Below are 54,969 nucleotides of genomic sequence, written 5' to 3' on the forward strand. Positions count from 1 at the left end.
GAGCCCGGGGTGGGCCGACACCATCGCGGCGATCTCCTGGGCGTCGGCGTCGATGCCCATCTCCTGGTCGAGGGCCACCTCTCGCATCTCGGCGATGAGCCGGGTGTCGTCCTGGGACGAGAAGAACGTGGTGTCGACCCCGAAGACCTCACTGATGCGCAGCAGGACCGGAACCGTGAGCGGCCGCACGTCGTGCTCGATCTGGTTGAGGTAGCTGGCCGAGATCTCCAGGGTCTTGGCCAGCGCTGCCTGGCTCAGTCCCCGCTCGGTCCGCAGCTGGCGCAGGCGGGCGCCGACGAACGTCTTTGGCATCACCCCAGCGTACGAGCGTCTACACAGCTTTGCAACGAGGGATTCGCAACGTTAGCTCTCCGCCAGACCCAGCCAGGAACCGGGCGCGAAGGCCTCGTAGTGGACGGCGTCGGGCGACACCCCCGCAGCGAGCAGCGTCTGCCGGATCGAGCGCATGAACGGGACCGGACCGCACACGTAGACCTGCGGGTCGGTCGGCAACTCGACACCGTCGAGCGGGGAGTGGCCGTCCTCGCGGAGTTCTTCGAACTCGGAGTACCGGGTCTGCATGCGGGCCCGCGGCAGGCGATCGACCAGGGCCTGTGTCTCCGCGCGGCGGGGATGGTCGTAGGTCGAGCGGTCGACGTGCACGACGAGAACCTCGCGCTCGGATCGGTGCGCCGCCAGGTGCTGCAGCGCCGCGAGTGTCGGGGTGATGCCGATGCCGGCCGAGATCAGCACCAGAGGATCGTCGCCGTCCTCGACGACGAGGCTGCCGAACGGATGGGAGACGACGAGTTCGGTGCCGATGCCGACGCCCCCGGCGAGGAACGGGGAGACGATCCCGCCCCGGACCCGCTTGACGGTGACGGCCCACTCGCCCGGGACGTGGCTGCGCACGAGGGTGTACTGGCGGATCTGGCGGGTGCCGTCACCGAGGGTGGTCGCGATGGAGATGTACTGTCCGGGAAGGAAATCCGGGAGCGGAGTGTCGTCGAGCGAGCGCAGCGTCAGAGTTGCGACCTCGGCGCCGTCGAACTGGACGTCGGTGACCACGACGACGCGCCACACCTGACCGTGCCGGACCCCGGCCTTGTCGTAGAGGGCCGCCTCCTGCTCGATGAGCGAGTTGGCCATCAGGGTGTAGACCTCGCGCCAGGCCGCGGCGACCTCGGGGGTGACCGCATCCCCGAGCACCTCGGCGATCGCGGCGAACAACTGGTGCCGCACCACCTCGTAGTGGGGAGCCTGGACGCCGAGCGAGGCGTGCTTGGCGGCGATCCGGGCCATGATCGCGTCGATGTCCGCGGCGTCCTCGGTGACCAGGAGCGTCGCGAACGCGGCGACCGAACTCGCGAGGGCCTTCTGCTGCTCCCGGTTCTCCTGGTTGGTGCGGTTGAACAGGTCGGTCCGCAGCGAGGGTGCGGCCGCGAAGAGCTTGTCGTAGAACAGCTCGGAGATCCGGCCGATATGGGCACCGACGACCGGCAGGGTGGCCTCGATCACCGGCTTCGACGTGGCGGAAAGGATGGCGCCCTCCTCGACTCGTGTGCGAGTGGGGAGTGGGCACGCCCGCTCGGCGTGACCGGCCCCGACTGATCAACGCGCACATGGTAGACGAACGATCTTGGTCCCCGGCCGATTCGACCGGGACGACTTCCCGATTCGCCGCAGTCGATTCTGTGAGACTGGTCACAATGAAGGCGGCATCCCGCGTTTCCGGGTCTGGTGGGCCCGCACTCGGAGGTCTTCGCGATCCGCGCCCGCCGGGGGCGGCGTGGCGGACAATGCCGAGGTAATTGCTACCGGCGAGTAGCCCAGGGCTCGATAGGCGAGTTCGTTGGACGCCCCAAACGTTTGCAACCTTTGCAAGGCCGTTGGAAAACCTAGCGAAGATTGGCATTAGCAACAGGTAGACCGCACTTTCGGGGTGTGTCATTGTCGAGTGGTACATCCGAAAGGTTCGCGAAGGATGTGAAGTAGTACGCACGTACTGCAGAACGTCCGGCGCGGATCCGATCTAGAGAGTGGAGCTTTAGATGTCGACCACCGGCACCCCGAGGACCGCTGAGGAAATCCAGAAGGATTGGGACACCAACCCGCGCTGGAAGGGGATCACCCGCAACTACACGGCCGAGCAGGTCGCGAAGCTGCAGGGCACCGTCGTCGAGGAAGCCACCCTCGCCCGCCGCGGTTCGGAGATCCTCTGGGACCTCGTGAACAATGAGGACTACATCAACTCGCTGGGCGCCCTCACCGGCAACCAGGCCGTGCAGCAGGTCCGCGCCGGCCTCAAGGCCATCTACCTGTCCGGCTGGCAGGTCGCCGGTGACGCGAACCTGTCCGGCCACACCTACCCGGACCAGTCGCTGTACCCGGCGAACTCGGTTCCGCAGGTCGTCCGCCGCATCAACAACGCGCTGCTGCGCGCCGACGAGATCGCCAAGATCGAGGGCGACACCTCCGTCGACAACTGGCTCGCCCCGATCGTGGCCGACGGTGAAGCCGGCTTCGGTGGCGCGCTCAACGTCTACGAGTTGCAGAAGGCGATGATCGCGGCCGGTGTCGCCGGTTCGCACTGGGAGGACCAGCTCGCGTCGGAGAAGAAGTGCGGCCACCTCGGTGGCAAGGTGCTCATCCCGACCCAGCAGCACATCCGCACGCTGACCTCGGCTCGCCTCGCGGCCGACGTCGCCGACGTCCCCACGGTCGTCATCGCCCGCACCGACGCCGAGGCCGCGACGCTGCTGACCTCCGACGTCGACGAGCGTGACCGCGAGTTCCTCGACGGCACCCGCACCGCCGAAGGCTTCTACGGCGTCAAGAACGGCATCGAGCCCTGCATCGCGCGCGCCAAGGCGTACGCGCCGTACTCCGATCTGATCTGGATGGAGACCGGCGTGCCGGACCTCGAGGTCGCCAAGAAGTTCGCCGAGGCCGTCCGCGGCGAGTTCCCGGACCAGCTCCTCGCTTACAACTGCTCGCCGTCCTTCAACTGGAAGGCGCACCTGGACGACGCGACCATTGCGAAGTTCCAGAAGGAGCTCGGCGCGATGGGCTTCAAGTTCCAGTTCATCACCCTCGCCGGCTTCCACTCGCTGAACTACGGCATGTTCGACCTGGCCCACGGCTACGCCCGCCAGGGCATGACCGCCTTCGTCGACCTGCAGGAGCGCGAGTTCAAGGCCGCCGAGGAGCGTGGCTTCACCGCCATCAAGCACCAGCGTGAGGTCGGCGCCGGCTACTTCGACGCCATCGCCACCACCGTCGACCCGAACACCTCCACGGCGGCCCTGAAGGGCTCCACCGAGGAGGGCCAGTTCCACTAGGAACCGGCAACCGGATGTGGGCGCGGCGGGATCTCGAACGACCAGGTCCCGCCGCGGCCGTATCCACCCCCTGTCGAAAACTCCCTTCACGACCCCCACATGACGAGTAGGAGCTGACGTGACCAGCGAAAAGATTCAGCGCGTCGGCGTGATCGGCGCCGGGATGATGGGCGCAGGTATCGCCGAGGTGTGCGCGCGCGCTCATGTCGACGTACTTGTGTACGAGCAGACCCGCGAACTCGCGGCTGCCGGGCGTGCCCGCATCCTCCGGTCCCTCGACCGCGGTGTCAGCAGCGGCAAGATCACCGAACGGGAGCGTGAGCAGGCCGCCTGGCGGCTGCGCTTCACCTCCGACCTCGGCGACTTCGCCGATCGCCAGCTCGTCGTGGAGGCGGTCGTCGAGGACGAGAAGGTCAAGGCTGAGATCTTCGCGGAGCTCGACAAGATCGTCACGGATCCGAACGCGGTGCTGGCATCCAACACCTCGTCGATCCCGATCATGAAGCTGGGCATCGCCACCACCCGGCCCGAGCGGGTCATCGGCATGCACTTCTTCAACCCGGTTCCGGTGCTGCCGCTGGTCGAGCTGGTCACCACGCTCAAGACCAGCCCCGCGGTCTCCCAGCGCGCGGAGGCCTTCGCCTCCGAGGTGCTCGGCAAGCAGGTCGTCCGGTCCTCCGACCGGGCCGGCTTCATCGCCAACGCGCTGCTCGTGCCCTACCTGCTGTCGGCGATCCGGATGGTCGAATCCGGCTTCGCCACCAAGGAGGACATCGACAAGGCGATGGTTCTCGGATGTGCGCACCCGATGGGTCCGCTCGCGCTGACCGACCTGGTGGGCCTGGACACGGTCAAGTCGATCGCCGACTCGATGTACGGGGAGTTCAAGGAGCCGCTCTACTCGGCTCCGCCGCTCCTGCTGCGCATGGTCGAGGCGGGCCTCGTCGGCAAGAAGTCGGGCGCCGGCTTCTACGAGTACGCCGACAACGGTCGTGCCGCCAAGAAAGTCAGCTAGGTAGGTAGCACCACACCGCATCTCGGCGCCCGTGTGCCGACAGCACAGCCGTTGCGCTGGCTGTCGGGACACGGGCGCGAGGTGCATCGAGGGAAAGGTCGACCCCTGATGGCCAGCAATGCAGACGGATACGGCTCCAGCATTCTCGGGTATCCGCGCATCGGACCCCGCCGTGAACTCAAGCGTGCGCTCGAGGCCTACTGGCACGGTACCGGCACGCGCGACGAACTCGTCGCGGTGGCCCGCGAGATCCAGGAGTCCACCTGGAGCGAACTCGCCGCCACCGGACTCACCCAGGTGCCGGGCAACACGTTCTCCTACTACGATCACGTGCTCGACAACGCACTGCTGTTCGGTGCGATCCCCGAGCGGTTCCGCCCGCTCGTCGGCGAGCTCGATCCACTCGACCTCTACTTCACGCTGTGCCGGGGCCGTGAGGACTTCCCGCCGCTCGAGCTGGTCCGCTGGTTCGGCAGCAACTACCACTACCGGCAGCCCGAGCTCGACGAGACCACCACCTTCGCCCTGAACTCGGCGGCGGTACTCGACGAGTTCGAGCGCGCCAAGGCCCGTGGCATCGAGCTGCGCCCGGTCGTGCTCGGCCCGATGTCCCTGCTGCTGCTGTCCAAGGTCTCGGAGACGTCCGAGCAGGACGGGTTCTCCACGCTCGACCTGCTCGACCGGCTGCTGCCGGAGTACGAGAAGCTGTTCGCGGAACTCGCGCGCGCCGGCGCCTGGTGCGTGCAGCTCGACGAGCCGTCCTTCACCGAGGATCGCACCCCGCAGGAGCTCGAGGCGTTCGCGCGGGCCTACGACACTCTCTCCCACGCGCCGCTGCGCCCGCGCCTGCTCGTCACCGGCCCCTACGGCCACCTCGGCGAGGCGCTGCCCCTCCTCGCTGCCACCAAGGTCGAGGCCATCGGTCTCGACCTGGTCAACGGCCGGATGAGCGCCGAGGAGCTGGCCGCGGTGCCGGGACTCAAGCGCAAACGGATCTATGCGGGGGTCGTCGACGGCCGCAACGTGTGGAAGGCCGATCGGCACCGCACTCTCGAATACCTGAGCAGCCTCGCGGCCGTTGCGCCCGACCTGGTGGTCTCCACGTCGTGCTCGCTGCTGCACGTGCCCTACGACGTGCTCGCCGAGTACGACATCCCGGGCGACGTGGCGGACCGGCTGGCGTTCGCCAAGCAGAAGGTGGGCGAGGTGGTCTCGCTCGCCAAGGCACTGACCACCGGGGCGGAGGAGCGGTGGCGCAAGCCGCCGACCTCGGTGCACTTCAAGCAGAAGCACACGATCCGCGCCCGCGTCAACGCCCTGCGCCCCGAACACCGCCGCCGGGTCCCGTACGAGGAGCGCCGCGCCGCGCAGCAGGAGCGCCTGAAGCTGCCCCCGGTGCCGGCGACCACCCTGGGCTCGTTCCCTCAGACGGCCGAGATCCGCAAGGCCCGCTACGAGCTGGGTGAGGGGCGCATGTCGTGGGACGACTACGTCAAGCGCATCCAGGAGGAGATCGAGTCCACCATCCGGTTGCAGGAGGACATCGGTCTCGACGTGTTCGTCCACGGCGAGCACGAGCGCAACGACATGATCCAGTACTTCGCCGAACTGCTCGAGGGCTTCGCCACGACGCACTTCGGCTGGGTGCAGGCCTACGGGTCGCGGTGCACGCGGCCGCCGATCCTCTACGGCGACATCGTGCGGCCGAAGCCGATGACGGTGGAGTGGATCGCGTTCGCGCAGTCGCTGACCGACAAGCCGGTCAAGGGCATGCTCACCGGTCCGGTCACGATGCTGGCCCGGTCGTATGTGCGCCAAGACCAGCCGTTGCACGAGACGGCCGACCAGCTGGCGCTGGCGATCCGCGACGAGATCGCCGATCTCGAGCGGGCCGGCATCGCGATCATCCAGGTGGACGAGCCCGCGATCCGGGAACTGCTGCCGTTGCGGCAGGACGGCCGGGCCGAGTACCTGGACTGGGCGGTCGACGCATTCCGGCTCGCGACGGGCGGCGCCAAGCCCGAGACGCAGATCCACACGCACCTGACCTACTCCGGTCAGGCGTCGGTGGTCGACGCGATCGAACGGCTCGACGCGGACGTCACGGCGATCGTCGCGACCCGTTCGATCCGCTGGGTGCTCGAGGCCATCAAGGACAAGGCGCTCACGCACGGTGTCGGGCCCGGTGTCTACGAGAGCCGATCGGCGCGCATTCCCGACATCGACGAGCTCGACGAACTGCTCAGCACCGCTGCGGAATCCGTCGAACTCGACCGGCTGTGGGCCAATCCGGACGGCGGGCTCAAGACCCGGCACTACTGGCAGCTCGAGCCGTCGCTGCGCAACCTCGTCGCCGCCGCACGCCGGCTGCGGCGCCGCGCGGCCGGACAGTAGCGGCCGGACAGGAGCGACCGGACGGCAACCGACGACGCGCACCCGCGAGCGGCCCCGCGGGTGCGCGTCGGCGCGCCGGCAGGTAGGCATGAACGCATGACTACCGTTGCTGCGTACGCCGCCACCGCGGCGGACAGACCTCTCGTCAAGACCACCATCGAGCGGCGCGAGCTCGGTCCCCTCGACGTGCTCATCGAGATCCGGTACGCCGGAATCTGCCATTCCGACATCCACACCGCCCGCAACGAGTGGGGCGGCACCCGCTACCCGGTCGTCCCCGGCCACGAGATCGTCGGGGTGGTGAGCGCTGTCGGCTCCGACGTCACCAGGCATGCGGTCGGCGACCGGGTCGGCGTGGGCTGCTTCGTCGACTCGTGCCTCGAGTGCGAGGCCTGCACCAGCGGCGACGAGCAGTATTGCGCCGAGCGGGTCACCGGCACCTACAACGCGGTCGGCCGCGACGGCGAGGTGACTCAGGGCGGATACTCCACCCATATCGTCGTCACCGAGCACTTCGTCCTGAAGATCCCCGACGGCCTGGCGCTCGATGCGGCGGCGCCGCTGCTCTGCGCGGGCATCACCCTGTACTCCCCGCTCCGGCACTGGGGCGCCGGACCGGGCAGGAAGGTCGCCGTCATCGGCATGGGCGGTCTCGGCCACGTCGGCGTGAAGATCGCCGCGGCAATGGGTGCGGAGGTGACCGTGCTGGGGCATTCGCTGGCCAAGCGGGAGGACGGGCTGCGATTCGGCGCCGTCGACTACCGCGCCACGACCGATCCGCAGACCTTCGTGGATCTGCGGGACACATTCGACCTGATCGTCAACACCGTGTCGGTGAATCTCGACATGGATGCCTACCTGTCGCTGCTCGCCCGCAACGGCACCCTCGTCGAGCTGGGCCTGCCCGAACACCCCCTCACGCTCCGGGCGTTCTCGCTCGCCCGGAACCGCCGCAGTCTCGCCGGCTCCATGGTCGGCGGCATCCCGCAGACTCAGGAGATGCTCGACTTCTGCGCCGAACACGGGATCGGCGCCGAGATCGAGGTCGTCCCGGCCGACCGGATCGACGAGGCGTACGACCGGGTCGTGGCGAGCGACGTGCGCTACCGCTTCGTCATCGATGCCACCACCATCTGAGCAGTCCGGCAGGTGTGAGACCGCGACGGCCGGGTACTCCCGCCTCGTACCTCGAGACGTGGAGGAAATGTGAAGAAGGCGTTGTACCGGCCCGTGAGCCTCGTAGTCAGTTCTCTGGCGGGTGTGGCCGCCGGCATGGTGTTCCGGAAGGTGTGGGCGCTCGGTGCCGGCCAGGACGATCCGCCGGAGGCCATGGACAGCCGCTTCGGGTGGCGTGAGGTGCTGGTCTCCGCCGCCGTGCAGGGAGCGATCTTCGGCGCGGTGAGCGCGGCGGCGAACCGCGCGAGCGCAGTCGGCTTCCGCCGCGTCACCGGCACCTGGCCCGGGAAGCAGTGACCCGGGGACGAAGAGAGACCCTCGGTCCTAGAAGCCCTCGCCCAGTTGTTCACGCAGCTGGGCGAGGGTTTTCGTCAGCAGTCGTGACACGTGCATCTGGGACACACCGACCCGTTCGGCGATCTGGGTCTGGGTCATGTTCCCGAAGAAGCGCAGCAGCACGACCGTGCGCTCGCGTTCCGGCAGCGCGGCCAGCAGCGGACGCAGCGCTTCGTGGTTCTCCACGTGCGCGAGCGCGGCGTCGTAGTCGCCGAGAGTGTCCGCAAGAGTGACGCCGTCGTCCCCGGCCGGGGCAGGCCGGTCGACCGAGACCGCCTGGTATGCGTTGCCGGCGACGAGGCCTTCCGCGACCTCTTCGGGATCGAGTCCCAGTTCCGCTGCGAGTTCGGCCGCCGTGGGGGCACGGCCGAGGCGCTGCGAGAGTTCCCCGGTCGCCTTGCTCAGCGCCAGGTGCATCTCCTTCATCCGGCGCGGCACGCGCACCGCCCAACCGGCGTCGCGGAAGTGGCGGCGCACCTCGCCCATGATGGTCGGAACCGCGAAGGACACGAAGTCCGAGCCGCGCTCGGGATCGAACCGGTCCACGGCGTTGACCAGGCCGAGGCGGGCAACCTGCAGAAGATCGTCGAACGCCTCGCCGCGGCCGTCGAATCGGCGGGCGATGTGTTCCGCGAGTGGCAGGCACCGTTCGACCAGGCTGTCGCGCATGGTTCCGCGTGCGGGATCGTCCTCGCCGAGCGCCACCATCTTCTCGAAGAGAGGGATGACGTCGGCGTATTCGTCGGCGGCTCGGCCGCTGCGCCGTTGGGCGCCGGTCCCCGTCACAGAACAGCGCTGCTGTCGGTCAGGGAGACGTCGATGGTGGTGACGGATCCCTCGTCGGTCTCGTCCACCTTCACGTCGACGGAGTCGGCGAGCGCATTGAGTACATGCCACCCGAAGGTCCGCGAGTCCGCGGTCAGTCCGCCGTCGACCGTGAGAGCAGACGCGCTGATCCGCAGTGCAGGCGGCATCGCCTGGAACCGGCACGACAACGTCGCACCTTCCGGAGCCCGGGTGATGAGCCGGGTGCCCGCCTCGTCGATCGCGAGCTTGACGTCGGCCACCGCGTCGAGGTCGAAGCCCTGCTGGATGGCGATGGCGGCAGCGACCGCGCGCAGTACGGGAAGCTGGCCTGGTTCCGCGCGCACCCGCAATTCCACTACGGGATGGGTGCGTTCGAGGGCCGAATCGATCGATGCCGTGTTCGCCATGTGTGTTGTTTCTCCGTTGCGGCAGGTTGAGGGCCCGGGCGAGCGGGTGTTCCTCGCGAGACTACCCGCGACGCGGGGTTCTCAATCATGCGGAAACGGTTTCCGTACCAGTGGCATTGCAGCTGGTAGGCAGGTTCTTTGCAGTGCCGCTGCGACTGCCGTAGGGTGTGAGTGAGGTTGAGCACACAGCCTGGCTCGGAAGTGCCGCGTATTCGCGGTAGCCGGTGTCAGTGCGGTCCCGTCCCGTCGGCGCTTCCACTCTCCCGACGATGGGAAGCTCATGACTACCGTTACCCAGCGCAAAGTCACGTCGCTGTGGGTCACCCGATCGGATCAGCCGCCTCTCTGCCGCACCTCGTCCGGGGCGGATTTCTCCACCGAGAGAATCAGTTCCGCGCTCGTCCGGGTCGCTGTGGCGGGCGAACTCGACATGCGCAACGCTCCCGCATTGTGCAGTTACGCGGGCGCCCGGCTGCACACGTCGTCGCGTGTGGTGCTCGACCTGTCGGACGTGGACTTCTTCGGTTCGGCAGGACTGACCGTGTTCGAGGAACTCGACACTCTGGCCCGGCGCCGGAACTCCCGGTGGGCGCTCGTCGGTGGACGGGCGGTGAATCGGCTGCTGCGGGTGCTCGGCGAACCGGTCTACGTGCATGCCACGCTCGACAGCGCGATCCACGCCCTGCGAGCGCCGATCTGAGCCGCACTCGTCCTGATCCGCAATTGCGACTGTCCGCCGGCCGGCTCGGCTGCCGGTCAGGCAGGCTTCGGGAGCTTAGGGGGACGGTTGCCGCGCGGATCGACCGCCAGGACGAGCAACAGCACGCCCGACGCCAGGTGCAGCCAGTTGTCGGCCGCGTTGACCGGCACCACATTGACGGCGCTGTCGTGTCCGACCATCATGCCGAACGCCGACAGCGCCAGGTACCCGGCGCCACCCGCGATCAGGTAGATCCGCGACGCGCGCACCTTGCGGGCGGCCAGGACTCCCACCCCGCCGTAGGCGAGGTGCAGCAGGTTGTGGGCGATCGAGACGCGGAACAGGCCCAGAAGATGCGCGTGCGACTCGTGTCCCGCGAACGTCATCGAGTCGTATCCGCTGGTCAGACCGGGCACGAATCCGAGCGCCCCGATCAAGAGAAACACGATGCCGACCGCGAGGGCGTAACCCTGGATCCGGGTGCGCTGCACCCTGGGATACGGGCTGGATCGGATCATCGTTCCTCCATCGGGGTGCGCGGGGCCCTCTATCGGGATGCGCGGGGCGCAGCGCCCCGGGACGGAGGAATAGCCCGGGCGGTTCCTGTCGAAACCCGCCCGCCTGGTGGCTCGTCGGCTCACCCCGCGACGAGAACGCCGGAGGAGATCGTCCCGTACACCAGGGTCAGGATCATCAGTCCCCAGCCCGTGCCGTGCCAGATCGGCCATGTCCCGCCCGAGCGCCACACCCGATAGGTCTGCACGAACGCGCCGACCGCGCCGAAGAGCAGGATCGCCGTGGGGCCGAGGGCCAGGACGAGCCGTGCCGGGTCGGTGCAGACGAGGAACTCCTCGTCGGCGCACCGGTCACCGTTCGTGGCGGCCCAGATCACGACCGCCGCCATCAGGAGCAGGGCCGCGACGACGACGACGGCCGCATAGCGCACCGCCGAGCGCGCGGTGCGGGGATCCCGCCACCGCTTCTCCACATCTTGTGTCACAGTGTCTCCTCACGGTCTCCTCACGCTCGGTCGGTGAGCGCGACCTGTCCCGATTTCCGGGCGCAGTGGGCGCAGCAGAACATGGTGCCGTCGGCTTCCACTCCGTGGCCGAGAATGCGGCAACCGCAGTGTGCGCACTGCGGCGCCATCGCCTGTGCCGCACATTCGAAACTGTCGAATGTGCCCGAGACGTCGCCCCGGGTCACGGTGAAGGTCTTGTCGTAGTCGTTGCCGCACGTATCGCAGGTAGCCATCACGCTCCTCCTCTCGGATGTCCGGTCCTGTGGAACGGGTGCCCGGCGGCCGGTCCCGTCAAACTGCTCGCCGGCCGCCGGCTCGGTCATGGCCTGCGGATACCCCGCACGGCCCGCCGTAACCCGAGCCGGTGCGGCGGTTTGACCGGAGGCGGGCCGGGAACCCACCTGAGGCGGACGGCACCCTCCGGCCACGTCACCTCCGGTCGAGGTGTCGGCCGCCGAGAGAAAGGAGTGGGTGATGAACGCCCCCGATCCGCGGAACATCCCCGATCCGCAGGCGCATTCCGACACCGATCCCGACCCTGCCCGGACGCCCGATCTCGAGCCCGGCGGCGGGGTGGCACCTGGTTCGACACCCCCGGACTCGGGTACCACCTCCGGACTGTCGGCACCTGAGCCGCGCACTCGGAACCACTTCCCGCCCACCGGCATTCTCGCAGTCGGCGCGGTCGCGCTGATCGTGGTGCTCTTCCTGGTGGTGATCGTGGGGATCCTGATGTAGACGGCGCAGTTACAGGCGCTGCAGTCCCGTATGGTTTGCCCGAGTTCGACAAGGGTATCCCTGGCTCGCAAGCGAGGAACGCCGACGAGGGAGAGTCGCATGGCAGAGAACACGAGCGGACCGAGCGAAGGCGTGAAGGGCGTCGTCGAAGACGTCAAGGGCAAAGCCAAGGAGGCGACCGGCGCCGTCGTCGGCAACGACGAGCTCACCCGGGAGGGGCGGGCCCAGCAGGACAAGGCGGACAGCCAGCGGGAGGCCGCGAAGAAGGAAGCCGAAGCGGAGAAGGCCCGCGCCGACGCCGAGGTCGACGAGGCCCGCCAGCGCTCGCATCAGCAGTGACGGAGTGAGCGGCCGCTGGGTCGCGCCCGTCGTTCGTCCACGACCCGGGGGCCGTTCGGCTCCCGGGTCTTCGTCTCCCGAGGAGAAGCGATGCGCATTGTGACGTTCGTGGTGCTGGTGTGGCTGGTGATCGGGGCGATCGCGGCCGGGCAGCGAGGGTACTTCACGGAAGCCGAGCAGAACTGCGCCGACTTCGCCACCATCGCGGTGACGGTCGTCGCGGGACCGCTGAACTATGCCGGGGTCAATCCGAAGGTGGAGTGCGAACTTCCGCAGCCGAGTCCGTGACGGCGCCCGGGGGAGTCGACTTCGACGGGACGCGCTCGTGCACGGTCATGAGCAGATGGTCGAATTCGTTCCGGAACTTCGCCGGCACGTCGAGTCCGGTGGTGACGTCGTGGACCAGTTGCTCGGCGAGCGCACGGAGCTTGACATTCGTCTCCTGGGACCGCCAGGCGAGGATCTCGAAGGCGTGATCCTCCTGGATCCGGTAGACCGCCATGATCATGCCCTTTGCCTGTTCGATGACGGCACGGTCCTGCGTGAGCGCCGAGACCGCCTCGTCGACGCCCTCGCGGACCTCGTCGTCGTAGGCGTCGGACAGGTCCACGTAGAACCCGGCCGTGCCGACGACCCGTCCTCGCTCGTCGAGGAGGCGGTCGCCGATCACCACCACCGGTCGCACCCTGCCGTGTGCGTCGACGATCCGGTGCCGGCCGCTGAACGGCTCACCGTTGCGCTGCATGGCGCTCACCATGGCGGCGACCTGGGCGCGGTCGTCGGGGTGCTTGTGCTGCAGCAGCAGGTCGGTGGTCGGCTGCACGGTTCCGGGGGCATAGCCGTGCATCCGTGCCACGCCGTCCGACCACTCCCACCTGTCCTCGTCGATCAGATAGCGGAAACTCCCGACCCGCTGCGGTTTCCCGCTCGCGAACACCTGCTCGGAGGCGTCGTCCGTCCGGGTGTCGCGGGTGCGCGCGCTCGGTTCCGTCACGCAACGATTATGCCTCGGGAGGCGAGCACTCTCTCGGACGGCGCGTGACGTGACGCGAGCTAACCGGCGTGCTGCTCCGCGTTCGCGAACACGTCGACGAGGGTCGTGCAGAAGGCGGGCAGATCCTTCGGATTGCGGCTCGACACCAGGTTCCCGTCGACGACCACTTCCTCGTCGACCACGTTTCCGCCGGCGTTGCGGATGTCCGTGCGGACACTCGGGTAGGATGTCAGCGTCCGTCCCCGGACCACGTCGGCCTCGACCAGCGTCCAGGGCCCGTGACAGATCACCGCGACGGGCCGCCCCGACTCGACGAAGTCCCGCACGAACGCGACGGCGGCGGAGTCCTGGCGCAGGTGATCGGGATTGGTGGTGCCACCGGGCAGGATCAGGGCGTCGAAGTCCGACACCGACACTTCCGATACCGCCTGGTCGACCCGGTATCTTCCGGCTGCGTTCACGTCGGACTTCATGGCTTGGATCTCACCGGGTTCGAGCGACAGTAGGCGCACCGTGCCACCCGCCTCCTCGACCGCGCGCCGCGGCTCCACCAACTCGACTTCCTCGACACCGTTCGTCGCGAGGACGGCCACGGTGCGTCCCGCCAACCGGCCGTTTCCTGGGTCACTCATCGCAAGTCGTCCTTTCGTCGTGTTCCGCCGGTCGCGTACCCGAGGCCGGCGACGGGGAAACGTCACTCCCGCGGCAGATCCCGGGTGGCGGGACCCTCGAGCAGGCGCCCGTCCGCGGCGAAGCGGGAACCGTGCAGCGGGCAGTCCCAGGAGGCCTCCGCATCGTTCCACCGCAGCACCCCGCCCAGGTGCGGGCACACCGCGGACACCCGGTGCGTGGTGCCGTCCACGGTGCACACCCCGACCGGACGGAGCTTCTCCCGGCGTACCTCGCCGCCGCCGGTGGGCGGCGGCGCACCGTCCCCGGAGAACTCGGCGCGCATCCATCCGCGCGTCATCTCCACCGCCACGGCGGCATTGAGGCGGGTCGCTGCCGGAAGATCGAAAACCTGTGTGGGACTCCAGGCTTGGAACGCCGACCCCCACTCCGGAGTCGCCTCGCCGAGGATGCGGTCCGACAGCAACCGGGCCGCGGCCACCGCGTTCGTCATTCCCCACTTGCCGTAGCCGGTGCCCACGAGCAACCGGTCGTTGCCGGGCAGCAGCGGACCCACGTACGGCAGGTGGTCGAGTGTCGAATAATCCTGCGCCGACCAACGTGCCACAGTTTTCGCGCCGGGGAAGTGGCGGCCCGTCCACGCGACGAGATCGTCCGCGGCCCCGCGATGGTCGTGTGCCCGCCCGACGGTGTGCCCGTTGCCGCCCACGAGGAAGTACTGCCCTCCGTACGCCGTGCGCAGCGACCGCGTCGGCGAATCCACGGACAGGTACATGCCGCTCGGGACGTCGCCCGGCACTTCGAACGCGGCCGCATACGACCGCTGGGGCTCGAGCCGGGCGAAGAACCCGCCGCGATCGAGGATCGGTGTCCCCGTCGCGAGCACGATGTGCCCGGCCTGCACGTCGCCACGATCGGTGACGGCCACGCAGCCGTTCCGGTCCGAGCGGACCTTCCGGACCCGGCAACCGGTGAACAGCGCGCCACCGCGCTCCCGGAGTTCCCGGACCAGCTCGTGCAGCAACGGCATCGGATCGATCTGCGACTGGTCGGCCAGCGTCACCGCGGCGGCCACGGGGTACGGCAGTTCCGTCTCGGTGGTCATGCGGGCATCGAGCCCGGCGGCGCGGCAGGCCTCGTACTCGGCGCGCACCGTGGCGGCGCTCTCCTCGCCGGCGCTGTAGGTGTAGGCCGCCGCGGATTCGATCGGCAGGTCCCGTTCGCGGCACAGCTGCACCACCCACCGTTGGGCCTCGAGGTTGCCGGCCACGTAGTTGCGCAGGACGTCGCGCGAATGGCCCCGGGCGATACTCGAGAGCGTGCTGCCCTGCAGCAGGCTGACCTTGCCGGTGGTGTTGCCGGTGGTGACGGCGCCGACCGTGCGGGCCTCGAGGACGGCCACGCGGTGCCCGGCGCGCGCGAGCAGGAGAGCTGTCACCACTCCGGTGAGGCCGGCGCCGACCACGACGGTGTCGAAGCGGGCCGGACCCTCGGGCCACGGAGTGTCGTCGAGGTGGGCGGTATCGGTGCGGGAGAGCCACAGGGAGGTCACCTGTGGGGTATGCCCGGTGCCGCGTGCGGGAAACCTCCGGTTGCCCGGGTGCCCGCCGGGGTATCCGCGGGGCAGGGAGCCGGCGGGAGGAGTGAGGGGGATGCGATTGCGGCGGAGCAGCACTTCCGGCCCCGGGATCCGGCGGGTGCGCCGCGGCCGAGGCTTCACCTATCACGACGCCGACGGCAATCGCGTGACCGACGAGGCCGTGCTCGCCCGTATCGACGAGCTCGTCATCCCTCCGGCGTGGCGCAAGGTGTGGATCTGCCCCCGCCCCGACGGGCACATCCAGGCCGTGGGCATCGATGCCGCCGGCCGGCGGCAGTACCTGTACCACCAGCGGTGGCGCGAGGAGCGCGACGAGGAGAAGCACGACCGGGTACTGGCCATGGCGGCCCGGCTTCCGTCCTGGCGGGCCCAGGTGCAGGCCGACCTGACCGGGCGGGGGGTGGGGCGGCGCCGGGTCGAGGCGGTGGCCCTGCGGTTGCTGGACCGGGCCGTGTTCCGGGTGGGCGGGGAGGAGTACGCGGCCGAGAACGGTACCTACGGGGTTGCGACGTTGCTGCGCAGCCACGTGCGGCTGCGTGACACCGCCCTGACGTTCGACTATCCGGCCAAGGGCGGCATCCGGAGGGTCGTCACGGTCGAGGACGCCGACCTGGCGACGGCTGTCCGGGCACTGCGCCGGGTCCGCAGCGAATCGGGCCGGTTGCTGGTCTACCGCGACGGTGATGCGATCCGCGAGCTGCACGCGGACGACGTCAACGCCCGGTTCAAGGAACTCGCCGGGGAGGACTGCAGTGCGAAGGATCTGCGCACGTGGGGGGCGACGGTGCTTGCCGCCGCGGCCTTCGCCGAGCACGACGTGCCCGGCAGTGGGCGCGGCCGGACGCGGGTCGAGGCGGCCGTGATGCGTGCGGTCTCGGAGGAGCTCGGCAACACCCCCGCGGTGGCACGAGCCTCGTACGTCGACCCCCGCGTGATGCGGGCCTGGGCGGACGGCCGCACGATCCGCGCTGCGCTGCGGCGAGCCGGCAGGTGTGGCGATCCGGACGAATCCCGGGCCGTCGTCGAACGCGCCGTGATCCGGCTGCTGCGCCGGTCCTGAGTCCGCCTGCGAGTTTCGACCGCGGCGCCACGCGGTATCCGGCAGGTGCCCGCTCGTGGACCCGCGGGCATCGGACTGCGAGGTGGATCCGGTGGAGGCAGGGCACGGGAGCGTGGGACGGACGGTCGCGGCATGGCTCGTCGCATCCGCCGCGGTGCTGGGCAGCTGTGCGGGGCTGCCGGGTGGCACGGAGGGCGACCTCTCGCGTGCCGCCGCGCAGTCCGCCTCGGCCACCGCCTCCGCGGAACTGGCGATGGAACTGGTGGCCGGGCACCGCACCACCCGCGCCCACGCCGTGACCGTGCTGTCGGACGCACTCGACGAGGTGCTCGCCGCCTACTCGGCCGTGGCTGCGGTCGAGGTCGCCACCGGTCAGGAGGCGGCGCACCGCGCCGCGCTCCTCGACCGGATCGACGACGCCGCGACCGTCCTCGGTGAGGCCCGCGCTCGAACGGACGCCGTCGCCACAGCCCCGTCCGCGGCGGACGTGACGGGCCGCCTGGCCGATCTCACCGGCTACCTGTCCGCGTTCGCGGAGGGGAGCCGATGAAGAAGCTCCTCGGTGTCGCCCTCGGAATCCTCACGGCCATCGGCGGGTTCCTCGACATCGGCGACATGGTCACCAACGCCGTGGTGGGCTCACGGTTCGGGCTCGGTCTGGCCTGGGTCGTCGTCCTCGGGGTCGGCGGCATCTGCCTGTACGCGAACATGGCCGGGCGCGTCGCCGCGGTGAGCGGTCGCGCGACCTTCGAGATCATCCGGGAACGGCTCGGTCCGCGCGCGGCGCTGGCCAATCTCGGTGCGTCGTTCCTGATCAACCTGCTGACCCTGACCGCCGAGGTCGGCGGCGTAGCCCTCGCTCTGCAGCTGGCCGCCGGGACGGGACCGTTGATGTGGATGCCCGTGGCGGCGTTCGCGGTATGGCTCGTGATCTGGCGGGTGCGGTTCTCGGTGATGGAGAACGTCACGGGCCTGCTGGGCCTGTGTCTGATCGTGTTCGCCGTCGCGCTGTTCCTGACGGGCCCGGACTGGGGGGAACTCACCGGTCAGGCATTCGCGCCGGCGGTCCCCGAGTCCGAGTCGACGGCCGTGTACTGGTTCTACGCCGTCGCTCTCTTCGGCGCCGCGATGACCCCGTACGAGGTGTTCTTCTTCTCCTCCGGCGCGGTGGAGGAGCGGTGGACGGTCGCCGATCTCGCCCGCTCCCGGATCAACGTGGCGGTGGGGTTCCCGCTCGGTGGGATCCTGTCGGTCGCGATCGCGGGATGCGCCGCGGTGGTTCTTCTGCCCCGCGGCATCGAGGTGACGTCGCTGTCGGAGGTCGTGATGCCGGTCGTGGTGGCCGGCGGCACGCTCGCGCTGGCGTTCGTCCTCGTCGGGATCGTCGCGGCGACCTTCGGGGCGGCGCTCGAGACCACCTTGTCGAGCGGGTACACGCTCGCGCAGTTCTTCGGCTGGTCGTGGGGCAAGTTCCGGCGCCCGGCGGAGGCGGCGCGCTTCCACGTGTCGATGATGATCGCCCTGGTCGTCGGTCTCGCGGTACTGGCGACCGGGGTGGATCCGGTTCTGGTCACCGAGGTGTCGGTGGTGTTCTCGGCGGTCGCCCTGCCGTTGACCTACCTGCCGATCCTCCTGGTCGCGAACGACCGCGAATACATGGGAGAACACGTCAACGGACCGGTCGTCAACGCACTCGCCCTCGCCTACCTTCCGGTGATCGTCGTCGCGTCGATCGCAGCGGTGCCGTTGCTGGTGATGACGGGAGCGGGAGCATGAGCGAATCCGGGAAGCTGCCCGAGGCGCCGCTGCGCGGCCGGCTCGTCGACGCCCGGTTGCATCTGCTCGACCGGCTGGTCGTGGACGTCGACGGCCGGCCGGTGACCACCGTCGACGATGTCGAGCTGGCCGGGGTCGAGGCCGGGACGGACATCGACCCCGCCGCGCCGCCGCCGACGGTGCATGCAATTCTGAGCGGAAACGCGCTTCCTACAAGAATATTCGGTGGTCGGCCGCCGGATTCGCGACTCGACTCGATCGACTGGTCGGACGTCGCCCACCTGGGCACCACGGTGGAGTTGCGAGTGTCCGGCGATCGACTGGACCACCTGTGGGTCGAGCGGTGGGTCCGGGACCGCATCGTCGCGCGCCTCCCCGGAGGTCGTCGTGCGCCTCAGTGAACTCGTCGGGGCGCGGGTCCACGATGCGGACGGCCGTCGTGTGGGTTTTGCCGTCGACGTACGGTTCGTGGAGTCGCCGCAGAACCGGCTGCGGTTCGAGGGCGTGCTCGTCAGCCCGAGTTCGAGTGGCTCGTTCCTCGGCTACGAACGCACCGAGGAGGTCCGGCCCGCGCTGATCGCCCGGTATCTGCGGTGGCGACACCGTGGTGCGTTCCTCGTGCTGTGGCGCGACGTGCGCCGGGTCGGCGACGGCCGGGTCGAGCTGCGACCGGGGTATTCGCGCTGGTCGCCGATGCTGCGGTAGCGCAGGGAGGTTTGCATCCCGCCCTGGCGGGTAGGCGGTTCGAGCCGGCGTTGTGCCGCGTAGCCCACGACTGGAAGAGCCCGGCACGACCGGGGCGAGAGGAGCGGCGATGAAGGCAGTGACATGGCAGGGCAAGCGGAAGGTGAGCGTCGACACGGTCCCCGACCCCAAGATCGAACAGCCCACCGACGCGATCATCCGGGTGACGACCACCAACATCTGCGGTTCGGATCTGCACCTGTACGAGGTGCTCGGGCCGTTCATGTCGCCGGGGGACATCCTCGGGCACGAACCCATGGGCATCGTCGAGGAGGTCGGTGCGGAGGTCACGAAGATCAAACCCGGTGACCGCGTGGTCATCCCGTTCCAGATCTCGTGCGGCAGCTGCTTCATGTGCGGGGACGGCCTGTTCTCCCAGTGCGAGACCACGCAGGTGCGGGACCAGGGCTCCGGGGCCGCACTGTTCGGGTACTCGAAGCTGTACGGGAGTGTTCCCGGCGGCCAGGCGCAGTATCTTCGTGTGCCGCATGCGGATTCGACCCACATCTCGGTTCCGGAGGGGCCGTCGGACTCGCGGTTCGTCTACCTGTCCGACGTGCTGCCCACCGCGTGGCAGGCCGTGGAGTACGCACACGTTCCCGATGGTGGTTCGGTGACGGTACTCGGCCTCGGACCCATCGGTGAGATGGCCGGGCGGATCGCCGTGCACCGCGGCTACCGGGTGATCGGTGTCGACATGGTGCCCGAGCGGCTCGCGCGGGCCGCCACGCGCGGCATCGAGACCATCGACTTGAAGGAGGCCGGGAACTCGCTGGGCGAGATGATCCGGGACCGCACCGACGGCCGTGGCACCGATTCGGTGATCGACGCGGTCGGCATGGAGGCCCACGGGTCACCGGTCGCGTCGGCGATGCACACCGCGACGAGCATGCTGCCCTCCGCGCTGGCCGCGCCGCTGATGACCCACGTCGGTATCGATCGCCTGCACGCCCTCTACACCGCGATCGACGTGGTACGGCGCGGCGGCACGATCTCGCTCAGCGGCGTATACGGTGGCATGACCGACCCGATGCCGATGATGACCCTGTTCGACAAGCAGATCCGGCTGCGGATGGGCCAGGCGAACGTCAACAACTGGGTGCCGCAGATCATGCCGCTGCTCACCGACGACGATCCGCTCGGTGTGGACACCTTCGCCACGCACCGGCTGCCGCTGTCGGACGCCCCGCACGCCTACGAGATCTTCCAGCGCAAGCGGGAGGGGGCGATCAAGATCCAGCTCGAGCCCTGACCGGTGCGCCGGCGTTCGGTGCCGCCGGCGTCACCCCAGGTCGGCTGCGGTACGCGGCAGATCCTCGGTGGCGACGTCGGCGGCCTCGAAAGGTGACCGCAGCACCGTCGCCGTCGCCCAGCCCTGGGCGAGCAGGCCCGCATCCGTGTCCTCGGACTCCTCGGCCCGGATGTCGCTGAACGTCACCGTCACGAACCGGCGGTCGTCGTCGTCCGGGGTCTGGCCCGACTCGCCGATGTCGGCCTGCACGGCACCGAACGCAGCGAGCGGTGCCGTGCGCAGCCCGCGCAGCTCGTGCAGCGGGATGTCGGGCACGTTGACGTTGAGCACAGTGCCCGGCACGCCCTGACCCAGCACCCATTGCAGGGCATGCCGGGCGACGGCCTCGGCGCCGTCCCAGTGCTCGTGGACCGATCCCGCCAGGGACACGGCCAGGGCCAGACTGCCGTGGTTGGCGCCGGTCAGCGCCGCGCCGACCGTTCCGGAGTGCAGGATCGCATGACCGGTGTTGGGGCCGTGATTGATCCCGGAGAGCACGATGTCGGGTGGGGGACCGAAGGCGCCGTACATCGAGACGAAGGCGATCAGTGCCGGCGACGCCTCCACGGCGAGCACCGTCGTGTCCGGCAGGTCCGGGAACGTGCGCGGCGAGACGACGAGCCGGCCGTCCTCCTCGAGGGCGCTGAGCGAGGCGCTGGCGCCGCTGCGCTCGGCGTGGGGCGCGGCCACCACCACGTCGAGACCGGCCTCGACCGCCACCCGGCTGAGCACCGAAATGCCGTGGCTGTCCACCCCGTCGTCGTTGACGATCAGCGCTCTCACAGGACTACCTCCCCTTCTTGCCCTTCGCGAACGGCCGGACCTCGACGCTCTCGGCGACCTTGGCGACGAGTTCTCGCTGTCCGGTGGCCAGCCCGTGCCGGGTGACGTTGACGGCGCCGGCGGCCGCCCCGAGCCGCAGCGCCTCGGCGAGGGGCCGCCCGGCAGCCAGCGCAGCCCCGATCCCGGCGGTCATGGAGTCGCCGGCGCCGCGGTGGTCGGCAATGTTCAGCGGCGGCGAGACGATCTCCATCAGTTCGTCGTCGACGAGCGCGAGTGCCGGGTCGCCGGCGCGGGAGAGCACCACGTTCCGGGCACCCTGGGCGACGAGTTCCTTCATGGCGGCGATCAGGTCGTCGACGTCGTCGGACTTCGCCCGCCCGTCCTCGATGAGATCCTCGTGGCTGACCTTGAGTACGGCGAGGCCGCCCTCGAGCGCCGCGGTCATCGTCGGACCGGACAGATCGGCGACGACGGGGACGTTCATCGCGGTCAGGTCGGCGGCCAGCCGGGTGTAGACGTCGTGCGGTATCGCCTGGTCGCAGTGCGGGCCGCCGAGCAGCGCCACGTCCGCGTCGAGACCCTCGGACAGGGCCGCACCGAACAGGTCGTCGGCCTCGTGCCGGTTGAGCGTGGGCGGCGGGACCTCGACGATCTCCTCGCGCTCACCGCCGCGGCGATCGTGCACGTACGAGCCGTTCTGCCCCGCGGTGAACACCGATCGCACCGACACGCCCTCGCGTGCGATGAGATCGCTGACGACGGGACCGGTCTCGCCGCCGAAGGTGCCGCACAGCCGCACGTTCAGGCCGAGAGTGACCGCCATGCGGGCAATCCAGAAGCCCTGGCCGCCGGCATGGACGTGCAGTTCGGGGATGTCGGACGGCGACGACTCGACGGTGACGGTGAGCAGGGGGGTGGGGGCGAAAACGAAGGCAGAGGGGGCATTGTCGTCGTTGCCGTCGCGGGACGGGGCAGTCATGTAGATCCTTCGGGGAGAGATGGGTGCGCCGCCCGCGGTGACGGGCGTGCGGTTCGTACGGCGGTGTCGGCCTGTCAGGCCGTTCCGTCGGGCGAACCGGCGAGGACGGGATCGTAGGCGGGAGCGTTCGGCACCTCGGCCGGATGCACGTTGGCGCCGAGCGAATACGCGAGGTGACCGCCCAGCAGCCCGCCCAGCCCGATCAGTGCCGCGCCGGCGGCGCTGAGCGTCACCGCGCCGGCGGTGGGCCCCCGCCGCCGGCGGCGGTAGGACAGGGCCATGAGGGCCGCTCCGGTGCCGTTGACCACCGCGTGGATCAGCCCGACCCGGCGCTGCACGGTGTCGGTGTGCGCCCAGTCGACCCAGCCGGCCAGGACCGTCGGCGGAGTCGCCAGCAGTCCGAGCCCGATCAGCCGCCGCGCGGCCTCGGGTTGCCGCAGGGCGTCGAAGGCGACGGCCGCGGTCCATGCCCCGATGGGCACGGTCACGAGTGCCGGATGCAGCGGGTGACCGACCGGCGTGCCGTGGAGCACCGCGCCGACCGGAGTGTCCGCGATCCGCCCGAGCTGCCTACCCAACAGTTCGGCCGGGCCGTCCAGCCACGTCGCCGATTCCGTCCCGGAATAGAGGATGTCCATCTGCGAGCCCGTCATGCCCACGGGCATACCCGTCCCCGGGCGGGTGAAACCTGCCACGAGGGGTGTACGACGCAGCTCGGTGGGGTAACTCCTGCGATCATGGGACAGCGCATCGTGATCACCGGCGCCAGCGGCAATGTCGGCACCGCCCTGCTGCGACGGCTCGCTCTGAGATCGGAACCGCCGGAGATCGTGGCCGTCGCCCGCCGCGTGCCACCGGCCACCGATCCCTACGGCGACATGACCTGGCACAGCATCGACCTCGCTGCGCCCGACGCCGAGACCCGGCTGCGCCCGGTCGTCGACGGCGCCGACGCCGTCGTGCATCTGGCCTGGGGCTTCCAGCCCTCGCACCGCCGGGACTACCTGCGTCGCACCGGGGTGGACGGCACCGCGGCCGTGATCGACGCCGTCCTCGCCGCCGGCGTCGGGCATCTGGTCCACATGTCCTCGGCCGCGGTGTACGCGGCCGGGGCGTACGGCCGCGCGGTCGACGAGTCGTGGCCCGCGACCGGCATCGAATCGTGCGCGTACAGCGTCGACAAGGTCGCGGCGGAGCGGCTGCTCGACCGGCGCATCGCGGAGGCGGCCGTGGCGCCGATCGTCACCCGGTTCCGGCCGGGCTTCATCGGTCAGTACGCGGGCGGTAGCGCGCTGCGACGCTACGCGGTACCGGGATACGTGCCCGACCTGGTGCTTCGTCACCTGCCTTTGCTGCCTGTGGATTCCGGAACGGCGATCCCCGCCGTGCACGCCGACGACGTGGCCGCCGCCCTCGACGTCGCCTTGGAGCGGCGCGTACCGGGCGTGTTCAACCTCGCGGCCCCCGAACCGCTGCGGGCGGCCGACATCGCCGGCGCATTCGGGGCGCGGGCCGTCCCAGTGCCGCGGCAGGTGCTGCGGGCCGTCGTCGAGGCGACCTGGCAGGTCCACCTGCAACCGATCGCCGGCGGCTGGATCGACCTGGCGTACAACACCCCGATGCTGAACTGCGACCGGGCCCGCCGGGACCTGGATTGGGACACGACCGTCCCGGGCCCCCGGGTGTGGCGCGAGGCCATCGCGGGTATGCAGGCCGAGGCCGGCACCGACAGCCCGGTCCTGCGCAGTCGCGGACCGCTCGAGACGATGAGCGCCCTGCTCGGGCGGGGGACCGTCGGGCGCCGCGTCCCGCCGTGACCACTCGCGGCGCAGCGACGAGAGAGGGTATCGGGATGAGTGAGACGGCGCAGCGCGACACCACGGCGACGCCCCAGCAGGTGTGGGACGTCCTCGCCGACGGCTGGTCGTACGCGAGCTGGGTGGTGGGGGCCTCCCGTATCCGGGCGGTGGACGACACGTGGCCGGCGGTGGGCAGCCGCATCCACCACTCGGTGGGGGTGTGGCCAGCCCTGCTGAACGACCACACGGAGGTGGTGGAGTCGGTTCCCGGGAAGGAGCTGAAGTTGCGGGCGCGGGCGTGGCCGGCCGGGCAGGCCGAGATCACCATGCGCCTGCACGAGCGACCCGGTGGTTGCCGGATCGAGATGGCGGAGCAGGCCGCCGCCGGCCCAGGTCAGCTCGTTCCCGATGCGATCCAGGCCCGGCTGGTGCTGCCGCGCAACGTCGAATGCCTGCGCCGGCTCGTCCTCATGGCCGAACGCGCCACGGAGCCGAAGGGCGTCGGCGAGTGAGTGCCGAGACCGTCGATGCCGTCGTCGTCGGCGCCGGCCAGAACGGCCTGACGGCCGCGGCTGTGCTGGCCGACGCCGGCTGGGACGTCCTGGTGCTCGAGGAGCAGCACGAGGTCGGCGGCGCCGTCCGCACGGCGGAACTCCATCCGGGCTTCCGGATGGACCTGTTCAGCGCCTTCTATCCCCTCGCGGCGGCCTCTCCGGCGTTCCGGGCGCTCGACCTGTCCTCGCACGGGTTGCGCCTGCGCCGGGCGCCGAAGGTGTACGGGCACGCCGCCGGTCCGTACGACGAGGACGCCGCGGTGGTCTTCCCGGACGTCACGGCGACCGCGGCCGAACTCGAACGGCGGCATCCCGGCGACGGCAGCGCCTGGATCCGGCTGACCGAGCAGTGGAAAGAGATCCGTGAACCGTTCCTGAGCACCCTGTTCGAGCCCTTTCCACCCGTACGCGGCCCGGCGGGGCTGCTGCGCCGCCTCGGTACCGCGGACGCCCTGCGCTTCGTCCGGATGCTGGCGCTGCCCGCCCGCCGGATGTCCGAGGAACTGTTCGGTGGCGAACACGCGCGGCTGCTGCTGCTCGGCAACGCGATGCACGCCGACACCCCCGTGGACTCGGCGGGCAGCGGAATCATGGGGTACGTCCTGACCATGCTCGCGCAGGATGTGGGCTATCCGGTGCCCGAGGGTGGGGCCGGGGAACTCGCGGCGGCCCTGGCGCGTCGCGGCGAACACAGCGGGGCGCGGATACTGTGCGGCCGGAAGGTCACCGGCATCGAGGTCGGCGGCGGTACGGTCACCGAGGTCCGTACCGAGCAGGGCGAACGCTTCCGGGTCCGGCGGGCGGTACTGGCCGACGTGTCCGCGCCGGCGCTGTTCGGCTCGCTCCTGCCCGCGGACGCCGTGCCGGCCGCGGTCCGCGACGACCTGCGGCGCTTCGAGTGGGACACACCCGTGGTGAAGGTGAACTACGGGTTCGGCCGGCCGATTCCGTGGCGCTCGCAGGCACTCGCGACAGCCGGGACCGTCCATCTCGGCGCCGACGCCGACGGTCTCGTGCGCTGGTCGGCCGACCTCGCGACCGGTCGCGTGCCGGAGCACCCGTTCATCATCTTCGGTCAGATGACCACCTCCGATCCGGTGCGCTCACCGGAGGGGACGGAAAGCGCCTGGGCGTACACCCATCTGCCACGCGGTGTCGCCGACGACGCCTCCGCAGAGGAACTGGCCCGGCGCGTCGACGCCGAACTCGAGGCACACGCTCCGGGGGTGCTGAGCTCGATCGTGCACCGCAGCGTGCAACGCCCCCGCGACCTCGAGGCCGCCAACGCGAACCTGGTCGGCGGGGCGGTCAACGGCGGCACCGCCCAGATCCACCAGCAGCTCGTGTTCCGGCCGTTGCCCGGTTTCGGTGGTCCCCGCACGCCGGTCGAGGGTGTGTACCTGGCCGGGTCGTCCACTCACCCCGGCGGCGGCGTGCACGGCATGTGCGGGTGGAACGCGGCCCGCGCAGCTCTGCGTGACCACGGCGTGGGCGGCAGGGTGCGGCGGCGGCTGAACGAGGCGATCTCGGACGTGCTGACACGCAGCTGATTTCCCGGTCTCGTCGCCGACGCGATTGGACGATCCGCCGAACGGGTATCAGTAGGCATGGGAATGCCAGTGGGAACACCGATCCGGCAGGTGCACGGCCCGTCGCTCGTGCCGCAGGCGCTGCGTGAGGTGGAAGGTGGAGTCGCCGCACTCGCTGCCGGAATCTGCGTGATCGCCGCCGTGGGTGTGGGTGTGCTCTCCGCTTCCGCACTCACGGGCGTCGGGGCGGGACTCGCCGTGGCGGCGGGGTTGTCGTTCATGCTCGGTTCGCTGACCGCGGCGCCGGCCGCCGGGCGGCCGGGTTCGGTGCGGTCAGCGGCCTCCCGCACTCGTCCGGACGGGGCCGCGGTGTCGCGACGCGGCGGCGCCGCCGCCTTCCGTCCCCACCAGGTTTCGGGTGGCCGTTCCGGGGGGTACTCCCACGTATGACAACGACGTCTCGCCCGGAACTCACCGTGTCCCTCGTCCGGTCCACCCACGGGGGCCGTGCCGTCGCAGCCGGGGTCCGGTAACGTGCCGGCGCCCAGGAGGGTGTGGCGACTGCCCGGTGTGTACCGCCCGCAGGAGGATTCGCATCTGCTCGCCGGAGCACTGGACCGTGCGGCGGCACCCCCCGGCGCCAAGGTGCTCGACTTCTGCACCGGCACAGGCTTCATCGCCGTATCGGCGGCGATGTCCGGCGCCGGGTCCGTGACGGCACTGGACATCGCTCCCCGTGCGGTCCTCGCGGCGCGTCTCAATGCGAGATCGCGGAAGCTTCCGATCCGGGTGGTGCGCGGTGGGCTGGACGAGGCCGGCCGGCACGGCCCGTTCGACGTGGTGCTGTCCAATCCGCCCTACGTCCCGCACGACGCCGATTCCGGCGATGCCCGCTGGGATGCCGGTGCCGACGGCCGGGCGGTGCTGGACCCCCTGTGCGCCGGGCTGCCGAACCTGTTGTCCCCCGGCGGTTTCGCACTCGTCGTGCATTCCGAGTTCTCGGGGGTGGACGAGACGCTCGTCCGGTTGCGCGACGGCGGTCTCAAGGCCTCCGTCGTCGCCCGTCGCCGGGTCCCGTTCGGACCCGTGATGCGCAGCCGCGCCGGATATCTGCGGACGCGGTACGAGCTGCCCGCAGGAGTCGACACCGAGGAAGTGGTGGTGATCCGTGCCGATCGAACGCACTGCCCGTGAGGTAGCCACGGGTGGCAGCCCCCGGGACACGTCCCCCGGGGGCATCGTTGTGCCCGGCCTGTGCCCGGGACTGCGGGTGGAGGGCCTCGCGGGGGAGGAGCCGAGGGTCGTCCGGCTCGTCCGCGGCGGTCCGGCCCTGGTGGAGGGTCCGGTTCGCATCGTCGCCGAGGACGGCGAGCAGGTGGAGTCGGACCGGTTCGTCGTCGCGATCTGCCGGTGCCGTCGCAGCGAGCGGTACCCGCTGTGCGACACCGGTCATCGTCGTCCCCGGCGCGATCCGCGCTGAGTCCGGCCCCTTCGGCCGGCGCACAGTACGCACACAGCGGGGCGGGCGGTTCCTGAGGAACCGCCCGCCCCGCAACGCGTCTACGCGCCGTCACACATCACGCATCAATACCAGTACTTCCGGCCGCCGACAGCCCGGCCCGTTGCTCCGAGGATTGCCAGGATTGCGCCCACCACCAGGAGAATGATCCCGAGCGTCCACAGGATCGAGATGTTGGTGAGGAAACCCACCACGAGCAGAATCAAACCCAGAATGATCATGAGTGTCACCTCGCTGTCGGTGCCCGTTGCCGGTCGCCTCCGGGCCTTGCCGAGGGGATACCCGCATCGGCCGTGCCGAAACCTCGCGAACCTCTCATCGGTCGATCGTGGGCACTTCCCGTGGATTCGTGGCGCGCCGACGGTACCGGTGGCATTGTCTGGGGCATGCCTACTTCGGAGAACCCCGGGGACAGCGTCCCCGGTGAGTACAGCGTCGACGACGAGGACCAGTTGCAGCCGGAGGACTCCCTGATCGACCGCGGCGTCGACGACGTCCTCGACGAGGGATTCTCGCCGATGGAACGGCCCGTCGGCCTCGACCGCCACGAGACCCTGGACGAGCGCCTGCGTGAGGAGGAGCCCGATCCGGAGGACGAGGGCGAGAGCGAGTTCCGCAGCTCCGTCGCCGAGGCCGGCCGGGCCCGCGCCGGACGCCTCGTCGCGCCGGACGAGGGCACCGCCGAGGACCAGGACGCCGAGTTGTTCGGGACGGACGTGGGAATCGACGGAGGCGCCGCGTCCGCCGAGGAAGCGGCCGTGCACCTGATCGACGAGGAGGATTCCGGCCGGGAGGACTGAACGACGACGGCCCGGCACCCGAGAGGTCGGGTGCCGGGCCGGATCAGCCGGGGGACGGTCAGACGGCTCCGGTGCCGAGCAGGGTCGGCTCGTCGTTCTGCCACCGCTCGAGCAGGTACGCGGCGAGCCGGCCCTCGAGGTATTCCATCGCCTCTGCACCGAACGCGACGTCCCCGGCGCAACGCGGATCGCGCTCCACGAGATCACCCGCCACGTCGTAGCGGAGGACCTGCTCGTGCACCGCGTCCGCCTCGATGTGCTCGGTGTAGAAGTGGATGCACGCGTCCGGTGCGCCCAGGCGTTCGAGACCGCGGGCCATCCGGCGTGCCATCGGCGAGGAGGTGATCTCGGCGGAGGCGAACAGGCCCACGAGCTTCGGGGTGTGCGCGCGGTGCAGACCGCACAGCGACATGAAGTTCACCGTGGCGAGCGTCTCCGCGGGCACCCGGTCCAGATAGGCCAGGTATCCCGTGTCGAGGCCGGCCGCGGCGAGCAGGTCCGAGTAGAGGACCGAGTGCATGCGCTCGGCCCGGCCGCCGCCGAATTCGTCGAACTCCACCGCCACCAGCGCCGCCTTCGCTCGGCCGGTGAGCCGCGGGATGGCGAACGAGTGGGGGTCGGCCTCCTTGAGGTGGTAGACGGACCGGTGGACGAAGAACTCGCGCACCTGCTCCCACGTGCCGTGGTCGCGGATGTGATGGGACACGCCCCACGCGTCCTCGGGTTCGCGGCACAGGTCGTCGAACACCCGCTGGGGATCGTCGCCCGACGGCACGTCGGCGCGCAACCGGTCCAGGAAGAGCCGTTCGAGACCGGCTCGGACGGCCAGCGGGCCCGGCGCCCATTCCCAGCCGGGGTCGACCCCGTCGAACCCGTGGTAGGACAGTTCGTACAACACCGCCAGAGCCAGCTGGGCATCCTCGCCGTAGGGATCGGTGCCGGCGACCTCGACCGGCCAGGTGTCGGTGTCGGCGGGACGCGAGAGCCGTTCGATCACCTGCTGGGAGACAGGCCCCCGAGCCCGGGGGAGGGCGGCGGACTGCAGCACGGCGGTCGCAGAATTCGCAGGCATGTGCGCGGATACCCGGACCCGATTCGTGCGAAACGCCGGGTGTGGGGTGGGTCCGCGCGGGTATCCGCCCGGACATGAATGGTGAAAATGGCGACGGTGACAACAGCGACACGGAGAACGGGACGGTGTCCGGCGGCGAGGACGTCGAGCGTCCGCCGCACACGATCGACTATCCCGGTGAGACGGCCGACATGGCCGAGCAACCCCGCGACGAGATGCGGAACTATCGCGGCCGCGACCTGCTCGCCGGCCGCAAGGCGCTGATCACCGGCGGTGACTCCGGGATCGGGCGCGCGGTGGCGGTGGCCTTCGCGAAGGAGGGCGCCGACGTCGCGATCGCCTACCTCGACGAGCACGACGACGCCGAGCACACCGCGGAACTGGTGCGGCGTGCGGGTCGTCGGTGCCATCTGCTCCCGGGAGATCTCGCCGCGGCAGACCACTGCCGCGCAGTCGTCGCCGAGTCGGCGGCGGCGCTCGGCGGCCTCGATCTGCTGGTCAACAACGTCGCGTACCAGGAACCGGTGGACGACCTCACCGAACTCGACGACGCCCAGTGGCGGCGGACGTTCGCCGTGAACATCGACAGCTATTTCCACGTGACGAAGGCGGCGCTCGCCCACCTGCCGCGCGGTTCCGCCGTGATCAACACCGCCTCCATCAACGGCCTGCGGGGCAACAAGTCGCTGATCGACTACTCGGCGACCAAGGGCGCGGTGCTCGCGCTGACGTACTCGCTGGCGCAGTCGTTCCAGGACCGGGGAATCCGCATCAACTGCGTCGCACCGGGACCGGTGTGGACGCCGTTGATCCCGGCGACCATGGATGCGGAGAAGGTTGCGACGTTCGGGCAGCAGGCCCCGTTCGGCCGGGCGGCGCAGCCCGACGAGATCGCACCCTCGTACGTGTTCTTCGCCTCCGAGACGATGTCGTCGTACTACAGCGGTGAAGTGCTCGCCCCCATCGGGGGGTGAGACGCTGCCGGGCTGAGCCGGGGGGTCAGCGCCGGTATCGCCAGGGGTAGACCACCCACAGGGTCAGGAACAGCACGACCGTGACGATGCCCCCGGCGATGCCGGCGGCGGTGCCGACCACCAGCCCGACGACCAGCACGACGACGCCGGCCATCGCGACACCGAGCAGGAGCAGACCCGCCATGGCGAAGCGGTGCGCCGTGACCACCAGTTCCGGGAGGCGGCGCTGCCGGAAGAGCAGGCGGTGCATGCCCACCGGGGCGACGAGCAGGATGGTGGCCGTGATCGACGCCAGCACGGTGACGAGATAGACGCCGCGCTGGAAGCCGGTGAGCTCGTCGAACCGGCTCTGGAACGGCAGAGTGAGCAGGAAGCCGGTGAGGAGCTGGACGCCGGTCTGCACGACGCGCAGCTCCTGCAGCAGACTCGACCAGTTCCGGTCCAGCCGCTGCACGGGCGTCTCGTGCCGGACCCGCTTGTTCCAGTCCTCGTTCGGAACCGCTGTGGGCTGCACCCTCTCGGCATGCCCCGTGCGGCGCTCGTCAAACCTCCCGGGCGCACCGCCGCCCTCTTGTGACCTGCGTCACTGTACGGGTACTGTCGGCTCCACCAGGGACAACGTCGCTCCGAGGAAAGGAGGGCGGTCATGAAGCTCAATCTGTTCGTCGCATGGACCGGCTACATGCTCGCGTTGGTCTCGATCGTGAGTCTCGCGGGTTTCCTCTACGCCGCGGGGTCCGGCAACGGCGGGTGGGCGCTCGTCGCAGGGATAGTGTGCGTCCTCGCGGTCGCGTCGGCGATCGCGATGATCGGCAGTACCGTCCATCACGACCATCGTCTGCATCGCGAGACGCCGCACCTGTTCTGACGGCTCCGCCGTCTCACGCCTCGGCCAGGCGCCGCTTCTCGAGTTCCACATCGAACTCGACCGACGGCCAGTCCAGGTCGAGGCGCTCGAACGTGTCGATGAGCAGTTCCATGACGGCGATGCGGCTGTACCACTTGCGGTCGCAGGGCACGACGTACCACGGGGCGTGCTCCGTCGACGTCCTGTCCAGCATCGCCTGGTACGCCTCCTGGTAGGCGGGCCACAGTTTGCGTTCGGAGACGTCGCCGGGGTTGTACTTCCAGTGCTTGTCCGGCCGCTCGAGCCGTTCGGCCAGGCGCCGCTTCTGTTCGTCGAGCGAGACGAACATCGCCACCTTGATCAGCGTGGTCCCGCTGTCGACGAGTTCACGCTCGAACTGGTTGATCTCGTCGTACCGGGTGCTCCACACGCTCTCGGGTACGAGGTTGCGGACCCGCACGACGAGCACGTCCTCGTAGTGCGAGCGGTCGAACACCCCGAGTTGCCCCGCCCGCGGCAGCGCCTTGTTGATACGCCACAGGTAGTGGTGGCGCTTCTCCTCGGGGGTGGGCACGCCGAACGACGTATGGTCGACGCCCTGCGGATCCACGTGACCGATGACGTTGCGGACCATGCCGCCCTTGCCGGCGGTGTCCATGCCCTGCAGGATCAGCAGGATCGACCGGCGGTCCCCCCAGCGTCCGTTGGCGAACAGCATCTCCTGCAGGCGCGAGAGCACCGCCCCTCGTTCCTCGATGAGCCGTTCACCGGTGGCCTTGTCGCCGGTGAAACCCGGGGTTGCGTTGGTCTCGATCTCGGCGACCCTGATCCCGGGGTGGGCGCGGAGCACCTCGACGGCCGGTGTCTGCCACGGGTCGGTGCTCTTGACGGTCATCTGCCGAGCGTGCCACATCCCGTGGCCGGATCAGCCGAGTTCGAGCTCGGTGTCGTCCGGGCGGGTGGGGTAGGGCGGAGCCGAGATCCCGTCGACCATGTGGCTGCCCCACAGGTCCGTCTCGGTGATCCGGGCGGCCGCCGGGACGGGGCCGTCGGGTCCGGGCACCGTGAGGCGGACGTCGGTGCCGGGGGAGAGGTCGGTGCCCGGGAGGGCTGCCGCGAGTCCGCGGAGGCGGCCCCGCCAGCGGTAGCGGCCGCTGATGGGGTCGAATGCCCCGGACAGCTGCACGTCCGTGGTGGCGTGCCGCTCGCCGACGGTGACCTCGGCGGGGCCGCGGTAGCCGTCGGGTTCGTCGTCGTGTGGGTCGGACATGCCCGCGACTTTACATGTAAACCCCAGTCACATAAACAGGGTCACGCAAACAGGGTCACGATGTTCCGGCGTCCGGAAGCAGCGGGTGCGGCCGGCTCTTGAAGCGGGCCGGTGAGCCGCCGACGGCCGCGATCCCGGAGATTCCGCCCCAGGTCATCATCGTGAGGTAGTCGGTCAGGTCCTCCGCCGACATCGACTTGTTGGAAATCCACCAGTGGGTGGCGAGCTGGATCGCGCCCACGATCGCGTACGCCCACGGCACGGACCCGCCCGAGTCCATTTCCAGGTGCCGCAACCGTTCACCGATCACCGTCGCGACGAGTTCGGCGATCATCCGCTCCGAGTCGGCCACGACGTCGCGCCCCGCCGCGGCGCTGTTGGTCATCACGTACAGATACACCTCGGGATCGGAGGCGACGGTCTCGACGTAGGTGGCGATCGCGACCCGGGTCAAGTCGTACTCGTCGAGGTCCTCTGCCACCGCCGCGTAGATGCGCGGCGCCAGGATCGTCTCCACGTACCGCAGCATCGTCGCCGTGGTCAGGTCGTTCTTGTCGGTGAAGTACCGGTAGAGAACGGTCTTGGAGACGCCGATCTCGGCGGCGATCTCGTCCATCCCGACGTCGCGCCCGCGGGTCCGGATCGCCTTGATCGTGCCGTCGACGAGTTCCTCGCGGCGGGCGATCTTGTGTTCGTGCCAGCGACGCTTGCGGCCGTCCTGTTTGGTCGGCGCGGCGGTCGTCGGGACCGGCGTGTCGGTCGGGGACGGGGGCTGGGGAACTCGGTGGTTCGGCACTGGGTGGCACATCCGTTCGCTCGATCGTCCGTCCAGTTTAGAGGGGGCCGCGCGACCGGCCGTGTGGACGTCCCGATCGGGACGCCACGTCCGTTTCCGCCGCGTGCCGCCCTCGCCGGGCGCGGCTTCGGCACAGCCGGGCGCGGCTTCGGCACAGCCGGGCGCGGCTTCGGCACAGCCGGGCGCGGCTTCGGCACAGCCGGGCGCGGCTTCGGCACAGCCGGGCGCGGCTTCGGCACAGCCGGGCGCGGCTTCGGCACAGCCGGGCGCGGCTTCGGCACAGCCGGGCGCGGCTTCGGCACAGCCGGGCGCGGCTTCGGCACAGCCGGGCGCGGCTTCGGCACAGCCGGGCGCGGCTTCGGCACAGCCGGGCGCGGCTTCGGCACAGCCGGGCGCGGCTTCGGCACAGCCGGGCGCGGCTTCGGCACAGCCGGGCGCGGCTTCGGCACAGCCGGGCGCGGCTTCGGCACAGCCGGGCGCGGCTTCGGCACAGCCGGGCGCGGCTTCGGCACAGCCGGGCGCGGCTTCGGCACAGCCGGGCGCGGCTTCGGCACAGCCGGGCGCGGCTTCGGCACAGCCGGGCGCGGCTTCGGCACAGCCGGGCGCGGCTTCGGCACAGCCGGGCGCGGCTTCGGCACAGCCGGGCGCGGCTTCGGCACAGCCGGGCGCGGCTTCGGCACAGCCGGGCGCGGCTTCGGCACAGCCGGGCGCGGCTTCGGCACAGCCGGGCGCGGCTTCGGCACAGCCGGGCGCGGCTTCGGCACAGCCGGGCGCGGCTTCGGCACAGCCGGGCGCGGCTTCGGCACAGCCGGGCGCGGCTTCGGCACAGCCGGGCGCGGCTTCGGCACAGCCGGGCGCGGCTTCGGCACAGCCGGGCGCGGCTTCGGCACAGCCGGGCGCGGCTTCGGCACAGCCGGGCGCGGCTTCGGCACAGCCGGGCGCGGCTTCGGCACAGCCGGGCGCGGCTTCGGCACAGCCGGGCGCGGCTTCGGCACAACGGCGGAGGTGTCTTCGGCACAATGGCGGAGGTGCAGTTGATGAGCATCGACGATGACGCCAAGCGCAGAGACCTGCGCCGGATGAAGGCGGTCGCCACCGGCTTTCTGCTCGCGGCGACCGCAATCTACTTGTTCTGCCGCTGGCAGGAGACGCGCGGCGCCGGCGAATGGGTGGGGTACGTGCGCGCCGCCTCCGAGGCCGGGATGGTCGGCGCGCTCGCGGACTGGTTCGCGGTCACCGCGCTGTTCCGGCATCCGCTGGGTATCCCCGTTCCGCACACGGCCATCATCAAGCGGAAGAAGGATCAGCTCGGGGCGAGCCTGAGTTCGTTCGTCGGCTCCAACTTCCTCGCCCCCGAGGTGGTGTCGGCGAAGGTCGAGAACGCCCGGATCCCGCTGCGCCTGGGGACCTGGATGGCGGAGCCCGAACACGCCGAACGGATCGCGCAGGAGACGTCGACGGTGCTGCGGGGACTCGTGACGGTCCTGCGCGAGGAGGACATCCAGCAGATCATCGACAACACCATCGTCAAGCGCATCGCCGAGCCGGAATGGGGGCCGCCCATCGGCCGGGTGCTGTCCGAGCTGCTCGCCGAGAACCGGCAACTGCCGCTGATCGACATGCTGGCCGAGCGGGCTCATCAGTGGGCCCTCGGCAGCCAGGAGACGATCGACCGCATCATCAGCCGCGACTCGCCGTCGTGGTCGCCGAAGTTCGTGGACCTGCTGCTCGGCGAGCGGATCCACCGCGAGCTGGTGGAGTTCACCTGGAAGGTGCGGTCCAATCCCGACCACGAGGTGCGCGTGGCCGCGAACCGGTTCCTCGCCGAGTACGCGCGGGACCTGCAGCACGATCCGGTCACCATCGCCAAGGCGGAGAAGGTCAAGGCGGAGATCATGGGCCGCGAGGAGGTCACCCAGCTAGCCTCCGCGACGTGGCGCGCGGCCAAGCGGATGATCCTCGAGTCGGTCGACGACCCGCACAGCACGCTGCGCACGAAGGTCACCGAGAACGTCATCCACTTCGGTGTGCGGCTGATGGAGGACCACGAGCTGCGCGGTAAGTTCGACCGCTGGCTGCTCGACGGGGCCCGGTACATCGCGGCCAACTACGCCGACGAGATCACCGCGGTCATTCGGGAGACGGTGGAGCGCTGGGACGCGGAGGAGGCGAGCCGCAAGATCGAGCTCCAGGTGGGACGCGATCTGCAGTTCATCCGGATCAACGGCACGGTGGTCGGGTCGCTCGCCGGTCTGGCCATCTACGCCCTGTCGAATCTGCTGTTCGCGTGACGTGTCACACCTGCTAGCAGAGTGCTTGCTACAGCTAGCACTTGTGGGTACAGTGGAAATGTGTCCACGAAGGAACGGGGTGAACCCGCCGACGGAGGGGACGATGACAAGGACGACGCATCCGGCGCCACCGAGATTGCCACGCGGGTGGTGAGTACTGCCGCGCAGGACATCGGCAGTTTCATCCGCTCGCAGCGCGAGGCGGCGCAGGTGTCTCTGCGCCAGCTCTCCCAGCTCGCCGGCGTCAGCAATCCCTATCTGAGCCAGATCGAGCGAGGGCTGCGCAAGCCCTCGGCCGAGGTGCTCGGGCAGATTGCCAAGGGGCTCCGGATGTCCGCGGAGGTCCTCTACGTCCGGGCCGGGATCCTGGAGCAACGCCCGCAGAGCGCGGTGCGCGACGCGCTGCTGACCGATGCCGTACTCAACGAGCGGCAGAAGCAGGTCCTGCTCGACATCTACGAATCGTTCTGCCGCGAGAACGGTTCCCACCCTTCCGGGGCGGACCTCTCACCCGAGGTGTCTGCACCCGAGGTATCCGCACCCGCGGCCGCTGCCCCGAACGGCGCGACCGACCCTGATCGACAGGAGAACTGACATGACCGATCCGAAGAACCTCGCCACCCCGCTGTATGCCGCCGTCGGTGCCGGTGACACCGTGGTTCAGGCGGTGGCGGACATCGTGGCCCGCACCCGCCGTCGCGCCGAGACCACCCAGACCGACGTCAGCGACCGGGTCGACAGTGCCCGGGGCCGCCTGGCCGATTTCCAGGAGGATCTGACCGAGAACGTCGAGTCCCTGCGCGAGCGGCTCGCCGGCCTGCCGGCCGAACTGCCCGAGGATCTCGCCGAGCTGCGCGAGAAGTTCACCGCCGAGGAGCTGCGCAAGGTGGCCGAGGCCTACCTGAAGGTGGCCTCCGACATCTACACCGCGCTCGCCGAGCGCGGCGAGGAGACCATCGAACGGCTGCGCAAGCAGCCGGTCGTGGAGGATGGCATCGGCCGCGCGGAGGCTGCGTTCGGCGACGCCGTCGAGCTCACCGAGGAGGCTCTGGGCACCGTCGCGCGCCAGACCCGCGCCGTGGGCGAACAGGCCGCCCGGCTCGCGGGCCGTGCCGCCGGCCGGATCGAGGAGACCGCCGGCGACGTCGGCGAGGCCATCTCCGGGGCCGGCGAGGAGGCCGGCCTGCGGGTGCTCGACCTCGGTGGCCAGGCCCAGGAGGCGGCTGCGGAGGCCGCGGACCGGGTCGAGACCGCCGCGCTCGAGCTCGACGAGGCTGCCACCAAGGTCGAGGAAGCCGCAGAGAAGGCGGCTGCGTCGAAGACCGAGGCTTCGAAGGCTGAGGCTTCGAAGACGGAGGCTCCGAAGACCCCGGCCGCCAAGACGCCGGCCAAGGCCCCCGCCAAGACGCCGGCCAAGGCGCCCGCCAAGAAGGCAGCGCCGCGCAAGACCACCGGCGCCTGATCTCCACCGGGCGGTAGAACCGCCGACGGCCCCCACGCGACCTTCGCGTGGGGGCCGTTGCTCGTACCATGGGAACGTGCCCAACGTCGATTCTCTCGCCGCCCTGATCATCTTCGCTCTGCAGATCGTCGCGCTCGCCGGGGCGGGTTTCGCGCTGCTGCATGCCGTGCGGCAACCCGCCGAGGCGTTCCCCGCGGTCGACAAGCTCACCAAGCCGGTGTGGCTCGGCATTCTCGCCGCCTCGCTGCTGGTGATCGTCGTCTTCTGGGGCACCTTCATGATGCTCGGAATCATCGCGGTCATCGCCGTGAGCGTGTACCTCGTCGACGTGCGACCACGGGTGGACGAGGTGCAGCGGCCGCGCTGGTAGTTCCCGCCGGGAGGCCTTGACAAGCGCCGAAAGGTTGATGACACTTCGAGTAACGGGTAATTACCGAGACGAGGTGATCGACGATGGCGCTCACCCGGACCGTCCGCACGGCCGACCGTGAGGACACCGCCGAACGACTGCTGGCCTCCGCCGCACGTTCCTCCTACGACCCGGCCCTCGAAATCGACTGGGACGCTCCCGTCCCTGCCGACAAGTACGGGATGACCCCCGAATGGAGCAGCCTCTACGGCACCGCTCTGTGGGAGTCGATGAGCGAACGGCAGCGAATCGTCCTGACCCAGCACGAGGCCGCCAGCATCGCCGGCACCGGCATCTGGTTCGAGATGATCCTGATGCAGATGCTCGTGCGCGACCTCTACCGCCGCGACCCCGCCACCGCCTACGTCCAGTTCGGGCTCACCGAGATTGCCGACGAGTGCCGCCACTCGACCATGTTCGCGCGCGCGGCACAGCACTTCGGGATCCCGTCCTACCGGCCGAAGCGCTGGATCCGGGAGAGCGGCAGGCTGTTCAAGGCCACGGCGAGTGGGGCGCTCGCATTCGGCGGAACCCTGTTCGCCGAAGAGATCCTCGACGCGATGCAGCGCGACTTCATGCGCGACGAGCGGGTCCAGCCCGTCACCCGCACCGTCAGCCGCATCCATGTCGTCGAGGAGTCCCGGCACATCCGCTACGCGCGCGAAGAGATCGTCCGCCGCACACGGCACCTGTCCCGCACCGACCGCGCGCGTGTCCGGCTGCAGTTGGGCATCTCCGCGTACTTCGTCGTCACGAGTCTCGTCCACGACGACGTCCATGCCGCCGCGGGGCTCGACGTCGCCGAGGCCACGGCGGCGGTGCGGACGAACACGCACTACCACGACCGGCTCCGTGAGGGCACCCGGCGGACGATCGAGTTCCTCGACGACGTGGGCCTGATCGGCGGACCGTCGACTCTGCTGCTCCGCCGCGCCCACGTCCTGTGATCGCGCACCCGTCCCTCGGCCGCCGCGTCCCGCGACGGCCGTCGTTCCAGCAACCAGGAGAACAACACAGGTGAAGAAGCCGTCCCGCAGGACCACGCTGGTGATCGCCGGGGTGGCCGGCGCTGCTGCCGTCGCCGGACTCGTGGCCTACCGCGCCCGCCGTCGCCGCGCCGTGGTGCGCGCCGCCGACCGGCCACCGCACGCGCTGCTCGCGCCGCCCACGCTGGACCCCGACGTCGTCGACCTCACCACCGACGACGGTGCCCACCTCCACATCCGCGCCTACGGCGATCCGGACGCCGACCCGATCGTGCTCAGCCACGGGTGGACGTGCAACGCCGACTACTGGATCCCGCAGATCAATGCACTCGCCGGGCGCTACCGGGTGATCACCTACGACCAGCGCGGTCACGGCCGCAGCGATCTCGGTACCCGGGCCTTCGGCCCCGACGTCCTCGCCGACGATCTCGCAGCGGTCCTCGCGGCGACGGTGCCGGCCGGCCGCAGGGCAGTCCTCGCCGGGCACAGCATGGGCGGCATGAGCATCATCGCGTGGGCCGGCCGCCACCCCGAACAGGTCCGGGAGAAGGCGTCCGGAGTGCTGCTCGCGAGCACCGGCACCGACAGCCTGCTCGCCGAGGCCGCGCTGCTGCCGCCCCGGCTGGGACGAGTGCCGGAGCCCGTCGCGCGGCGTGTCCTCGGCGCCGCCCTGCCGCTCGTCGCCTCCCCCCTGACCACCCGCGCGCTGAAGTACGTCGCGCTCGCACCCGGCTCGAGCCCCGCCGAGGTGGAGTTCTGCGAGAAGATCGTGCTCGGCTGCACCCCCCGGGCCCGTGGCAACTGGGGGGCGGCGCTCAGCGCGATCGACATCCGAACGGGCCTTGAGCACCTCACCGTCCCGACCACCGTGCTGGTCGGCACCGCGGACCGCCTCACGCCGCCGGTGCACGCGCACCGGCTCGCCGAGGCCCTCGAGGCCGCCGGCCACCTCGAGCACTTCGTCGTCCTCGACGGGATCGGGCACATGAGCTCGGTCGAGGCGATCGACGCGTTCGACGACGAACTGCTGTACCTCGCCGAACGGGAGCCCGTGCAGGCAACCGCCTGACGCTCCCATCCGCGGCGGCCGCGGCACCGAACCCCCCGTGTGCCATCCACTGGAGAAGGACCCGTGACCGTGTCGGGCCACCGCGCCGCGCGTGCCCTCGCCGGACTGGTGTCGTTCGGCGTCGTCCTCGGCGTCGGCGAACTGCTCGCGGTAGTGGTCGGGCCCGCATCGTCGCCGTTCTACGCCGTCGGCGCCACGACCGTGGACCGCGCGCCCGCATGGGCCCGCGAGTTCGCGATCGACACCTTCGGAACGTCGGACAAGCCGGCGTTGTTCATCGGCACGGCGGTGATCCTTGCGGTGCTCGCCGTGGTGGCGGGGCGGCTGGAACAGCCCCGCCGCCCGCGCGGCGGCGCCGTCATCGCGGTCCTGGCCGCCGTCGGCGCGTACGCGGCGCTGAGCCGGCCGGGTGCCACGGCCGTCGACGCGCTGCCCACCGTCGTCGGCGCCCTCGCGGGCGTGGTGCTGCTCCAGTACGCCGTCCGCCTGCTCGCCGCATCCGGTGTCCGCGACGACGGGACGGCCACCCCGCCGGCGTGGCCGCGCCGCCGGTTTCTCACAGTGCTCGGCACCGCCGCTGCGGTGGCCGTGGCTGCCGGCGCCACCGGCCGGCACCTCACCGAGCGGCTGGCGCGGGCGGTCGAGGACCGTGCCCGGTTCCTGGTCCCGCGGCCGGCCCGGGCCGCCGCATCCGTGCCGGCGGGCACCGAGGTGACGGTCCCCGGCGCGACCCCCTTCCTCACCTCGCCGGCGGAGTTCTACCGCATCGACACCGCGCTGCAGGTGCCGCGGTTGCGCACCGCGGACTGGCAGCTGCGCATCCACGGCATGGTCGAGCGGGAGGTGACACTCTCCTGGGATGATCTGGCCGCGTTCGAACCCGTCGAACGGATCCTCACCCTCACCTGCGTGTCCAACGAGGTCGGCGGTGACCTGGCCGGCAACGCCCGCTGGATCGGATACCGGATGAGCGACCTGCTCGCGCGGGCCGGGGTCCGGGCCGGCGCCGACATGCTCCTGTCCACCAGCGCCGACGGCTTCACCTGCGGGACTCCCGTCGCGGCCGTCCTCGACGGCCGCGACGCCTTGCTCGCCGTCGCGATGAACGGCGAACCGCTCCCGTTCGAACACGGGTATCCCGCCCGGCAGGTGGTGCCCGGGCTGTACGGATACGTCTCCGCCACCAAGTGGGTCGTCGACTGGGAACTGACCCGATTCGACCGGGCCGAGGCCTACTGGACGCAGCGCGGCTGGGCGGAGCAGGCGCCCGTCCGGACCGCCTCACGCATCGACGTCCCCGCCGCCTTCGGCCGGCTCGAACCCGGGCCCGTGATCGTCGCCGGTACCGCGTGGGCACAGCACCGCGGCATCGACCGCGTCGAGGTCCGTGTCGACGGCGGCCCCTGGAACGACGCCGAGCTCGCCGAGGAGTACTCCCTCGACACGTGGCGGCAGTGGACGTGGCGGTGGGACGCGACGCCCGGTACGCACGTGCTCGAGGTGCGGGCGACGGACGGCGAGGGCCGGGTGCAGGACGAGCAGCGTCGCCCGCCCATCCCCGACGGCGCCACCGGCTGGCACAGCCGCACCGTCACGGTCGGGTGACGGGCGCGCCCCGGAACGGGACGTCAGCTGAAGACGACGGTCTTGCTGCCGTGCACCAGCACCCGGTCCTCGAGGTGCCAGCGCAGACCGCGGGCCAGCACCAGCTTCTCGACGTCGCGGCCGAGGCGCACCATGTCGCCGACCGTGTCGGCGTGACCGACGCGCACCACGTCCTGCTCGATGATCGGGCCGGCGTCCAGCTCGGGGGTCACGTAGTGGCACGTCGCGCCGATCAGCTTCACGCCGCGCGCGAAGGCCTGATGGTAGGGGCGTGCGCCGATGAACGACGGCAGGAAGCTGTGGTGGATGTTGATCGCCCGGCCCGCCCAGTGCTCGCACAGCTCGGGCGGCAGGATCTGCATGAACCGCGCCAACACGACGGCGTGCGGATCGTGCACGTCGACGAGCTTGCGCACCTGCTCGAACGCGGGCCCGCGCTGTTCCGGGTCCTTGGGGAAGGACACGTAGTGGAAGTCGATGCCGTGCCGGCGGGTCACCCGTTCGAGGTCGGGATGGTTCCCCACGACTGCGCAGATCTCCGCGTTCAGTTCCCCGGCGGCCACCCGGCCGAGGATGTCGTGCAGACAGTGGCCTTCCTTGCTGACGAGGAGCACCACCCGCTTGGTCTCGCCGGTGTCCTGCAGCGTCCATTCGGTCTCCGGGCCCAGTTCCGCCGCGACGGCCGAGAATCGGTCGCGCAGTTCGTCGAGGCCGAGCGGGATGGACGAGGCGCGCACGGCCTGCCGAGTGAAGAACCAACCGCTGTCGGGGTCCGCGTGATAGCCGGCTTCGACGATCGAGCCGCCCACGTCCGCGAGGAAGGTCGAGATGCGGGCGACGATGCCGGTGGCGTCGGGGCAGCCCAGTGACAGTACATACCGACGGTCGTCGGACGAGGCAGCGGAGGTCATGCCGTCCAGTCTCTCAGGTGGGACCCCGGTCCGATTCGACCGGTCACACCGTCGCGGGGGGTCGCCGGACCGTGGCGGTCCCGACGAGGGTCGTCGCGTCGATCGTGTGGATGCCGCGCTCGGTGACGGCCGCGAGGAATTCGGCGCGCACCGCGGCGACCGCGTCGGTGTCGAGCCCGGCCAGGACCGCCCGCAGGCCCGACCCGGTCACCAGCGCCCAGCACAGCTCGTCGGTGGCGGGCAGCAGGTTCGACAGGGTGCGTACCTCCACCGAGTGGGTGCCGGCGGCCGCGAGCCACGCCTCGAGGGTGCGCGGCAGATCGATCGCCCGCAGCGGCGTCCGCTTCCGCAGCGACGGCCGGCCCGCCACCGCCGGGTTGCGCCGGCCGACGACGTCGAACAGCGTCGCGCTGATCTCCTCCATCGCCCCGGCCCGCCACACGGTCACACCGATCCGGCCGCCGTGCCGCACCAGGCCCACCAGACGATCGAACGCGGCATCCATGTGGGGCAGCAGGAACACCCCGTAGGAGATGGCGAGCACGTCGTATCCGGCTTCCGGGACCGTGGAGGGCGGTTCCCACGTGGTGGCGTCGGCGCACACGAAGTCGATGTTCTGCAGCGCCCGTTCGGCGGCGGCGAGCCGGCCGAGCTCGAGCAGGTCGTCGGCGACGTCGATCGCGTGGACCCGGCCGGTCGGTCCCACCGCCGCGGCGGCGGGCAGCGCCGAGGCGCCGGCGCCGCAGCACACGTCCAGCACCGTCGCGCCGGGACCGGGCCCGAGCTGGAAGACCAGCGCCTGCCCGGCCGGGCCCCACACCGTCGGGGTGAGCCGGTCGAAGTCGCCGCTCGCGTCGTCGAAGGTGCTCGCGAGCCGTGCCGTCTCGTCCACTGCGTCGGTCATGCCTCGTCCTCGGGTTCTCGAATCCGAGGACGGAACCTCGGATGCCCAGCGGGAGTGCAGCCGATACCCTATTGCAGTTCCGAACGTTTCAGTTCCGAATGCTGAATGGCGAGCACCCGGGACGTCGAGCGGGTACATCCCGCGTCGAGCGGGTGGATTTCGCGGCGAACCGCGAGGGGAGGGCTCAGGAACCGCCCGCTCGCCACCACAACAGCCCGCTCGCGCCCGTGCGACGAGCGCGGCGCGGCGGCCTTCACGTGCTCCCCGGAGGGGACGGGCACCCTGCGGATTGCTCACACCCCGATTCGATGAGGGTGGGTGTAGATGTTCATGGTGTCCTCGCGCAGGAAACCGACCAGGGTCAGCCCGGATTCGTCAGCCAGGTCGATGGCGAGTGAGGACGGTGCGGAGACGGCGGCGAGGACGGGGATGCCGGCCATGACCGTCTTCTGGGCGAGTTCGAAGGAGGCGCGGCCGCTGACGAGCAGGACCGTTCCCCGGGCGGGGATGCGGTGGTTTTCGGTGGCCCAGCCGACGATCTTGTCCACGGCGTTGTGCCGGCCGACGTCCTCGCGCAGGGCGAGCAGGTCACCGGTGGCGGTGAACAGGCCGGCGGCGTGCAGGCCGCCGGTGCGGTCGAACACCTTCTGCGCCTCGCGCAGGGTGTGCGGCATGCCCGACAGGGCGGTGGGGTCGACGACGACGGGGTCGTCGGCCGGGGCGTGGCGGGTGCGTTGGCGGATCGCGTCGAGGGAGGCCTTGCCGCACACCCCACAGGAGGAGGTGGTGTAGAAGTTACGCTCGATGCCGGTCTCGGGCAGTGCGACGCCGGGGGCGAGGTCGATGTCGAGGACGTTGTAGGTGTTGCGGCCGTTCTCGTCGGTGCTGTGGCAGTAGCGGATCGCGGCGATGTCGCCGCGGTCGCCGACGATGCCTTCGGTGAGCAGGAAGCCTTGGGCGAGTTCGATGTCGGAGCCGGGGGTGCGCATGGTCACCGCCAGCGCGGTGCCGTTGACCCGGAGTTCGAGGGGTTCTTCGACGACCACGGTATCCGGGCGTGTCGACTGTCGGTTCGCGTGGATGCGGGTGATGCGGGTGCGGGTGGTTACTCGTCCCATGCGACGCTCCGGTGCACCAGTTCGCCTCGCCCGGGTGATCCGGGGAAGGCCGGCCGGGCGCCGTGCCCGGTGCCGCGGCACCCTCGCGCCGAGGGGTGTGGGCTTCGAGGCGGATGGTGACGGCCTTGGACACGGGGGTGTTGGACTTGCGGGCGACGTGGTCGAGCGGGATCAGGGGGTTGGTTTCGGGGTAGTAGGCGGCGACGTTGCCGACCGGGGTGGGGTAGGGGACGAGCCGGAAGTCGTCGGCGCGGCGCGCTTCGACGGTGCCGTCGGGGCGGGGCCATTCGGAGATCAGGTCCACCCGGTCGCCCGCCGCGAAGCCGAACGACTCGAGGTCGCGGTCGTTGACGAACAGCACCCGCCGGCCGCCCTTGACGCCGCGGTAGCGGTCGTCGAGGCCGTAGATGGTGGTGTTGTACTGATCGTGGGAGCGCAGGGTCTGCAGGATCAGCCGGCCCTCGGGCACCGGTACCCAGTCGAGGTCGTTGACGACGAAGTTCGCCTTTCCGGTGGCGGTGTGGAAGCGGCGCTCGTCGCGGGGTGGGTGCGGCAGGACGAACCCGTCCGGTCGGCGGACCCGGGTGTTGAAGTCGTCGAACCCGGGCACGACGCGGGCGATGGCGTCGCGGATGGCGTCGTAGTCGTCGGCGAACCCGCGCCACGGCACCGGGTGATCCGGTCCGAACAATGCCTGCGCGAGCTCGCAGACGATGGCGACCTCGCTGCGCAACTGTTCGCCGGCCGGCGTCAGGCCACCGCGGGACAGATGCACCACCGACATCGAATCCTCCACCGACACCAGTTGTTTGCGGCCGTTGCGGACGTCCTTGTCGGTGCGGCCGAGCGAGGGCAGGATGATCCCGGTGCGCCCGTGCACGAGGTGGCTGCGGTTGAGTTTGGTCGAGATCTGCACCGTCAGCGCGCAGTTGCGCAGCGCGGCGGCGGTCACATCGGTGTCCGGGGTCGCGGAGAGGAAGTTGCCACCCATCGCCATGAACACGTGCGCGGCGCCGTCGCGCATGGCGCGGATCGAATCGACCGCGTCGAGGCCGTGCCTGCGGGGACTGCGGATGCCGAACTCGTCGTCCAGAGCCTGCAGGAAGGACTCGGGCATCTTCTCCCAGATCCCCATCGTCCGGTCGCCTTGGACGTTGGAGTGCCCGCGCACCGGGCACACCCCCGCTCCGGGTTTGCCGATCATCCCCCGCATGAGCAACAAGGCCACCGCGTCCTCGATGGTGGCCACACCGTGGGTCTGCTGGGTCAGGCCCATCGCCCAGCACACGATGGTGGCGTTCGAGGCGATCAGGGCGCGGGCGGTCTGTTCGATCTGCTCGCGCGTCAGGCCGGTCGCCTCGAGCACCGTGGCGAGGTCGACGGCCCGGATGTGCTCGGCCCACTGCTCGAACCCGGCACACCGGCTGTCGAGGAACTCGCGGTCGAGCACGGTGCCCGGCCGACGGTCCTCCTCCTCGAGCAGCAGCTTGGCCAGGCCTTGGAACAGGGCCTGATCCCCGCCGATGCGGATCTGCAGGAACTCGTCCGCGATCTGTGCGCCGTCACCGAGCACGCCGTTCACCTTCTGCGGGTCCTTGAACCGCAGCAACCCGGCCTCGGGCAGGGGGTTGATCGCGATCACCGTGGCGCCGTTGGCCTTGGCCTTCTCGAGCACGGAGAGCATGCGGGGATGGTTGGTGCCGGGATTCTGGCCGGCGATGAGGATCAGGTCGGCGTCTTCGAGGTCGGTGACCGACACCGAGCCCTTGCCGATGCCGATGGTCTCGGTCAGGGCGGTGCCGGAGGATTCGTGGCACATGTTCGAACAGTCCGGCATGTTGTTGGTGCCGAAGGACCGGATCATCAGCTGGTAGACGAATGCCGCCTCGTTGGAGGTGCGGCCGGAGGTGTAGAAGATCGCCTCGTCCGGGCTCGGCAGGGCACGCAGGTGCTCGGCGATCACCGCATAGGCTTCGTCCCAGCCGATCGGCTCGTAGTGCCCCCCGCCCGGTCGGATGATCATCGGATGTGTCAGCCGGCCCTGCTGCCCGAGCCAGAAGTCCGTCTGCGCGAGCAACTCCGGAATCGAATGGGCGGCGAAGAACGCCGGGCCGACTTTCCGGGTGGTGGCCTCTTCGGCGACGGCCTTGGCGCCGTTCTCGCAGAACTCCGCGGCCTTGCGATGCCCCGGGGTCTCCGGCCAGGCGCACCCCGGGCAGTCGAAGCCGTGCCGCTGGTTCAGCCGGGCCAGGGTGCGGGCGGTGCGTAGCGGGCCCATCTGCTCGAGACCACGACGCAGCGACACCAGCACCGCGGGCACCCCGGCCGCGTAGGACTTGGGGTCGGTGATCTGGATGTCGTTCTCGTCGAAGAGGTGCCGGTCCGTAGTGTTCGTCATGCGCTGTGTCGCACCCATCGATCGGTCGACGAGAACGCCTCGCCGAGAAGGAAACTGTCGCCGTGGCCGGGGTGAACTCGGGTGTCGGCCGGTAACGCCGACAGTGGCCCGGGCGCCGTGCTCGGCGTCGGGGTGTGTCCGGGCGCTTCACACCCGTGCCGGAGGACGTCGCCGGTGAACACCACGCCCAGGTGCGGAAGATGCAACGACACCGACCCGGGCGTGGCGACCGGAGTGTGCAGCACCCGGATCTCGTCACCGGCGACGGCGATGCGCTGCCCGTCGTCGAGTCGCCAATAGCGACGCTGCCCGTGCACCGCCTGCCACAACGCGTGGTCGGCCGGATGCAGCAGGATCGGAGCACACAGTCCCACGCCCACGTCGACCGCGGCCGAGACGTGGGCCCGGCCACCCTGGGTGCAGATCACCGCGGTGACACATCGGTCACCGACCGCGTCGGCGATGTCGGTGGCTCGACCACCCGCATCGACGACCACCACGTCCCGGTCGTCGCCGACCAGCCACACGTTCGTCTCGTTGCGCTCGGTCAGGAACTGCCCAGAGCGCCGTGATCGTCGATTGCGGACGCGGTCGATCCGAAAGCGGCTACCCACTGCAGGACCGTTCCGTCGGTCGGCTCACTGCTGTGGTCTCCGATCGGTATCCACCCCGATGGTAAAGCTGTGCCAACGGAACATGTCCCACGGTTGGCTTCGCCTCACACACGTGAGCACCTCGTATAGTCATCGATCGCACCTGTTCTCGCTGGCCTTCATCGGTCGTAGCCGGATCCACCGTAAGACGTGCCGACATGCCGGCGAACTGGTCGAACGATCAGACCGGCCTCTCCCGATGGACAGTGCACCCGAGCCTCGGGCTCCGCCGTCCAGCTCGATTCAGGGTCGAGCCGGGACGCGCCCTATCCCGCCGCGACCTGAGCCCCGGCTACCTCACGGCGGTTCGTTCGATCTGTTCCCGCTCGGAAGGGGACAGCCGAATGGGAACCTGGCTGCGGAGGATGCGAGCGATGTTCTCGTAGAACCGTGTTGTGCTCATCCCGAAGCGAACGAGGATCTCCCCGACGGGTGGACCACCATACGGTAGCCAGATGCGGGCGAGCTCGAGGAGTTCACGGTCTTCGGTGGACATGTCATTCCTTTCGTCAACCGACCGACGACAGCGGGGAGGGAGGGGCGGCAGGGCGATGGGTCTGTGACTGGCACTGTGACAGAGCATGTTTGAGATCGAAGTTAACGTCACGGGCTTGTTCCGGTGTGAGTGGCATCGTGCAGGCCAGCATCTTGCGCGCTGCCATATGGTCCCGCGGCTTGTTCACCGATTCGACACCCAGCAGGCGCCCCTGCCGGAAACAGAAGACGGAGAAGGCGCCGTCCGCGACCGATCCTCGAACGACACTGGTATCGGTGCCGGTGGTCAGCCCGGCAATCTGCAACTTGGCCTCGTACTGCTCCGACCAGAACCACGGCACACTGCGGTACGCCGTCTCGGTACCGGTGAGTTGTGCCGCAATGCAGCGGGCTTGGTCGACCGCATTCTGGACCGACTCGAGTCGGACGAGCCCTTCGTCGCTCACCCCGGGAAACGCTGCGCAGTCGCCGATGGCGGAAATCCGCTCATCCGAGGTACGAAGGTGCGCATCGACAACAATGCCGTTGGCGACCCGTAGCTCGGCTTGCTCGGCCACTTCGGTATTGGGGACAACGCCGATTCCGACGACGACGGCATCGGCGGGGATCGTCTCGCCGTCACTGGTGATCACCCCCCGGGCGTGTCCGTCGTCCACCACGATCCGCTCGACTCCGGTCGACAGCCGCAGATCGACGCCGTGGGCGGCGTGAAGGGAGGAGAAGAACTGTGACATCGTTTCGGTCAACGCTCTGGCCATCGGACGGGCCATCGCCTCCACGACGGTGACGGACAGTCCGTTCTTACGGGCGGCGGCAGCGACCTCCAAACCGATGAATCCGGCGCCGATGACCACGAGCGACGAACACGCCTTCATCTGTGCAGTCAGCGCCTCGGCCTCGACGGCGGTGCGCAAATAATAGACGCCGGCGGCGTCTGACCCGGGGACGGGCAGGCGGCGATTGCGCGCACCGGTGGCGAGGATCAGGTGATGGTATTCGGCCGTGGAACCGTCCACCAGTTCCACTCGTCGATCGATCCGATGAAGTCGCACCACGGGTTTGCCGCACCGCAACTCGATACCGTGATCGGCGAAGTACTGGGCCGGACGCAATGCAAGCGAGTCGCGATCAGGCTCACAGTGCAGATAGGCCTTCGACAGCGGCGGGCGCTGGTATGGAACGCCGCTCTCGTCGCCGATGATGGAGATGGCTCCGTCGAAGCCGTGCCCGCGGAGACTGACCGCTGCCTCGAAGCCGGCCTGTCCCGATCCGACCACCACGACTCGGGGGGTACTCATACCTGGTCCTCCGGCAGGCGGACGATCAGGCCGTCGACCTCGTCGGTGACGACGAGCTGGCACGAGAGCCGGCTGGCGTCGGTGCGCGGGCTGACGGTATCGTCGAGCATCTCGTCTTCTTCCTCGGAGACCGGAGGGAACTTCTCTGCCCACGGGGTTTCGACGTAGACGTGGCACGTCGCGCACATGGCCTGGCCCCCGCACTCGGCGACGATGCCGTCGATTCCGGCCGCGATGGCGGCCTGCATGACTCTCTTGCCCGGGGCGACTTCGACCTCGTGCTTGGTTCCATCGGGGTCGACGTAAGTGACGGTAGGCACGTCATCTCTCTTTCGCGAAATGAAGCGGTGGTGACGTGGGGGGGGGGGGGGGGGGGCCCCCCCCCCCCCCCCCCACGGGCGGGTCAGGGCAGAACAGTGTCTTCGTTGCTGAACAGCAGCGAGATCCCACCGGTGGCGAAGTTCGCGACATCTCCTGCCGCGGACTGTCCTTGCGGTGAGGCAAAAGCTTGCCCGGCCTCGTCTTTGGACTCGAAGCGCAGCTCGGCGAGCGCATAGGCAGCGGGGGGATTGCCATCGAGCGGATCGCACTTGCCGACGGCGAACTTCTTCACGTTCGGTATCTCTCGTACCAGCGGGAGATGCTTGGTGGCGTAGTACTCGTCGAATGCCGCCGGATCGGTGGGCTGATTGTAGACAATGGTGACGCGGTACATGATGTCCTGTCTGGTCGATGTTGTCAGGGGCGGTCGGCCGGGACGGGATTCTGCTGGGGATCCCACTCGACCAGTACGTGCTCGGGGCCTCGGAAAGAGGTGTTGGGCAGGTAGGTGAATTCCTGTCCCGGTACGAGCGACATGTGCGGAAGACGGCGGGAGGTCTCTTCGAGGAAGATCTTCATCTCCAGCCGTGCCAGTGTCGCACCGAGACAGGTATGGCTACCGATCCCGAAAGTCAAGTGCCGGCGCGCGTTTCCACGGTGGATGTCGAACTCGTCCGGCTCCGGGAAGATGTCGTCGTCGCGATTCGCTGACGCGGTGACGATGAGCAGGCGCCCACCCGCCGGGATGTCGACACCGCCGACGGTGGTGTCGGTCACCGCCATACGGCGCCAGGCGACGACAGATCCGCTGTAGCGCAGGCACTCCTCGACGGCCTTGGGAATGAGTGTGGGATCGGCGCAGATCTGCTCCCAAGCACTGCGGTTTTCGAGCAGGGTGCGGAAGGCGTTGCCGGTGGCGTTGGTGGTCGTTTCGTGGGCGGCGACGACGCCACTCATCATGATGTTCTGGAGGTAGTTGTCGTCGAACAGGTCGGGATGCTGGCGCTGCATCTCGATCGCGTGCGGGATCCAGCCCTTGGCGTCGGGGTCCGCCTTCAGCTTTTCGACCAGTCCGCCGGCGAACCTCCAGAACTTGCCCATGCCGGTGGCGACGCGGACCTGTTCCTCACCGTCGGGATGACCCCAGGTGAACAACGTTTGCTGCATGCCGAAGTGGCGGCAGGTTTCGATGTCCTCGTCCGGGACCCCCAGGAAGATCAGGGCGACGATGCAGGGCACCTCGTAGAGCAGATCGTCGATGAGGTCGGCGCGACCGGTCTTGATGACCCGGTCGAGGTAGGTGTTGACGACCTGACGGATCTTCGGCTCGAACGTGGCGACGTTGTCGGCTTCGAACGGCTGCATGAGCAGGCGGCGCCGCTGCGTGTGGATCGGCTCGTCCTCGTTGACGATGGTCGGGCCGGGGGCGAACTGGTAGCTGCCGAGGATCTGCAGGGCTTCGTCGCTGATCGGGGTGATCTGATCGAGGGTGATCCGCGGTGAGAACACCGCGGGGTTCTTGAAGATCTGCTTGATGTCTTCGTAGCGGGTGACCACCCAGTAGTCGAGCAAGGGGCTGTAGAACACCGGCTCCTCGGCGCGCGCCTGCCTCAGCGAAGAAGACGGGTCTACCTGATAGGGGCCTTGAAATGGATCGAACCCCGCGGCCATTCTGGAGACCGGACATCCGGTTGGGCTCTTGAGGCCCTCCGGGGCATGATCGACGGTCATTCGACTCCTCCAATGGGGGCATCGGAACTGTGGGCTGTTTCTCATCGAGCGTATGATTCAGGTCACATGCTGCGCTATCCTGTGAGCGCAGAAAAGCAGCCAGTTTGCGCACGGGTGAATGACGGAGATCCATTCAGAAATGTATGAGAAAAAAGCGCAAGTGATCGAGTGCCGAGAATCCGGAACGATGACGTTTCGCTCGGACGACGTCGACGAAGCCCGGGACATCGGCAGCAAGCTCTATTACCCGCACGAAGTACGGGTGCTCGGCGACGAACACAAATTTCAGATGCGGATGACAGCAGCGACGTTCGGACCGGTGACCCTCGGCCGTTTGGATTACTCCACCGAAGTGGAGATCTACACCAACGAGTTGAAGGATGCGTACCAGGTCAACATCCCCATGCGCGGGGAACTGGCGACCGGCTCCGGCCGGGCGCGAACCGTCGCCACCCCCCACCACGCCGCGGTGTATCGCTGCGATCAGCGAACCGTCTTGCGAGGGTGGGCATCACCATATCCGACTCCCGTGCTTGCCTTGAAGATCGATCGCCGTGCGCTCGAGGACCAGTTGGCTGCGCGGCTGGGCATCACCGTGGTCAACCCGATCATCTTCGACGTCGATCTCGACCTCGACACGGTCGTCGGCCGTCAGTGGCTGTCACTGGTGGAAGGATTGTCCCATCAGCTTGATAGTCCCGAGGCGCTCGCCCTTCACCCGATCGTCGCGGCCCCGATGGCCGAATGCCTGATGAGTGGGCTGCTCGTCGCTGCGGAGCACGACTATCGGGGTCGGTTGTACGCCCCCAAGCCTGCCCTACCTGGACTGGTTCGCCTGGCCATCGACTACATGGAAGCGCACGCCCAGGAGCCGATGACGGTGGCCCAGGTGGCCCGGCACGTCGGGGTCAGCGTCCGGGCGCTGCAATTGGGGTTTCAAACCTCGTTGGGTACGACGCCGATGCGGCAGCTGAAACTCATCCGGTTGCAGCATGCACGCAAGGAGTTGCTCAACGCCGATCCCTACGCGGTCGGAGTCACCGAAATCGCTCGGCGATGGGGGTTCTTGCACGTCGGACGGTTCGCTGGAGAGTACAAGGCAGCATTCGGGTCCAGCCCTTCCGAGGACCTTCGTACGGTGCCGTTCCGGTGAGCGTGGCGCTTGTTGGCCGACAAAGCCCGTCGCGGCGACCTTCATACTCGCTGCGACGGGCTTTGTCGGTCGGCCTTGTTCCGGAACCGTCCGGACGAGTGACGCCACGGACAGTCAGGGCACTGCCGGCGCCGCGGTTGCTGCCGGCGTGATCGCAAATTCTTCCCGGAAAATCAGGCGGGGTGCCATCCGCCTGCGCTTGAGCGCCTTGACGGCGGCTTCAACCATGGCCGGCGGCCCGCACAGGTAGGCGCTCATCCCCTTGCACGAGGAGAAATCGCCGATCACGACATCGGTGACCAGTCCTATCGCTCCGTCCCACTGCTCCTCACTCAGGGCGGGACGGTAGTGGAAGTGCAGGTACCGGCGTTCGAGCTCCCGGAAGTACTCGACGTCGTAGAGATCCTCCCGGCGCCGACCACCGTGGTAGAGGAACAGCTCGGGGACGAGATCCTCGGCCAATGCCTGTTGGACGATCGACTTCAGCGGCGCGAGACCTGTCCCACCGCCGATCAAGATGGCCGGTTCATCCTGCTTGTTGACCAGATTGAACTGTCCTAGAGGACCGCGCAACGAGATCCGTTCGCCGACCACCATGGAGCTGAAGATCCACCCGTCGGTGGAAAGACCACCCACGGTGAGCTTGACATGGAACTCCAGTCGTCGGGTCTCGGTAGGGGGATTGGCCATCGAGTACTGGCGCGCCACCCCGTGCTCGGGTACGAGCAGTTCTGCGTACTGACCAGCGTTGAACGCCATCGGGGTGTCCAACTCGACCACCAGGCGGCGCGTGTTGGCGGCGATGTCCTCCAGCACCACCACCGTGCCCTCATAGTCCCGCAGCGGATAGTGCGGCACTCCGTCGTCGCCGGCGTTGCCCAACGGCTCGACGGTCAGATTCGAACGTGGAGTTGCTATACAGCCCAGCGCCAGTCCATCGGCCCGTTCCTCGGCGGTCAAGGTGTACTCCGGGGACTGGTGGTGATCGACCTCGCCGCACAGGACCTTCAACTTGCAGGTCCCGCAGGTTCCCTGGGTGCACGAGTGCGGGAGCCACTCGTTGGCCCGCAGGGCGGCATCGAGAATGGATTGGTTCTCCTCGACGGCAATGTCCGCATTCTTTCCTTGTATACGGACCGAATATTTTTCAGACATTTCCGGCAGTGCTCCAATTCATTTTCAATGACCCCGGGATCAGCGGATTCCGGCCGCTTCGGGCGCGTGGCGACTCGGGGAGACGGAAATCGAGTTCCGTTACACTTCCCATTTGACGAACAATTGCTTCGGTCCGCGGAATCCCCACCCCCAGAAATCCACCTCGTGGGATTCGTCGCGTTCCAGATTCGGGATTGCCTCGAAAAGCTCCTCCAGCGCGATACGGATGACCGCGTTGGCGAAATAGGTACCCGCACACGCATGCTTCCCACCCCCGAACGTCATGCTCGGCACCAGGGGCCGGTCGAGGTCGTACTTAGTGGGTGCGTTGTAGGCGTTCTCGTCCTGGTTGGCCGACCCGTACGACAGCATGACGATCGAGCCCTCGGGAAGGGTGACCCCTCCCACCGTGACCTCATGCGCGGCCCGCTTGACCACGGCAGACCAAATCGGGGCGACCCACCGCATGCCTTCGGAAGCGGCCCGGGGGATCAGGGTCGGATCGTCGACAACGCGCTCGAGCTGGTCGGGGCGGCTGAACAAGCCGGCCAAGGTGGTGGCCATCGCGTGACCGGGCTCCTGCATGGCCCCGAGCAGGAAGACATACAGGTTGGGATAGATGACGTCGCGGCTGCGGGTTTGGCCCTCGGGCATACCGTCGTGCAACCAGTGCGAGATCGCCGTGTGGTCGGGCTCGGCGATCCACTTGTCGATCTTGGGATCGACATGGGCGATGATTTCGGCCTTCGCCTCGTCGCCGGGAACGAAGCCCTCGGGATTGGCGAATTCGCCGTTGTCGTCGACCGCAGCGTTGGTGAACGACACGCTCAGCTTGTGGAACCACTCACGCAGCTTGTCGGTGCTGACGTCGTCGAGGCCCAGGAGGTCACCGCACGCCCGCACACTCACCGGCTCGCAGTAGGCCGCCACAATGTCTGCGTGGCCGTCGTCCTCGAATTCGGCGATGCGCTGGCGGGCGAACGGGCGCACGAGGTCGTCGATGTACTTGTCCACCGCCGAGGGCTGCAGGTGCGGCTCGACCATGTCCCGCAGATTGCGGTGCTCATCGCCGTTGGTGTTCAGCAGCGCCTGGGGGCCGAAGGTGCGACCACCGGCCGCGGAGATCACTGCCGGCCAGTTGGCATCGTCCTTGGCGATTTCGGCGCACAGTTCTTTGGTGGAGACGATGTACATCCCGAGGGCAGGAACGAAGGCGACCGGCGCCTCTTTTCGCAGGCGCTCATAGAACGGGTATGGATCGGCCTCGAGCTCCTCGATGGTGATGTCTTCGATGAAGCTTGGGGTGGAAGTCATTATGCTCCTTATGCTTTCGAGCCCACCGGGGCGGAGGCGGGCGCAAGTTGCCTACGGCGCCGGTGCGCCGTGTGTGAAGCCGGGCCGGTGAAATGTCGACTCGCGATCTCGCGGTGTGCTCGTCACGGTCGTTGTGTGAGCAAGCTCCCGTGAATCCAAGCCGAGTGTGCCGATCAGCGGCACAGCGGACTAGGGGCGTGGGGGGTGTGGTCGAGCCTGGATCACACCCCCACGGGCTCAGGACACCGGTGCGTTAGCGGTGGTGGAGGAGTGCTCGACGGCGTCGGGCACGGCATCGATGGCGTCAGCCGGCGGACCGGCGAGATAGGCCTCGATGTGGTCCTCGACCGACAGCTTCGACGGTGTGCCGTAAGTGAAGTAGGTCTCGAACGGCAGCTTGGCGCC

63 protein-coding genes and 2 pseudogenes (2 of these 65 running past the window's edge) are annotated in these 54,969 nt (G+C 69.4%); 33 read left to right on the top strand and 32 right to left on the bottom strand.

What is annotated here, in order from left to right:
* Positions 1-312, bottom strand: partial view of an acetate metabolism transcriptional regulator RamB gene (gene ramB, locus QYS60_RS19105; RefSeq protein WP_289378558.1) — the start only. Its footprint begins 1,101 nt before the window's first position; 312 of the gene's 1,413 nt are visible here — the first part of the coding sequence; it begins with the start codon at positions 310-312; the stop codon falls past the left edge of the window.
* Between the two features lie 51 nt (positions 313-363).
* Entirely contained in the window at positions 364-1,518 is a 1,155-nt protein-coding gene (locus QYS60_RS19110) for a globin domain-containing protein (protein WP_289378559.1), read from the bottom strand.
* Positions 1,519-2,051: 533 nt separating this feature from the next.
* Here QYS60_RS19110 and aceA point away from each other — a divergent pair.
* The 5 genes from aceA (at position 2,052) to QYS60_RS19135 (ending at position 8,223) form a co-directional block, all read left to right on the top strand.
* Positions 2,052-3,341, top strand: a complete 1,290-nt coding sequence (gene aceA / locus QYS60_RS19115; RefSeq protein ID WP_003937463.1) for an isocitrate lyase — start codon at positions 2,052-2,054, stop codon at positions 3,339-3,341.
* A 118-nt stretch (positions 3,342-3,459) separates the two neighbouring features.
* Positions 3,460-4,356, top strand: coding sequence for a 3-hydroxybutyryl-CoA dehydrogenase (locus QYS60_RS19120; RefSeq protein ID WP_003937464.1), 897 nt, complete (start codon positions 3,460-3,462; stop codon positions 4,354-4,356).
* A 108-nt stretch (positions 4,357-4,464) separates the two neighbouring features.
* The gene (gene metE, locus QYS60_RS19125) at positions 4,465-6,750 is read left to right on the top strand and encodes a 5-methyltetrahydropteroyltriglutamate--homocysteine S-methyltransferase (protein WP_289378561.1); all 2,286 of its coding nucleotides are present in this window, start codon (positions 4,465-4,467) and stop codon (positions 6,748-6,750) included.
* A 96-nt stretch (positions 6,751-6,846) separates the two neighbouring features.
* Positions 6,847-7,887 (top strand): NAD(P)-dependent alcohol dehydrogenase, encoded by a 1,041-nt coding sequence (locus QYS60_RS19130; protein ID WP_289378562.1) that lies wholly within the window; start codon positions 6,847-6,849, stop codon positions 7,885-7,887.
* A gap of 69 nt (positions 7,888-7,956) precedes the next feature.
* On the top strand, positions 7,957-8,223 hold the full coding sequence (locus QYS60_RS19135) for a DUF4235 domain-containing protein (RefSeq protein WP_003937467.1): 267 nt from the start codon (positions 7,957-7,959) through the stop codon (positions 8,221-8,223).
* Between the two features lie 27 nt (positions 8,224-8,250).
* Here the strand turns inward: QYS60_RS19135 and QYS60_RS19140 are convergent, their stop codons facing one another.
* Together QYS60_RS19140 and QYS60_RS19145 are read right to left on the bottom strand one after the other, a co-directional pair.
* A complete protein-coding gene (locus QYS60_RS19140; protein ID WP_289378564.1) occupies positions 8,251-9,048 on the bottom strand; it encodes a SigB/SigF/SigG family RNA polymerase sigma factor in 798 nt (265 codons plus the stop codon).
* Positions 9,045-9,476 carry an ATP-binding protein gene (locus QYS60_RS19145; protein WP_003937469.1) on the bottom strand — a complete coding sequence of 144 codons (432 nt, stop codon included), beginning with the start codon at positions 9,474-9,476 and terminating at the stop codon, positions 9,045-9,047. The genes QYS60_RS19140 and QYS60_RS19145 overlap by 4 nt, the downstream gene beginning before the upstream one ends.
* Positions 9,477-9,756: 280 nt before the next feature.
* Between QYS60_RS19145 and QYS60_RS19150 the strand changes: the two genes are divergently transcribed.
* Positions 9,757-10,176: an STAS domain-containing protein gene (locus tag QYS60_RS19150; RefSeq protein WP_289378566.1), complete on the top strand. Its 420-nt coding sequence runs from the start codon at positions 9,757-9,759 to the stop codon at positions 10,174-10,176.
* Positions 10,177-10,232: 56 nt separating this feature from the next.
* Here QYS60_RS19150 and QYS60_RS19155 read toward each other — a convergent pair whose 3' ends face one another.
* The 3 genes from QYS60_RS19155 to QYS60_RS19165 form a co-directional block, all read right to left on the bottom strand.
* The gene (locus QYS60_RS19155; RefSeq protein ID WP_289378567.1) at positions 10,233-10,694 is read right to left on the bottom strand and encodes a DUF4383 domain-containing protein; all 462 of its coding nucleotides are present in this window, start codon (positions 10,692-10,694) and stop codon (positions 10,233-10,235) included.
* 119 nt (positions 10,695-10,813) lie between these two features.
* Positions 10,814-11,176 carry a hypothetical protein gene (locus QYS60_RS19160; protein WP_040782958.1) on the bottom strand — a complete coding sequence of 121 codons (363 nt, stop codon included), beginning with the start codon at positions 11,174-11,176 and terminating at the stop codon, positions 10,814-10,816.
* A 20-nt stretch (positions 11,177-11,196) separates the two neighbouring features.
* Positions 11,197-11,430 carry a hypothetical protein gene (locus QYS60_RS19165; RefSeq protein WP_003937473.1) on the bottom strand — a complete coding sequence of 78 codons (234 nt, stop codon included), beginning with the start codon at positions 11,428-11,430 and terminating at the stop codon, positions 11,197-11,199.
* Positions 11,431-11,671: 241 nt separating this feature from the next.
* On the opposite strand from QYS60_RS19165, the gene QYS60_RS19170 reads away from it, so the two are divergent.
* The 3 genes from QYS60_RS19170 to QYS60_RS19180 all read left to right on the top strand — a co-directional run bounded on the left by QYS60_RS19170 (position 11,672) and on the right by QYS60_RS19180 (position 12,562).
* A complete protein-coding gene (locus tag QYS60_RS19170) occupies positions 11,672-11,935 on the top strand; it encodes a DUF6480 family protein (protein ID WP_003937474.1) in 264 nt (87 codons plus the stop codon).
* A 99-nt stretch (positions 11,936-12,034) separates the two neighbouring features.
* Positions 12,035-12,274 (top strand): CsbD family protein, encoded by a 240-nt coding sequence (locus QYS60_RS19175; RefSeq protein ID WP_003937475.1) that lies wholly within the window; start codon positions 12,035-12,037, stop codon positions 12,272-12,274.
* 90 nt (positions 12,275-12,364) lie between these two features.
* The gene (locus QYS60_RS19180; protein WP_003937476.1) at positions 12,365-12,562 is read left to right on the top strand and encodes a hypothetical protein; all 198 of its coding nucleotides are present in this window, start codon (positions 12,365-12,367) and stop codon (positions 12,560-12,562) included.
* Here QYS60_RS19180 and QYS60_RS19185 read toward each other — a convergent pair.
* From QYS60_RS19185 to QYS60_RS19195, 3 genes are all read right to left on the bottom strand, one after another.
* Positions 12,519-13,268, bottom strand: coding sequence for a PAS and ANTAR domain-containing protein (locus QYS60_RS19185; protein WP_003937477.1), 750 nt, complete (start codon positions 13,266-13,268; stop codon positions 12,519-12,521). The two genes, QYS60_RS19180 and QYS60_RS19185, sit on opposite strands and share 44 nt — an antisense overlap.
* A 59-nt stretch (positions 13,269-13,327) precedes the next feature.
* On the bottom strand, positions 13,328-13,900 hold the full coding sequence (locus tag QYS60_RS19190; protein ID WP_003937478.1) for a type 1 glutamine amidotransferase domain-containing protein: 573 nt from the start codon (positions 13,898-13,900) through the stop codon (positions 13,328-13,330).
* 62 nt (positions 13,901-13,962) lie between these two features.
* Entirely contained in the window at positions 13,963-15,450 is a 1,488-nt protein-coding gene (locus tag QYS60_RS19195; protein WP_289378568.1) for an FAD-dependent oxidoreductase, read from the bottom strand.
* 100 nt (positions 15,451-15,550) lie between these two features.
* Between QYS60_RS19195 and QYS60_RS19200 the strand changes: the two genes are divergently transcribed.
* The 6 genes from QYS60_RS19200 (at position 15,551) to QYS60_RS19225 (ending at position 20,330) form a co-directional block, all read left to right on the top strand.
* Positions 15,551-16,558, top strand: coding sequence for a DNA topoisomerase IB (locus tag QYS60_RS19200; protein ID WP_371383955.1), 1,008 nt, complete (start codon positions 15,551-15,553; stop codon positions 16,556-16,558).
* Positions 16,559-16,649: 91 nt separating this feature from the next.
* Positions 16,650-17,108 (top strand): hypothetical protein, encoded by a 459-nt coding sequence (locus QYS60_RS19205; protein WP_371383956.1) that lies wholly within the window; start codon positions 16,650-16,652, stop codon positions 17,106-17,108.
* Positions 17,105-18,334 carry an NRAMP family divalent metal transporter gene (locus tag QYS60_RS19210; protein ID WP_289382371.1) on the top strand — a complete coding sequence of 410 codons (1,230 nt, stop codon included), beginning with the start codon at positions 17,105-17,107 and terminating at the stop codon, positions 18,332-18,334. Before QYS60_RS19205 ends, QYS60_RS19210 begins: the two co-directional genes overlap by 4 nt.
* Entirely contained in the window at positions 18,331-18,735 is a 405-nt protein-coding gene (locus QYS60_RS19215; protein WP_371383957.1) for a hypothetical protein, read from the top strand. The genes QYS60_RS19210 and QYS60_RS19215 overlap by 4 nt, the downstream gene beginning before the upstream one ends.
* On the top strand, positions 18,722-19,039 hold the full coding sequence (locus QYS60_RS19220; RefSeq protein ID WP_371383958.1) for a PRC-barrel domain-containing protein: 318 nt from the start codon (positions 18,722-18,724) through the stop codon (positions 19,037-19,039). Before QYS60_RS19215 ends, QYS60_RS19220 begins: the two co-directional genes overlap by 14 nt.
* Before the next feature lie 109 nt (positions 19,040-19,148).
* The gene (locus QYS60_RS19225; protein ID WP_371383959.1) at positions 19,149-20,330 is read left to right on the top strand and encodes a zinc-dependent alcohol dehydrogenase; all 1,182 of its coding nucleotides are present in this window, start codon (positions 19,149-19,151) and stop codon (positions 20,328-20,330) included.
* 30 nt (positions 20,331-20,360) lie between these two features.
* Here the strand turns inward: QYS60_RS19225 and surE are convergent, their stop codons facing one another.
* The 3 genes from surE to QYS60_RS19240 form a co-directional block, all read right to left on the bottom strand.
* Positions 20,361-21,152 carry a 5'/3'-nucleotidase SurE gene (gene surE / locus QYS60_RS19230; protein ID WP_054371739.1) on the bottom strand — a complete coding sequence of 264 codons (792 nt, stop codon included), beginning with the start codon at positions 21,150-21,152 and terminating at the stop codon, positions 20,361-20,363.
* Between the two features lie 4 nt (positions 21,153-21,156).
* Positions 21,157-22,131: a PfkB family carbohydrate kinase gene (locus QYS60_RS19235; protein ID WP_371383960.1), complete on the bottom strand. Its 975-nt coding sequence runs from the start codon at positions 22,129-22,131 to the stop codon at positions 21,157-21,159.
* A gap of 74 nt (positions 22,132-22,205) precedes the next feature.
* The gene (locus QYS60_RS19240) at positions 22,206-22,796 is read right to left on the bottom strand and encodes a DUF2231 domain-containing protein (protein ID WP_289382054.1); all 591 of its coding nucleotides are present in this window, start codon (positions 22,794-22,796) and stop codon (positions 22,206-22,208) included.
* A gap of 72 nt (positions 22,797-22,868) precedes the next feature.
* Between QYS60_RS19240 and QYS60_RS19245 the strand changes: the two genes are divergently transcribed.
* From QYS60_RS19245 to QYS60_RS19270, 6 genes are all read left to right on the top strand, one after another.
* A complete protein-coding gene (locus QYS60_RS19245; RefSeq protein WP_289382052.1) occupies positions 22,869-23,948 on the top strand; it encodes an NAD-dependent epimerase/dehydratase family protein in 1,080 nt (359 codons plus the stop codon).
* Positions 23,949-23,983: 35 nt separating this feature from the next.
* Positions 23,984-24,442, top strand: a complete 459-nt coding sequence (locus QYS60_RS19250; protein ID WP_289382050.1) for an SRPBCC family protein — start codon at positions 23,984-23,986, stop codon at positions 24,440-24,442.
* Complete coding sequence (locus tag QYS60_RS19255) at positions 24,439-26,034, top strand: phytoene desaturase family protein (protein WP_371383961.1); 1,596 nt, start codon at positions 24,439-24,441, stop codon at positions 26,032-26,034. Before QYS60_RS19250 ends, QYS60_RS19255 begins: the two co-directional genes overlap by 4 nt.
* 63 nt (positions 26,035-26,097) lie before the next feature.
* Positions 26,098-26,463, top strand: coding sequence for a hypothetical protein (locus QYS60_RS19260; protein ID WP_371383962.1), 366 nt, complete (start codon positions 26,098-26,100; stop codon positions 26,461-26,463).
* Positions 26,464-26,565: 102 nt separating this feature from the next.
* Positions 26,566-27,207: a HemK2/MTQ2 family protein methyltransferase gene (locus QYS60_RS19265; protein ID WP_289382046.1), complete on the top strand. Its 642-nt coding sequence runs from the start codon at positions 26,566-26,568 to the stop codon at positions 27,205-27,207.
* A 76-nt stretch (positions 27,208-27,283) separates the two neighbouring features.
* Positions 27,284-27,493, top strand: coding sequence for a CDGSH iron-sulfur domain-containing protein (locus QYS60_RS19270; RefSeq protein ID WP_289382061.1), 210 nt, complete (start codon positions 27,284-27,286; stop codon positions 27,491-27,493).
* A 104-nt stretch (positions 27,494-27,597) separates the two neighbouring features.
* Here QYS60_RS19270 and QYS60_RS19275 read toward each other — a convergent pair whose 3' ends face one another.
* Entirely contained in the window at positions 27,598-27,753 is a 156-nt protein-coding gene (locus QYS60_RS19275; RefSeq protein WP_003937495.1) for a DUF6131 family protein, read from the bottom strand.
* A 165-nt stretch (positions 27,754-27,918) separates the two neighbouring features.
* On the opposite strand from QYS60_RS19275, the gene QYS60_RS19280 reads away from it, so the two are divergent.
* A complete protein-coding gene (locus QYS60_RS19280) occupies positions 27,919-28,332 on the top strand; it encodes a DUF5709 domain-containing protein (protein WP_371383963.1) in 414 nt (137 codons plus the stop codon).
* Positions 28,333-28,390: 58 nt separating this feature from the next.
* Here the strand turns inward: QYS60_RS19280 and QYS60_RS19285 are convergent, their stop codons facing one another.
* On the bottom strand, positions 28,391-29,404 hold the full coding sequence (locus QYS60_RS19285; protein ID WP_010592141.1) for an iron-containing redox enzyme family protein: 1,014 nt from the start codon (positions 29,402-29,404) through the stop codon (positions 28,391-28,393).
* Between the two features lie 191 nt (positions 29,405-29,595).
* Here QYS60_RS19285 and QYS60_RS19290 point away from each other — a divergent pair.
* Positions 29,596-30,394, top strand: a pseudogene (locus QYS60_RS19290) (SDR family oxidoreductase).
* Positions 30,395-30,403: 9 nt separating this feature from the next.
* On the opposite strand, the gene QYS60_RS19295 reads toward QYS60_RS19290, so the two are convergent.
* On the bottom strand, positions 30,404-30,892 hold the full coding sequence (locus QYS60_RS19295) for a DUF6328 family protein (RefSeq protein ID WP_003937499.1): 489 nt from the start codon (positions 30,890-30,892) through the stop codon (positions 30,404-30,406).
* A gap of 132 nt (positions 30,893-31,024) precedes the next feature.
* Here QYS60_RS19295 and QYS60_RS19300 point away from each other — a divergent pair, with 132 nt between their 5' ends.
* Entirely contained in the window at positions 31,025-31,246 is a 222-nt protein-coding gene (locus tag QYS60_RS19300) for a hypothetical protein (RefSeq protein ID WP_003937500.1), read from the top strand.
* A 13-nt stretch (positions 31,247-31,259) separates the two neighbouring features.
* Here QYS60_RS19300 and QYS60_RS19305 read toward each other — a convergent pair whose 3' ends face one another.
* Genes QYS60_RS19305 through QYS60_RS19315 form a run of 3 tightly spaced genes read right to left on the bottom strand, consistent with a single transcriptional unit; the run spans position 31,260 to position 33,291 of the window.
* Positions 31,260-32,120: a PPK2 family polyphosphate kinase gene (locus tag QYS60_RS19305; RefSeq protein ID WP_371383964.1), complete on the bottom strand. Its 861-nt coding sequence runs from the start codon at positions 32,118-32,120 to the stop codon at positions 31,260-31,262.
* A 30-nt stretch (positions 32,121-32,150) separates the two neighbouring features.
* Positions 32,151-32,495, bottom strand: a complete 345-nt coding sequence (locus QYS60_RS19310; protein ID WP_371383965.1) for a DUF4873 domain-containing protein — start codon at positions 32,493-32,495, stop codon at positions 32,151-32,153.
* A gap of 55 nt (positions 32,496-32,550) precedes the next feature.
* Positions 32,551-33,291, bottom strand: coding sequence for a TetR/AcrR family transcriptional regulator (locus tag QYS60_RS19315; RefSeq protein WP_003937503.1), 741 nt, complete (start codon positions 33,289-33,291; stop codon positions 32,551-32,553).
* A 63-nt stretch (positions 33,292-33,354) separates the two neighbouring features.
* Between QYS60_RS19315 and QYS60_RS19320 the strand changes: the two genes are divergently transcribed.
* The 8 genes from QYS60_RS19320 (at position 33,355) to QYS60_RS19355 (ending at position 41,113) form a co-directional block, all read left to right on the top strand.
* Positions 33,355-34,329, top strand: a complete 975-nt coding sequence (locus tag QYS60_RS19320) for a hypothetical protein (protein WP_371383966.1) — start codon at positions 33,355-33,357, stop codon at positions 34,327-34,329.
* Entirely contained in the window at positions 34,329-35,582 is a 1,254-nt protein-coding gene (locus QYS60_RS19325; RefSeq protein WP_371383967.1) for a DUF445 domain-containing protein, read from the top strand. Before QYS60_RS19320 ends, QYS60_RS19325 begins: the two co-directional genes overlap by 1 nt.
* Before the next feature lie 60 nt (positions 35,583-35,642).
* On the top strand, positions 35,643-36,176 hold the full coding sequence (locus QYS60_RS19330; protein ID WP_003937505.1) for a helix-turn-helix domain-containing protein: 534 nt from the start codon (positions 35,643-35,645) through the stop codon (positions 36,174-36,176).
* 1 nt (position 36,177) lies between these two features.
* Complete coding sequence (locus QYS60_RS19335; protein ID WP_371383968.1) at positions 36,178-37,044, top strand: heparin-binding hemagglutinin; 867 nt, start codon at positions 36,178-36,180, stop codon at positions 37,042-37,044.
* Positions 37,045-37,120: 76 nt separating this feature from the next.
* Positions 37,121-37,414 carry a DUF2516 family protein gene (locus QYS60_RS19340; RefSeq protein WP_003937507.1) on the top strand — a complete coding sequence of 98 codons (294 nt, stop codon included), beginning with the start codon at positions 37,121-37,123 and terminating at the stop codon, positions 37,412-37,414.
* Between the two features lie 83 nt (positions 37,415-37,497).
* Positions 37,498-38,400 (top strand): diiron oxygenase, encoded by a 903-nt coding sequence (locus QYS60_RS19345; RefSeq protein ID WP_289381819.1) that lies wholly within the window; start codon positions 37,498-37,500, stop codon positions 38,398-38,400.
* Between the two features lie 70 nt (positions 38,401-38,470).
* The gene (locus tag QYS60_RS19350; RefSeq protein WP_371383969.1) at positions 38,471-39,508 is read left to right on the top strand and encodes an alpha/beta fold hydrolase; all 1,038 of its coding nucleotides are present in this window, start codon (positions 38,471-38,473) and stop codon (positions 39,506-39,508) included.
* 63 nt (positions 39,509-39,571) lie between these two features.
* Complete coding sequence (locus tag QYS60_RS19355) at positions 39,572-41,113, top strand: molybdopterin-dependent oxidoreductase (protein WP_371383970.1); 1,542 nt, start codon at positions 39,572-39,574, stop codon at positions 41,111-41,113.
* 23 nt (positions 41,114-41,136) lie between these two features.
* On the opposite strand, the gene purU is transcribed toward QYS60_RS19355, so the two are convergent.
* The 10 genes and pseudogenes from purU to QYS60_RS19405 all read right to left on the bottom strand — a co-directional run bounded on the left by purU (position 41,137) and on the right by QYS60_RS19405 (position 50,798).
* Positions 41,137-42,024, bottom strand: a complete 888-nt coding sequence (gene purU / locus QYS60_RS19360; RefSeq protein ID WP_003937511.1) for a formyltetrahydrofolate deformylase — start codon at positions 42,022-42,024, stop codon at positions 41,137-41,139.
* Positions 42,025-42,067: 43 nt separating this feature from the next.
* The gene (locus QYS60_RS19365) at positions 42,068-42,928 is read right to left on the bottom strand and encodes a class I SAM-dependent methyltransferase (protein WP_289381813.1); all 861 of its coding nucleotides are present in this window, start codon (positions 42,926-42,928) and stop codon (positions 42,068-42,070) included.
* A 293-nt stretch (positions 42,929-43,221) separates the two neighbouring features.
* Positions 43,222-44,046, bottom strand: coding sequence for a formate dehydrogenase accessory sulfurtransferase FdhD (gene fdhD / locus QYS60_RS19370; protein WP_006946513.1), 825 nt, complete (start codon positions 44,044-44,046; stop codon positions 43,222-43,224).
* A 103-nt stretch (positions 44,047-44,149) separates the two neighbouring features.
* Positions 44,150-46,444: pseudogene (locus tag QYS60_RS19375) on the bottom strand (FdhF/YdeP family oxidoreductase); the annotation flags it as partial.
* Positions 46,441-47,058 (bottom strand): MBL fold metallo-hydrolase, encoded by a 618-nt coding sequence (locus QYS60_RS19380; RefSeq protein WP_289382528.1) that lies wholly within the window; start codon positions 47,056-47,058, stop codon positions 46,441-46,443. The pseudogene QYS60_RS19375 and the gene QYS60_RS19380, both read right to left, overlap by 4 nt.
* 331 nt (positions 47,059-47,389) lie before the next feature.
* Positions 47,390-47,593 carry a DUF3263 domain-containing protein gene (locus tag QYS60_RS19385; protein WP_371383971.1) on the bottom strand — a complete coding sequence of 68 codons (204 nt, stop codon included), beginning with the start codon at positions 47,591-47,593 and terminating at the stop codon, positions 47,390-47,392.
* A 13-nt stretch (positions 47,594-47,606) separates the two neighbouring features.
* A complete protein-coding gene (locus QYS60_RS19390; RefSeq protein WP_289381420.1) occupies positions 47,607-48,890 on the bottom strand; it encodes an NAD(P)/FAD-dependent oxidoreductase in 1,284 nt (427 codons plus the stop codon).
* Positions 48,887-49,210 (bottom strand): 2Fe-2S iron-sulfur cluster-binding protein, encoded by a 324-nt coding sequence (locus tag QYS60_RS19395; RefSeq protein ID WP_289381422.1) that lies wholly within the window; start codon positions 49,208-49,210, stop codon positions 48,887-48,889. Before QYS60_RS19395 ends, QYS60_RS19390 begins: the two co-directional genes overlap by 4 nt.
* A gap of 83 nt (positions 49,211-49,293) precedes the next feature.
* Positions 49,294-49,605: an EthD family reductase gene (locus QYS60_RS19400; protein WP_289381423.1), complete on the bottom strand. Its 312-nt coding sequence runs from the start codon at positions 49,603-49,605 to the stop codon at positions 49,294-49,296.
* Between the two features lie 23 nt (positions 49,606-49,628).
* Positions 49,629-50,798, bottom strand: coding sequence for a cytochrome P450 (locus QYS60_RS19405; RefSeq protein WP_289381425.1), 1,170 nt, complete (start codon positions 50,796-50,798; stop codon positions 49,629-49,631).
* Between the two features lie 262 nt (positions 50,799-51,060).
* Between QYS60_RS19405 and QYS60_RS19410 the strand changes: the two genes are divergently transcribed.
* Positions 51,061-52,095, top strand: a complete 1,035-nt coding sequence (locus QYS60_RS19410; protein WP_289381427.1) for an AraC family transcriptional regulator — start codon at positions 51,061-51,063, stop codon at positions 52,093-52,095.
* Between the two features lie 114 nt (positions 52,096-52,209).
* Here QYS60_RS19410 and QYS60_RS19415 read toward each other — a convergent pair whose 3' ends face one another.
* The 3 genes from QYS60_RS19415 to QYS60_RS19425 form a co-directional block, all read right to left on the bottom strand.
* Positions 52,210-53,250, bottom strand: coding sequence for an NADH:ubiquinone reductase (Na(+)-transporting) subunit F (locus QYS60_RS19415; protein WP_371383972.1), 1,041 nt, complete (start codon positions 53,248-53,250; stop codon positions 52,210-52,212).
* Positions 53,251-53,349: 99 nt separating this feature from the next.
* Positions 53,350-54,564, bottom strand: coding sequence for a cytochrome P450 (locus tag QYS60_RS19420; RefSeq protein WP_289381431.1), 1,215 nt, complete (start codon positions 54,562-54,564; stop codon positions 53,350-53,352).
* 237 nt (positions 54,565-54,801) lie between these two features.
* Positions 54,802-54,969 carry the 3' portion of a VOC family protein gene (locus tag QYS60_RS19425; protein ID WP_289381434.1) on the bottom strand. It continues 903 nt past the right edge of the window, so 168 of the gene's 1,071 nt are visible here — the last part of the coding sequence; its start codon lies beyond the right edge, outside the window; it ends in the stop codon at positions 54,802-54,804.

This window comes from Rhodococcus sp. GXMU-t2271, from assembly GCF_041414735.1.
GTDB lineage: Bacteria > Actinomycetota > Actinomycetes > Mycobacteriales > Mycobacteriaceae > Rhodococcus > Rhodococcus indonesiensis.

Coding starts and splice junctions, on each gene's coding strand:
- QYS60_RS19150 (WP_289378566.1), top strand. CDS start 9,757: ATGACTACCGTTACCCAGCGCAAAGTCACGTCGCTGTGGGTCACCCGA.
- QYS60_RS19215 (WP_371383957.1), top strand. CDS start 18,331: ATGAGCGAATCCGGGAAGCTGCCCGAGGCGCCGCTGCGCGGCCGGCTC.
- QYS60_RS19285 (WP_010592141.1), bottom strand. CDS start 29,404: ATGCCTGCGAATTCTGCGACCGCCGTGCTGCAGTCCGCCGCCCTCCCC.
- QYS60_RS19310 (WP_371383965.1), bottom strand. CDS start 32,495: ATGTCCGACCCACACGACGACGAACCCGACGGCTACCGCGGCCCCGCC.
- QYS60_RS19235 (WP_371383960.1), bottom strand. CDS start 22,131: ATGACTGCCCCGTCCCGCGACGGCAACGACGACAATGCCCCCTCTGCC.
- QYS60_RS19165 (WP_003937473.1), bottom strand. CDS start 11,430: ATGGCTACCTGCGATACGTGCGGCAACGACTACGACAAGACCTTCACC.
- fdhD (WP_006946513.1), bottom strand. CDS start 44,046: ATGGGACGAGTAACCACCCGCACCCGCATCACCCGCATCCACGCGAAC.
- QYS60_RS19210 (WP_289382371.1), top strand. CDS start 17,105: ATGAAGAAGCTCCTCGGTGTCGCCCTCGGAATCCTCACGGCCATCGGC.
- QYS60_RS19305 (WP_371383964.1), bottom strand. CDS start 32,120: ATGACCGTCAAGAGCACCGACCCGTGGCAGACACCGGCCGTCGAGGTG.
- QYS60_RS19180 (WP_003937476.1), top strand. CDS start 12,365: ATGCGCATTGTGACGTTCGTGGTGCTGGTGTGGCTGGTGATCGGGGCG.
- QYS60_RS19190 (WP_003937478.1), bottom strand. CDS start 13,900: ATGAGTGACCCAGGAAACGGCCGGTTGGCGGGACGCACCGTGGCCGTC.
- QYS60_RS19410 (WP_289381427.1), top strand. CDS start 51,061: ATGACGGAGATCCATTCAGAAATGTATGAGAAAAAAGCGCAAGTGATC.
- aceA (WP_003937463.1), top strand. CDS start 2,052: ATGTCGACCACCGGCACCCCGAGGACCGCTGAGGAAATCCAGAAGGAT.
- QYS60_RS19175 (WP_003937475.1), top strand. CDS start 12,035: ATGGCAGAGAACACGAGCGGACCGAGCGAAGGCGTGAAGGGCGTCGTC.
- purU (WP_003937511.1), bottom strand. CDS start 42,024: ATGACCTCCGCTGCCTCGTCCGACGACCGTCGGTATGTACTGTCACTG.
- QYS60_RS19345 (WP_289381819.1), top strand. CDS start 37,498: ATGGCGCTCACCCGGACCGTCCGCACGGCCGACCGTGAGGACACCGCC.
- QYS60_RS19325 (WP_371383967.1), top strand. CDS start 34,329: ATGAGCATCGACGATGACGCCAAGCGCAGAGACCTGCGCCGGATGAAG.
- QYS60_RS19245 (WP_289382052.1), top strand. CDS start 22,869: ATGGGACAGCGCATCGTGATCACCGGCGCCAGCGGCAATGTCGGCACC.
- QYS60_RS19300 (WP_003937500.1), top strand. CDS start 31,025: ATGAAGCTCAATCTGTTCGTCGCATGGACCGGCTACATGCTCGCGTTG.
- QYS60_RS19240 (WP_289382054.1), bottom strand. CDS start 22,796: ATGCCCGTGGGCATGACGGGCTCGCAGATGGACATCCTCTATTCCGGG.
- QYS60_RS19335 (WP_371383968.1), top strand. CDS start 36,178: ATGACCGATCCGAAGAACCTCGCCACCCCGCTGTATGCCGCCGTCGGT.
- QYS60_RS19275 (WP_003937495.1), bottom strand. CDS start 27,753: ATGATCATTCTGGGTTTGATTCTGCTCGTGGTGGGTTTCCTCACCAAC.
- QYS60_RS19390 (WP_289381420.1), bottom strand. CDS start 48,890: ATGAGTACCCCCCGAGTCGTGGTGGTCGGATCGGGACAGGCCGGCTTC.
- QYS60_RS19250 (WP_289382050.1), top strand. CDS start 23,984: ATGAGTGAGACGGCGCAGCGCGACACCACGGCGACGCCCCAGCAGGTG.
- QYS60_RS19365 (WP_289381813.1), bottom strand. CDS start 42,928: ATGACCGACGCAGTGGACGAGACGGCACGGCTCGCGAGCACCTTCGAC.
- QYS60_RS19280 (WP_371383963.1), top strand. CDS start 27,919: ATGCCTACTTCGGAGAACCCCGGGGACAGCGTCCCCGGTGAGTACAGC.
- metE (WP_289378561.1), top strand. CDS start 4,465: ATGGCCAGCAATGCAGACGGATACGGCTCCAGCATTCTCGGGTATCCG.
- QYS60_RS19130 (WP_289378562.1), top strand. CDS start 6,847: ATGACTACCGTTGCTGCGTACGCCGCCACCGCGGCGGACAGACCTCTC.
- QYS60_RS19415 (WP_371383972.1), bottom strand. CDS start 53,250: ATGTCTGAAAAATATTCGGTCCGTATACAAGGAAAGAATGCGGACATT.
- QYS60_RS19155 (WP_289378567.1), bottom strand. CDS start 10,694: ATGATCCGATCCAGCCCGTATCCCAGGGTGCAGCGCACCCGGATCCAG.
- QYS60_RS19420 (WP_289381431.1), bottom strand. CDS start 54,564: ATGACTTCCACCCCAAGCTTCATCGAAGACATCACCATCGAGGAGCTC.
- QYS60_RS19145 (WP_003937469.1), bottom strand. CDS start 9,476: ATGGCGAACACGGCATCGATCGATTCGGCCCTCGAACGCACCCATCCC.
- QYS60_RS19225 (WP_371383959.1), top strand. CDS start 19,149: ATGAAGGCAGTGACATGGCAGGGCAAGCGGAAGGTGAGCGTCGACACG.
- QYS60_RS19200 (WP_371383955.1), top strand. CDS start 15,551: ATGCGATTGCGGCGGAGCAGCACTTCCGGCCCCGGGATCCGGCGGGTG.
- QYS60_RS19170 (WP_003937474.1), top strand. CDS start 11,672: ATGAACGCCCCCGATCCGCGGAACATCCCCGATCCGCAGGCGCATTCC.
- QYS60_RS19385 (WP_371383971.1), bottom strand. CDS start 47,593: ATGTCCACCGAAGACCGTGAACTCCTCGAGCTCGCCCGCATCTGGCTA.
- QYS60_RS19400 (WP_289381423.1), bottom strand. CDS start 49,605: ATGTACCGCGTCACCATTGTCTACAATCAGCCCACCGATCCGGCGGCA.
- QYS60_RS19260 (WP_371383962.1), top strand. CDS start 26,098: ATGCCAGTGGGAACACCGATCCGGCAGGTGCACGGCCCGTCGCTCGTG.